Raw genomic sequence first — 57671 nt, 5'->3', positions numbered from 1 at the left:
TGAGGCGAACTTTTTTCAAAATTTGTTCAGTCTCCCTCCCTTTTAGGCTTGGAATTATGATAAAATAAGTACAATACATATTTTAGAGGAGACTGGTTTGGCACAACTTTATTTTCGCTACGGCACCATGAATTCTGGGAAATCCATTGAGATTCTTAAGGTTGCCCATAATTACGAAGAACAAGGAAAACCAGTAGTACTGTTGACCAGTCGTTTGGATAATCGAGATGGAGTCGGCTATATCTCGAGTCGTATTGGCATGAAACGGAAGGCCTATCCTATTGGTGATGATACGGATATTTTTGGTTACATTGCTAATATGTATCCACGACCGTACTGTGTTTTAGTTGATGAGGCTCAGTTTTTGACCCGTGCGAATGTCTATGATTTGGCACGAATTGTTGATGTGTTAGATATTCCAGTGATGGCTTTTGGTCTCAAAAATGATTTTCAGAACAATCTCTTTGAAGGTTCTAAATACCTTTTGCTTTTGTCTGATAAGATTGATGAGATTAAGACCATTTGTCATTATTGCTCGAGAAAGGCAACCATGGTTCTTCGTATGGAAGATGGTAAGCCAGTTTATGAGGGAGCACAAGTTCAAATTGGAGGACACGAGAGTTATATCTCTGTTTGCCGAAAGCACTGGTTTAATCCACCTCACGAAAACATAATCCCTTTGAATAAGGCCTAAAATGACTATTAGTTATATAAGGAGAAAAGATAACAAATGAATATTTATGATCAGTTACAAGCGGTTGAAGACCGTTATGAGGAATTGGGTGAATTGCTCAGTGACCCTGAAGTCGTTTCAGACACTAAACGCTTCATGGAGTTGTCACGTGAAGAAGCAAATACTCGTGAAACTGTGACAGTTTACCGTGAGTACAAGAAAGTCATCCAAAGTATCTCAGATGCTGAAGAGATGATTAAGGAAGCAAGCGGTGATGCTGATTTGGAAGAAATGGCTAAGGAAGAACTCAAAGAATCCAAAGCTGCTAAAGAAGAGTACGAAGAACGTTTGAAAATTCTTCTCTTGCCAAAAGACCCTAATGATGACAAGAATATTATCCTTGAAATCCGTGGGGCTGCAGGTGGTGATGAAGCTGCCTTGTTTGCGGGTGATCTTCTAGCTATGTACCAAAAATACGCAGAAACACAAGGTTGGCGCTTTGAGGTCATGGAAGCCTCTTATAATGGTGTCGGTGGTATCAAAGAAGTGGTTGCCATGGTTTCAGGACAATCAGTCTACTCTAAACTCAAATATGAATCAGGAGCACACCGTGTGCAACGTGTGCCTGTGACTGAGAGTCAAGGTCGTGTTCATACCTCTACAGCAACTGTTTTGGTTATGCCAGAAGTTGAAGAAGTGGAGTACGAAATCGATCCTAAGGACCTTCGTGTCGATATCTATCACGCATCTGGTGCCGGTGGTCAGAACGTCAATAAAGTCGCGACTGCGGTTCGTATGGTTCACATTCCTACTGGAATTAAAGTAGAGATGCAAGAAGAACGTACACAACAGAAGAACCGTGATAAAGCTATGAAGATTATTCGTGCGCGTGTTGCGGACCACTTTGCACAAATCGCTCAAGATGAACAAGATGCTGAGCGTAAATCTACTGTTGGTACAGGGGATCGTTCAGAGCGTATCCGTACGTACAACTTCCCACAAAACCGTGTGACGGATCATCGTATTGGTTTGACCCTTCAAAAATTAGATACGATTTTGGCTGGGAAAATGGATGAAGTCATTGATGCTCTTGTTCTTTACGATCAAACGCAAAAATTGGAAGAGCTTAACAAATGATTTTAGCGGATGTCCTGGCTGACTATGAGAAGCAACTTGAGGCTGTTGGAGAAGAGCCAGAGGCCCTTTCCTTTGTTTATCGTGGTTTGAAACAGTGGGACTTGACTCATTTTGTTCTTCAATTGCGTCAAGAAGTTTCAGAGGAAGATGCTGAGCTATTAGCTCATGTATTCAGCCAACTAAAGAATCACAAGCCTGCCCAGTATATCTTGGGCTATGAAGACTTTCACGGCTTGCGTTTTCAGGTTGATGAGCGTGTCTTGATTCCACGTCCTGAAACTAAGGAACTAGTGGATTTGATTTTAGCGGAAAACCCTAGCTCAGAGCTCAAGATTCTTGATATCGGAACTGGGAGTGGTGCTATTTCGGTATCCCTGAAAAAGAGTTGCCCCTTTTGGCAAGTAACAGCTAGTGACTTGTCAGCTGACGCCTTAGTACTTGCTAAAGAGAATGCTAAACTAAATCAGGTAGACATCAGCTTTGTTCAATCAGATGTTTTCGAAAATATTTCTGGTAGTTTTGATATCATTGTGTCAAATCCTCCCTATATTTCTGAAAATGATAAGGACGAAGTTGGTTTAAATGTCTTGACTAGCGAGCCAAAGATGGCCTTGTTTGCTGATGAAGAGGGGCTAGCCATTTATAGACAGATTATTGAGGACGCAACGAAGTATTTAACTCCAAAAGGAAAACTCTACTTTGAAATTGGATATAAGCAAGGACTGGATTTGAAAAGGCTCTTGTCACTACATTTTCCAGATAAGCATGTGCGTGTCCTTAAGGATCAATTTGGACAGGATAGAATGGTCGTGATGGATGATGAAAAGTAAGAAACAGTTAAGAGAAAGTTTGGATAATGGTGAGGCTATTGTTCTTCCTACAGAGACTGTCTATGGTCTATTTGCTAAGGCTATGGATGAGAGTGCTGTGAACCATGTTTATGAGCTGAAAAATCGTCCTATAGATAAAGCCATGAATTTGAATGTAGCCTCGTATGAAGATATCCTTTCCTATTCAAAGGAGCAACCCAAGTATTTGAAACAATTGTACGATGCTTTTTTGCCTGGACCTCTGACCATCATCTTAAAAGCTAATGATCAAGTACCTAGATGGATTAATTCAGGATTGGCAACGGTTGGATTTCGGTTACCAAACCATCCCGTAACTAGAGAGTTGATTCAAGCTGAGGGGCCTTTGATTGGACCATCAGCCAATAAGTCTGGGAAGGAAAGTGGTCGTCATTTCGACGATATTAGGGCACAATTTGATTTTCAGGTGATTGGCTATCGGGATGATAATGCCTTGTTAGGTGTAGATTCGACGATATTGGATTTGTCGGTCTCACCTGCTAGGATTCTCAGACAAGGAAAAATAACAAAAGATGACCTATTGGCGGCTCTACCAGAGTTGACCATAGAATAAAATGACTAACAGAGACTTAAGAAAGAGTGAGATAACTTTCGACTGTTTGTGGGTGAGTTGTTTGAAAGCCCATTAGACCTCAAAGGAGACCTCTATGATTTTTGATAAAGAAGATTACAAAGCATTTGACCCTGAACTTTGGAATGCCATTGATGCTGAGGCTGAACGTCAACAAAACAATATTGAGTTGATTGCCTCTGAAAACGTGGTTTCTAAAGCCGTTATGGCTGCTCAAGGAACGCTCTTGACTAACAAATACGCAGAAGGCTATCCAGGTAAACGTTACTATGGTGGTACTGACGTGATTGATGTGGTTGAGTCTCTTGCTATTGAGCGTGCCAAAGAACTTTTTGGGGCAAAATTTGCTAACGTGCAAGCTCACTCAGGTAGCCAAGCCAATGCAGCAGTTTACATGTCTTTGATTCAACCAGGTGATACGGTTATGGGAATGGATTTGTCAGCGGGTGGTCACTTGACACACGGTGCACCAGTTAGTTTTTCTGGTAAGACCTATAACTTTGTGCCTTACAATGTTGATAAGGAAAGTGAACTTCTTGATTATGATGCTATCCTTGCTCAAGCAAAAGAAGTGAAACCAAAACTTATCGTAGCAGGGGCTTCAGCATACTCACGTATCATTGATTTTGCTAAATTCCGTGAAATCGCTGATGCTGTAGGTGCTTACCTCATGGTAGATATGGCTCACATTGCAGGTCTTGTAGCCTCTGGTCATCATCCAAGTCCGGTTCCTTATGCACATGTGACAACTACAACGACCCACAAGACACTTCGTGGACCTCGTGGTGGTTTGATTTTGACTGATGATGAAGATATCGCTAAGAAATTGAATTCTGCGGTCTTCCCTGGTTTGCAAGGTGGCCCATTGGAACACGTTATTGCTGCCAAGGCTGTCGCTCTTAAAGAAGCACTTGACCCTGCCTTTAAGGAATACGGTGAAAATGTTATCAAGAATGCTGCTGCCATGGCGGATGTTTTCAACCAACATCCAGATTTCCGTGTTATCTCAGGTGGCACTAACAATCACCTCTTCTTGGTTGATGTGACTAAAGTTGTTGAAAATGGTAAGGTTGCACAAAACGTTCTTGAAGAAGTTAATATTACTTTGAATAAGAATGGTATTCCTTACGAGCAGTTGTCTCCATTTAAGACATCTGGTATTCGTGTTGGTAGTCCAGCTATTACAAGTCGTGGTATGGGGGAAGCTGAGAGCCGTAAAATTGCTGAATTAATGGTTGAAGCTTTGGAAAATCACGATAAACCTGAAGTTTTGGAACGCATTCGTGGAGACGTTAAAGTTCTTACAGATGATTTCCCACTCTATTAATAAATTATGTTAGATCTATATATTAAACGCATTATCATTCATCAGTTTTCTCCAAATGATACGGAGCTGGTTTTAGCAGAAGGGCCTCTTGAAATAACGCCACGTTTAGATGAGTATTTTAGAAAGAAACTCTCTAAGGTTTTCTCAGATGAGGCTAAACGAGGGTATTTCGATACAGAGAATGTTTTCATTAGTCATTTAGGAGATGATTTGATGGAAAGTTCAGTCAAGATTGCCCAACTTTGGAAGGAAGAATTTGTCATTTCTGAAGATCAAAAGACCAATGATTTGGTCTTTATTCAGTTTGACAAAGAAGGGCAAGAGTATTTTGCTTTCTTGCGTATTGCTCTTAAGGATAGTTTGATTCATTCTTTGGGAGATAGCCAACATCCTATTCAATTGTCACAAAATAATTTGCCTTCTGCTGCCCAGACGCCTGATGAAGCTTTGGTAATCAATCGTAGTAGTAAGCAGTATTATTTGATTGAAAAGCGAATCAAGCATAATGGAAGCTTTGCCAATTATTTCTCTGAAAATCTGTTGCAGGTCCAGCCTGAGCAATCTGTCAAAAAATCGATTAAGATGGTTGAAGATACTGCTCAGAAGATTGCTGAGAATTTTAATCAGGATGACTTTAACTTCCAAGGAAAGATGAAATCTGCTATTTTCAATAATTTGGAAGAAGACCAAGAGTTATCACCTGAAAAATTGGCAGACCAGCTCTTTGATAATAATTTGACAGCTCGTTTGACCTTCGTTGATGAGCTCAAAGAGGCCATTCCTGAACCTATTTCGGTATCAGATATTGACCATTCACGTCAAATTAAAAAATTGGAGAATCAAAAATTATCGTTATCGAACGGAATTGAGTTAATCGTGCCTAATAATGTGTATCAGGATGCTGACAGTGTTGAGTTTATTCAAAATCCTGATGGCACCTACTCTATTCTCATCAAAAATATCGAGGATATCATCAATAAATAATATGTTTAAATGGATAAGACGTCTGGCGGTTTTTGTCGTAGTCCTCATCATAGGTATCCAATGCTATCGAATCCATGCCAATATTCAACATGTCCTAACCTATGAATCTATGGTTAAGGAGGTATTGGCTGAGGACGACATTGAAAATACAACCAATGTCGATTTGGTTCTGGCTATGATCTACACAGAAACCAAGGGGAAGACAGATGACGTGATGCAGTCCAGTGAAAGTTCTACAGGGGTGACCAACTCCATAACAGATCGAAAAGAAAGTATTCGTCAAGGGGTGACGGTTCTGTCGGAAAATCTGGAAGAAGCTGCCCACCATAAGGTGGATCCTTGGACAGCAGTACAAGCTTATAACTTTGGTAAGGCCTATATCGATTATGTGGCTGATAACGGTGGTGTTAACACCGTTGAACTAGCAAATGCCTATTCTAAAGATGTCGTTGCTCCAAGTCTAGGAAACACTAGTGGGAAAACCTATACTTATTATCAACCTGTTGCCATGTATTATGGTGGGGGTAAGCTTTATACAAATGGCGGAAATATTTATTACGCTAAAGAAGTGCAGTTTAATCTCTTTCTGATGCGAATGTTCTCTCGTCTCTAAGAGTAGCTACTTCATTCTTAAGGAAAGACAAATGAAAGCAATATTAGTTTATTTTAAAGGATACGTTAAAGATAGTATCCTGGGACCCGTTTTTAAATTAATCGAAGCCAGTTTCGAACTCTTGGTCCCTCTAGTGATTGCTGGAATTGTCGACACAACTATTCCAAATAAAGACCAAAATCATCTGTTTATGATGATTTTTCTCTTGCTCGGACTTGCCGTTATTGGGGTTGTCGTTGCTATTTCAGCACAGTATTTTTCATCCAGAGCAGCAGTTGGCTATGCCCAAAGTTTAACCGATGAATTGTATGCGAAAATCATGCGTTTATCAAAGGAAAAGCGGGATGAGATTGGAACGTCAAGTTTGGTGACACGTTTGACTGGTGATACCTTTCAAATTCAAACGGGTATCAATCAATTTTTGAGGCTCTTTTTGAGGGCACCAATCATTGTGACGGGAGCCATTATTATGGCATTCCGTATCAGCCCGCGTTTAACCTTATGGTTTCTTGGCATGGTCTTGGTATTGACACTTATTATTGTACTAGCTAGTCGCATCGTCAATCCTCTATATGCCAAGATCAGAGTGATTAATGAATCAATTGTTACCAATACGCGTCAACAACTTGAAGGTATGAGGGTTATTCGGGCTTTTGATCAGAGTGAGCGTGAATTAGACAACTTTACCGCTGTCAATAAAGACTTGAAGAAGTGGCAGCTCAAAACAGGAGCGATAGCAAGTCTCATTAGTCCTTTGACTTTCTTGGTTGTTAATATGACCTTGATTGCTATCCTTTGGCAAGGAAATCTGCAAATTCAAGGTGGCCTTTTGTCTCAAGGTATGCTGATTGCTCTGGTCAATTATCTCTTGCAAATTTTGACGGAGCTTCTTAAATTAGCCATGATGTTGACTAATCTCAACCAGAGCTTTATTTCGGCAAAACGAGTCCAAGCCATCTTCAATCTTCAAGATGAGGACATTGAAGTGCCTTTAACAATCAAGAAACCAAATCGACCAAGGATAGCCCTTGAAATTGACAAGATGACTTTTACTTATCCTACAGCTAGTCAACCATCGCTACAAGAAATCGACTTTAAGACTTTTGAAGGCGAGTCTTTGGGAATTATTGGGGGTACAGGTTCGGGGAAATCGACCTTGGTCAATTTAATTATGAATCTTTATCAACCTCAGTTTGGTAGTTTGACTATCTTTAAAAATCAGTTGTCGCCGAATAATCTTAAAGAGTGGCGGTCTTGGGTTGCTTATGTCCCACAGAAAGCTGAGTTGTTTAGGGGAACCATTCGTTCAAACTTGTCATTGGGACTTGATCACGAGCCAAGTGATCAGGAACTATGGTATGCTCTTGACATGGCTCAGGCTGCTGATTTTGTAAGAGATAAGGACCTTGGCTTAGATGAGCCAGTTGAGTCGTTTGGCCGTAATTTTTCAGGTGGTCAGCGTCAGCGTCTGACTATTGCGCGTGCCTTGATGCGACCAGCGCCGTTCTTGATTTTGGATGACTCAACCTCAGCCCTAGATTACCTGACTGAAAGTCGCCTACTAGCGGCTATTAGAGATAATCTTAAATCAACTAGTTTGATTATTATTTCGCAAAGAACAAATAGCCTAAAAGCTGTTGATCAAATTTTGGTACTTGATAAGGGATACCAAGTTGGCCTGGGTAATCATGAAGAATTGCTTGCTACTAATAAACTCTATCAAGACATTCATTATTCTCAACACCAAAAGGAGGTCGCTGATGAAGGCTAGAAATAACAAATCAACGCTTAAACGTTTAAGTAGAGATATCTTAAGTCAACGTTACCTCTTTGCCTTAGCAACTGTTGGGACCATTATTCAAGTTGCCTTAACGGTTTACTTACCTATCTTAATTGGTGATGCAGTGGATGCTGTTCTTAAGATGAATGCCGTTCTTTTGATGTCACGTTTGATTTGGCAGATGCTTTTGGTTATCTTAGCTAATAGTGCAATCCAGTGGCTTAACCCTTTGATTTATAATAGATTGATTTATTCCTACAGCGAAAGTTTACGTGAACGAGTCATGATGAAAATCCATGCTATGCCTCTCAGTTACCTTGACCGTCAAGGAACTGGAGATATAGTTAGCCGTGTGACTACAGATAGTGACCAATTGAATAATGGACTTCTTATGGTCTTTAATCAATTTTTCGTTGGACTTTTGACTATCTTTGTCATAATCATTACCATGAGTCGCTTAGACTGGCTCATGATGCTCTTAGTTCTAGTGATGACGCCTCTATCAATGCTTGTGGCTCGTTTTATTGCTAGGAAGAGTTATCAACTCTATCGCAACCAAACCAAGTGGAGAGGTACACAGACTCAGCTGATTGAGGAAAGTCTGACTCAGGAAGCTCTGGTACAAAGTCTAAATGCTCAAGACCAGATGGTTAGCAATTTTAAAGAGGTTAATGGTAAGTATGCTAACTATTCACAGGGTGCTATCTTTTACTCGTCTGCGGTTAACCCAGCTACACGTTTTGTTAATAGTCTGATTTACGCTCTCATTGCAGGTGTTGGGGCCTATCGCATTATGTCGGGTGGCACATTTACAGTGGGACAATTGACTACGTTCCTAAACTATGTCACTCAGTATACCAAACCTTTTAATGACATATCATCTGTCCTATCCGAACTTCAAAGTGCTTTAGCCTGTGCTGATCGCCTTTATATGATTTTAGATGAAAATGAAATACCAGAAACGGGTAATGCGGTTTTAGAAGAAGATGATGTTCAGGGACATTTTCAATTTGACCATGTTCAATTTGGCTATTTGCATAATAAACCTCTTATCAAGGATTTGAGTATTGATATTCCTGCTGCTAGTACCGTTGCTATTGTTGGCCCAACAGGAGCAGGAAAATCTACTTTGATTAATCTTCTTATGCGTTTTTATGACTTGGACAAGGGACAAATTTTGCTGGACGGTCGACCTATTACGGATTATACCCGTGAGAGTCTTCGCAAGCAGATTGGGATGGTCTTGCAGGAAACTTGGCTTGAGGTCGCCACTATCCATGATAATATTGCTTATGGTAATCCAAAAGCTAGTCGAGAGGAAGTAGTTGCAGCAGCCAAAGCAGCTAATGCTGATTTCTTTATTAAACAATTACCTCAAGGCTATGACACTTTCTTAAAAGATGCAGGGCAATCTCTTTCACAAGGACAACGTCAGCTTTTGACCATTGCTCGCATATTTGTCAATGTGCCTAAAATCTTAATCTTGGATGAAGCGACTTCTAGTATCGATACCCGTACAGAGCTTCTCATTCAAGAGGCCTTCGCTAAATTAATGAAAGGTCGAACAAGTTTCATCATTGCCCATCGATTATCTACCATTGAAAATGCGGACCTTATTTTGGTCATGAATAATGGGGATATCGTTGAATATGGAACCCATGAACAACTGATGCAAGCTAAGGGAATGTACTATCGAATGCAGACAGCCCAAAAGACACAAAATAGTTAAAAAAACAGAGCTTTTAGGCTCTGTTTTTTTAACATTTCAGCTAACCATTTATCGCTAAAACCTATTGATGAAAAAGAAATGAAATTTAGTTATTTTTTCTTTTTTATTGGAAAAAATGGAGATAAGATGGTAAACTAGAGAGGATATTATATAAAAAAGGTATCGAAAATTAGAATGTTAAAACACAAAAACGTCCTAGTATTTTTAGGACAAACCTTGCTTTATTTCGCCATTTTTATGGCCCTAATTTATCTCTACAATTACCTAGGACAAGGTCAAGGTAATTTTATCTATAACGAATTTTAGGAAGAATAATGACGAATACAAAAATTAAAGATATGATTGAAACGATTGAGCAGTTTGCTCAATCACAACATGACTTTCCTGTTTACAATATTTTAGGGGAAGTTCACACTTACGGTGACTTAAAAGCTGCTTCGGATAACCTAGCTGCCAAGATTGATAGTCTCGATATTCCAGAAAAATCACCTGTTGTGGTTTATGGTGGTCAAGAGTATGAAATGTTGGCAACTTTTGTCGCTTTGACTAAATCTGGTCACTCTTATATTCCAATTGATAGTCACTCAGCTCTTGAGCGCGTGACTGCAATTGTTGAAGTAGCAGAGCCTAGTCTGATTATTGCTATTAATGATTTCCCACTTGAGGATGTCCAAACGCCAATCTTGACACTGGACCAGGTGAAGATAGCTTTTGAAAGTAAAACTAGCTACGAAGTGACTCATCCTGTTAAGGGCGATGATACTTATTACATCATCTTCACATCAGGAACCACAGGTAAGCCTAAAGGGGTACAAATTTCACACAATAATCTCCTTAGTTTCACTAACTGGATGATTACGGACAAGGAATTTGCGACTCCAACACGTCCACAAATGCTGGCTCAACCGCCTTATTCATTTGACTTATCAGTAATGTACTGGGCACCTACGTTGGCACTTGGAGGAACACTCTATGCGCTTCCTTCAGCCATTACACAGGATTTCAAGAAGCTCTTTGAAACGATCTTCTCCCTTCCAATTGCTATTTGGACATCGACGCCATCATTTGCAGATATGGCAATGTTGTCTGAAGACTTCAATGCAGAGAAGATGCCAGAAATTACGCATTTTTATTTTGACGGAGAAGAGTTGACTGTCAAGACTGCTCAAAAGCTTCGCCAACGTTTCCCAGAAGCACGTATTATCAATGCTTACGGACCAACTGAAGCAACTGTAGCCTTATCAGCAGTAGCAGTAACTGATGAGATGCTGGCTAACCTTAAGCGTTTGCCGATTGGTTATACCAAGGAAGATTCACCGACTTATATTATCGATGAAGATGGCAATATCCTTCCAAATGGTCAGCAGGGAGAAATTATCGTCTCAGGTCCAGCAGTTTCAAAAGGCTATATGAATAATCCTGAAAAGACTGCGGAAGCTTTCTTCGAGTTTAATGGCCTCCCTGCCTACCATACTGGTGATGTGGGAACGATGACTGATGAAGGTCTCCTTCTTTACGGTGGTCGTATGGACTTCCAGATTAAATTTAATGGTTTCCGTATTGAGTTAGAGGATGTTTCACAAAACCTTAATAAGTCTAAGTATATCGATTCAGCAGTAGCTGTTCCACGTTATAACAAAGACCATAAGGTTCAGAACCTCCTAGCTTATGTGATTCTTAAGGATGGAGTACGTGACCAGTTTGAGCGTGACATTGATATTACTAAGGCTATCAAAGCTGACTTGGAAGATATCATGATGTCATACATGATGCCCACTAAGTTCCTCTATCGTGAGAGCTTGCCTCTTACACCAAATGGAAAAATTGATATCAAGGGTCTTATCAGTGAGGTTAACAACCGATGATAGACTTCTTGAAACAGCTACCTCATTTAGAAGCCTACGGTAATCCCTTCTATTTCATCTACCTTGGATTAGCTCTATTGCCAATCTTTGTGGGCCTCTTCTTTAAAAAGCGTTTTGCGATTTATGAATGTTTGGTAAGTCTAGCCTTTATTGTTCTTGCTCTGACAGGAACACATGCTAGTCAATTACTAGCCTTACTCTTTTATATTATTTGGCAAATCATCTGGGTATACTCATACAAACGTTATCGCAGTCAAAAGGATAATAAATGGGTATTTTACCTACACTCGTTTCTTGTGGTTTTACCTTTGATTTTTGTTAAAGTAGAGCCAGCTATTAATGGTAACCAGTCGCTTTTTAACTTCCTTGGTATTTCTTACCTCACTTTCCGTGCAGTAGGGATGATTATCGAGATGCGTGATGGAGTGCTTAAAGAGTTCACACTAGGGGAATTCCTCCGCTTCATGCTCTTTATGCCGACCTTCACAAGTGGTCCTATTGATCGCTTCAAACGCTTTAATGATGACTATCAAGCTATTCCTGAGCGTGATGAGTTGATGAACATGTTAGAGCAAGCTGTAAAATATATTATGCTTGGTTTTCTCTATAAGTTTGTTTTGGCTCAGATTTTTGGAAGTATGCTTTTACCACCATTAAAAGCACAAGCCTTGAGCCAAGGCGGTATCTTTAATCTACCAACGCTTGGTGTCATGTATGTTTATGGTTTTGATCTCTTCTTTGATTTTGCGGGCTACTCCATGTTTGCCCTCGCAGCGTCTAATCTCATGGGGATTAAGAGCCCAATCAACTTTGACAAGCCTTTTATTTCACGTGATTTGAAAGAATTTTGGAACCGTTGGCATATGAGTTTGTCTTTCTGGTTCCGTGACTTTGTCTTTATGCGTATGGTTATGGTTTTGATGAGGAATAAGGTTTTTAAAAATCGTAATACCACATCAAACGTGGCCTATGTTCTCAATATGATGGTAATGGGATTCTGGCATGGGGTTACTTGGTACTATATTGCCTATGGTATTTTCCATGGAGTTGGGCTAGGAATTAATGATGCCTGGTTGCGTAAGAAGAAGACCATTAATAAAGAGCGTAAAAAAGCAGGACTTAAGCCTCTTCCAGAAAATAAATGGACCAAGGCTTTGGGAATCTTTATCACATTTAATACAGTTATGTTATCATTCTTGATTTTCTCTGGATTCTTGAATGATCTCTGGTTCACTAAAAAATAAGTAAAGGAATTTTAAAAATGGATGTAAAATCAGAAGTTATTGAAATTATTGATGAGCTCTTCATGGAAGATGTATCAGACATGATGGATGAAGACCTTTTCGATGCTGGTGTTCTTGATTCAATGGGAACAGTTGAACTTATCGTTGAATTGGAGTCACGTTTTGATATCCGTGTTCCAGTTTCAGAATTTGGTCGTGATGATTGGAACACAGCTAATAAGATTGTTGAAGGGGTAACGGAGCTTCGCAATGCTTAAGCGTTTATGGCAGATTTTTGGTCCAGTAATTTGTGCCTTGGTCTTGGTAGTAGTAGTTATATATGCCTACCCACAAGGTAGAAAATATAGTTATGAAGCTGAAAAACGTAGCGCAGTAACGCTGACGAATGAAAACTTTAAGAGTCGGACGAATAAAACTACCGCTCTTTCAGACCAGAATCATCGTTTTGTACCTTACTTTGGGTCTAGTGAGTGGTTACGTTTTGATGCCCTTCATCCGGCTGTTTTAGCAGAAAAATACGACCGTAACTATCGCCCATACTTTATTGGACAACGTGGGGCAGCCTCTCTAAATCAATATTTGGGGATGCAACAAATGCTTCCAGAATTACAAAACGGTACAGCTGTGTACGTCTTGTCTCCGCAATGGTTCACTAAAAAGGGTTATAACTCTGCAGCTTTTCAGCAGTTCTTCAATAACGACCAACTTAGTAGTTTCTTAAGTCAAAATCAGACGGATGCAAATTCACAGTATGCTGCTGAACGTATCTTAGAGATAAAACCTGAGATAACGATGAAATCTCAACTTTCTAAAGTGGCCAAAGGACAAGATCTCAATACTGTCGATAAAACCTACATTCAATTCATGGCAGAGCTAAATAAGCGAGAAGATAGCTTATTTAGTCCTTTAGTAGCGTTAAATAACGCTAATTATGACAAAAAGGTTCTTCCTTATCTTAAAGAGTTACCAGACCAATTCTCTTACGATGCCCTTGATCAGGTTGCTGTAAGAGATGCAGAAGCACATACCAAATCAAATGACTTTGGGATTGATGACCGTTTTTATAAGAAACGCTTATCTAAGAAAATTGGTAAACTTAAAGGTTTCCAGAAAAATCTTTCCTATGAAGTTTCTCAAGAATATGGTGATTTGCAGTTGGTTCTTAATCAATTTGCCAAGTCAAATACAAATGTCATTTTTGTTATTCCACCTGTTAATAGCAAGTGGATGGCTTATACTGGACTTAATCAGGAAATGTATGATGCTACGGTTTCTAAAATCCGTTATCAATTGGAAAGTCAAGGATTTACCAATATTGCAGACTTCTCAAAAGATGGCGATCAACCTTACTTTATGCAAGATACCATACATATGGGCTGGAAAGGTTGGGTAGCCTTTGACAAGGCCGTTGATCCTTTCGTTAGTAACCCAACACCTGCGCCTAGCTATAAATTGAATGATCGCTTTTATAGTAAGGACTGGGCAGGATATACAGGAACTCCTAGCCAGTTTAAGTAACACACAAAAAAAGGCTTTCGAAAGCCTTTTTTGTTATAGAGCAATAAGAGAATAATATTGCTCTTATAATTTCTTCATAGCTTACCTTTAGAAATTTGTAAAAAGGACTGGGAGTAAAACCCAATCCTTTTTATTACTTTGAAGATTTGCAATATTTTAAACAGATCTTATTTGTTTTTAGTTAGAGCTTTTCGAATGAAATCTGCTGGTATAATCAATACAGCAATAAGAAGAGCAATGATATAGTGTTGAATGTTCATTGGAACAGTACTAAATACTTTTCCACCAAATTGAATAATAAGCGTTTGAACAACAGCAATAGAAATCATAACGATTGAAAATTTCTTGTTTTCACCGATATGTTCAAAAATATTGAAGCCATTACTACGTGTATTAAGTGAGTTGAAAATGACAGCATAGATAAATACGGTAAATGTAAAGGTTGTTACCATTTCAAAGTTACCAGTTCCATTTGTAATAAAGTCTTGGATACCTACAACATTTTTGAGAATGGCCAAACATACGACAGTAATGAAGATACTAGCTACACCGATAGCAGATTTCATATATCCAGTAAGAATGTTTGCCTTCTTAGCAACTGGTTTTTCGTTCATATAACGATCTAGCGTAGGCTCTTCACCAAAGGCAAGGGCAGCAAGTGTGTCCATGATAAGGTTAATCCAGAGAATTTGGATAATTGTAAAAGGCTCTTTGAGGCCAAAAAGTGGTGAGAGAAGTGACATAGCAATTGTAGTCACGTTAACGGTTAACTGGAAGATAATGAATTTACTTACTGACTTACTCATTGTACGTCCATAGAGGACGGCTTTTTCAATAGAAGTCAATGAGTTATTTAAGATAACGATATCTGAAGCTTCACGAGCAACTTCAGTACCATCACCCATTGAGAAACCAACATCAGCTGATTTAAGGGCTGGCGAGTCATTGACCCCATCACCTGTCATACCAGCGACCATATCAAGGTCTTGAGCTGCCTCAATAAGACGTTTTTTATCCATTGGAAGAGCACGACTTACCACTTTTAAGCGAGGCAATTGTTGTTTAAGCTTTTGATCTGAGAGGGCAGAGAGTTCATCGTGAGTAAGGACAAGGTCATTTTCTCCAGTGACGATACCGGCTTCTTTAGCGATAGCAACAGCCGTTTCTTTACGGTCACCGGTTACCATAACTACTTGAACACCAGCACGGTTCATTGTTTCAACAGTTTGTTTAATTGAAGAACGAACGTTATCACGGATACATACAATACCAATCAAGACTTTATCATTACCATCTATATTTAGGATAGCAAGTAAACGCATTGAACGGTTAGCTTGTTCCAATGATAACTCTTGAAAACGAGCTTTAATATCATCTGTAAAGTTTAGTTTATTACCATTTTTATCAAGATAGTAGTTGCAGTCATTTAGGATGAATTCTGGAGCACCTTTGATGTAAGTTTTTCCGTCCTTAGTCGTTACACTTGCGAATTTTGTTGCTGAGTTGAATTGTTGCTTCTCAGTAATTGTATTCGTATCGAAGTCAAGTTGAGAACGACCAATAAGGAAATCAAGAAGTGCACGGTCAGTGGCGTTACTACCAACAGCACTGCCATCAGCTACCATGGCATCGTTATTAAGACCGATACCATTAATCATTTCAGCTTTAAGGCTATCTGACATTGTGTCAAAATCAGGCGCATCAGTTTCACCAGTAGCCGCATAAAGTGTTCCATCAGCAAGGAAGAAGTCAACTACAGATAGTTTACCTTCTGTGATGGTACCAGTCTTATCACTAAAGAGGATATTCATGTATCCGGCCGTTTCAATGGTATCAGGATGGCGAACCAAGATATTTTGTGCTAAAAGTCGACCTGAGTTCATTGAAGAAACGAGTGCCAACATCATTGGCAGACCTTCTGGAACAGCCATGATGATGATTGTAACTGCAAAGAGAATTGTTTCAATGATAAGAAGGAAGGTTGAACCACCATTGAGGTTATTAGCCTTATTAAGGGCAATAAAGCCTAATACAAGGTTGATCACTGAATATGCAGCACCCGCACTATAACCGAGGACACCGATATTACCAGCAAGCTTGTTAAGTTTCTCTTTAGATGGTGAATCTTTACTATCTTCTTGAAGAGAAGTATTGATGCTTCCTAGAACGGTATTATCACCAATTTGTGTAGCTTCCATAACGGCTTCACCTGAGGTAACAACTGTACCACGGAAGACTTTGAGCTCTGTAAAGAGGTCTGAAGAGTCTGGCTCTGCTTGATCGCTAAGAGGAAGTTTTTTAGCATCTTCACTTTCACCATTAAGGACAGCTTGGTTTACTTTTAACTCACCTTCCAAGATGATACCGTCAACTGGAATCTTATCTCCTGATTGAAGGAGAATCTGATCACCTTTTACAATATCATCAACGAGAACCTCTTTAAGTTTACCATCACGATAAACCTTAGCGTTAGTTTTTGAAGCCTCTTCTTGAAGAGTGTTGAATTTTTGCTCATTTCGGTATTGTGAGACTGCTGAGAATCCTGTAGATATCAAAATGGCGAAGATTAGTGAGATAGCCTCATACCAATTGGCTTCACCGATAGCAGGGAAAATCATTCCAACAAAGTTGAAGATGATTTTTAATCCTAAGGCAGCCAAGAGGATGAGAATCCATTGATCCTGGAAGGCTTCAATAAAAATTGAAAGAAGCGAGTTAGCCTCTTTACTAGAGAGCTTATTATCGCCATGAGCGTTTTTACTTGCTTGAACTTCTGTAGAAGTCAAACCTTGAAATTTTTTCATTAAACGTATTTTTCCTTTCTAGATTGTTAAGAATTTAAAACCTAATAGAAGCAATAATGTTAATAACTGTCAGTAAGTATTATACTTTATTGTTGATTTTTTACCAAGGGAGGCAGTGCTTGATTTCTAGAAAATGAAATTTCTATTTTTAAATCCATATTTTAGATATCCACCTTCAACTCATACAATCCTCTCACAGCATTACAGCCATAGATGGCTTGAGCTTGTTTTAGATTATCTAGAGTCAAAACTCTCTCTGTGACTTGATTATTAGCAATGAGGCTTTGTCTGTAAATACCGTTTAAGAGTCCGAGGTGAACAGGTGGAGTGTAGAGTTGGTCCTCGATTTTAAGAACAAGGTTACCGATAGAAGTTTCTAAAAGTTCTTTCTTCTGATTATAGTAGATTTGCTCATGAGGTTCTAAACTAATGTGTGGTCGATAACTTGTTTTAAAGTAGGTATAGGGGCTATCCAAAGGATGTGTTTGCTCAACTAATCTTGCTTGACAAAAAACATCAGCTAAACCTGTTAATTGGTTATGTTCAAATGTAAGTTCACCGTTTTTGGCAAGGGACATTTTTAAACGATAGTCTGTGTCAAAATCAAGGGACTGACACAAATCTTCTACTTGATTTTGAACTTCTTCTTTATTGAAAGGATAAGAAAAGTAGCGACTGGACTCTTGTAGACGATTGAGATGTTCCTTAAGAAAGAGCAGTTTACCTCGATGAATTCGTCCAGTTGAGATAAGATCAAATTTAGGATTTTGACGGTATAGAACAGCTGACTTTTGCTTTGTTTCTTCATATTCAGCTTCCCATTTGCTGTCCCAGGTGATTCCACCGCCTACTCCATATATAGCCTTGTTTCCCTGCATTTGAAGTGTTCGGATGGCTACGTTGAAAATAGTCGGTCCATTAGGTAGCAAAATACCAATGGCTCCACAATAGACGCCTCGAGCTTGTTTTTCGACGTCTTTAATAATTGCCATAGTAGCTATTTTTGGTGCTCCTGTAATAGATCCACAAGGAAAAAGAGCTTGGAAGATGTCACCTAAACTGCTGTTTGGTAGGAGTTGCGTTTCAATAGTCGAAGTCATTTGCCAAATGGTAGAGTATTGTTCAACCAGGCAAAGGCTTTTTACATTTTCACTTCCTATTTTTGAAATACGATTCATGTCATTTCTAAGAAGATCGACAATCATCATATTTTCAGAACGATTTTTCTGATCCTGAGCTAGCCATTGTGCTTGTTTGAGGTCAGTTTCAGTTGTCAAGCCACGATTTGTTGTCCCTTTCATAGGACGTGTGGTCAATCCATCACCATCTTTTTTAAAGAAGAGTTCAGGACTTACGGAAATGATGGAAACATCATCGTGTTGAATAAAGGCATTGTAATGTGCATTTTGCTCAACAACCAATCGGTTGTAGATGGCAAATGGATCTGCTGTGATGTTCTGTTGAAGTTGGACGGTATAATTGACCTGGTAGGTGTCACCTTGACGAATATGGTGGTGTATATGCTCAATAGCAGCCCTATATTCCTCAGCTGAAGTTAGTTCTTGCCAAGTTTTTGGTAAGGTAATTGGCTTATAAGTAAGTGGAATAGGCTCTGTTTGAACAGATTCATGAATAGTGAAGTAGAGGAGATACTCGGACATTAATGGACCATCAATAACCTCAAATTTTGTCTCGAAGGCAGGGGCAGCTTCATAGGAAACATAACCTACTGCATAATAGCCTTGATTTTGATAGGCTTCGACTTCAGCTAAAAGATGCTTAACTTCCTTAATGTCCTTTGTTTTTAGTTCTTTAATGGTGTCTGTAAAGATTTGTCTGACACCAAGTTCCTTAAAATCAATAACAGTTTTCTTATGCATACATAGAGTATAACATAAGAAGATAGCCTCTGGTTCTTTTTCATGATTTAATTCTCTTTCTTAAAATTTTAGCCAAAAAAATGAACTTTTCAGATAGTTTTACATATGTTATAATGATATGGACTAAAAGAAGATTTTAGAGGGAAATATGACAAACAAAAATAAATTTGAGAAAGGTAACAGTAGTCTTTCAAATAAAAAATTGAAAAAAGTGACTTCCAAGCGGAATTCTTGGAAACATCAAATGTACGAGCTTGAGATTGCTATTGCAAAAGAGTCAAGCAATAAAAAGAGAGACGAGCTTATAAAACTTTATAATGGTTATATGAGTGAGTATAATAGTTTAAAGAAGCAAATCATTTGGTTAGCAGTATTGGGAATATGTTTCTTGGTTGTCTTGGTGATTTTGGGATATTTTATTTGGAATAGTTATAACAGTGAGAACATGTCCTATACGTCTTCTTGGCTTCAAGAACGAGTAATTAGCACGATCAAGATTTAGTTATGATTAAAACACCTTATTTTATGACTTTACTACGCAATAGTGAACATAGATGAGTTGATCACTAAATATTAAAGAAGAAAAAGTAAGGTATATCTCTAGATAAAAGTCTAGGGATTTTTTGATAAAAGTAACCTTATAACCTCTCTATATAGTTATTAGCTATACCGATATCTAATTAAAATAAGAAAACAAGACTAGAAAGCCTTTATTTTATAGGGTATAGTTTAAAACTATATAAATAGGAAACTAATAACAATTATACAGACATTTATTTCTTTGGTAAGATTAATTCAACAACAAAGAGGAGGACACAAGATGTCAACTACTATCATTGGTTTCCCACGTTTGGGTGAATTCCGAGAATTAAAATTTACTACAGAAAAATATTTTAGAAATGAAATTACTGCAGACGAACTTTTAGCAGCTGCTAAAGATTTGCGTGCAAAACACTGGAATATTGTTAAAGAAAAAGGTATTACTGAAATTCCTTCAAATGACTTTTCTCATTACGATAACTTCCTTGATGCGGCCTTCCTTTTCAACGTCGTGCCTGCTTCAGTTCAAAACTTGGATTTGACAGATCTTGAACGTTACTTTGCTTTGGCGCGTGGTTACCAAGGTGAAAAAGGGGATGTACGTGCCCTTCCAATGAAAAAATGGTTTAACACTAACTACCATTACATCGTTCCTAAATTTGAAAAAACAACAGAAGTTAAACTTGCTGGTCACAAGATTTTTGATGAGTTCCAAGAAGCTAAAGAATTGGGTCTTAACACACGTCCAGTTGTAGTTGGACCATTTACTTTCCTTCAATTATCTGACTTTGAAGATGGTGTGAAAGCAGAAGACTTTGTAGACAGCTTTGTGGCAGCTTACCAAGAAGTCTTTGCAAACTTGGCAGAGCTTGGAGCTACTCGTATTCAACTCGATGAGCCAGCCCTTGTTAAAGATTTGACAGCTGAAGAAAAAGCTCTCTTCTTGAACCTTTACAACAAACTCTTGGCTGATAAAAAAGGTCTTGAAGTCTTGATCCAAACTTACTTTGGTGACGTTCGTGATATCTACAATGACCTTGTGAACTTGCCAGTTGACGGTATTGGTCTTGACTTTGTTGAAGGTAAGAAAACACTTGAATTGGTTAAAGGTGGTTTCCCAGCTGATAAGACTCTCTATGCCGGTATCGTCAATGGTAAAAATATCTGGCGTAACAACTACGAGAAGAGTCTTGCAATTCTTGAACAAGTGCCAGCTGAAAATGTTGTTTTGACAACATCTTGCTCACTCCTTCATGTACCATTTACAACTGCTAACGAAGAATTTGAACCAGCTATCTTGAACCACTTTGCCTTTGCAGTTGAAAAATTAGACGAATTGCGTGATTTGGATGCTATCCGTAATGGTCAAGGTGAAGAAGCCCTTGCTGCTAACAAAGAACTCTTCGCGACTGAGCGTGTTGGTGAAAATGCTGAACTTCGTGCCCGTATTGCAGGCTTGACTGAAGCTGATTACACTCGTTTGCCAGCATTTGCAGAACGTGAAGCGATTCAAAAAGATGCTTTCAAACTTCCATTGCTTCCAACAACAACTATCGGTTCATTCCCTCAAACTAAGGAAGTTCGTGCTAAACGTTTGGCTTTCCGTAAGAATGAATTGTCTCAGGAAGAATACGATGCTTTCCTTGCTGAAATCACTGATGAATGGATTAAATGGCAAGAAGAAGTTGGATTTGACGTACTTGTACACGGTGAATTCGAACGTAACGACATGGTTGAATACTTCGGTCAAAACTTGTCAGGTTACCTCTTCTCTAAAAATGGTTGGGTTCAATCATACGGTATGCGTGGGGTTAAACCACCAATCATTTGGGGTGATGTGACTCGTCTTAACCCAATCACTGTGAAATGGTCTAGCTACGCACAAAGCCGTACAGACAAGCCTGTTAAGGGTATGTTGACTGGACCTGTTACTATCCTTAACTGGTCATTCCCACGTGAAGACATCTCTATCAAGGATTCAACTCTTCAAATTGCTCTTGCAATCAAAGATGAAGTGCTTGATCTTGAAGCTGCAGGCGTTAAAATTATCCAAATTGACGAAGCTGCTCTTCGTGAAAAATTGCCACTCCGTCGTAGTGACTGGTATGAAGATTACCTCGACTGGGCAATTCCAGCCTTCCGCTTGGTACACTCTACCGTAGCACCTGATACACAAATCCACACTCACATGTGTTACTCAGAATTTACAGATATCATTCCAGCCATCGACAACTTGGATGCAGACGTTATCTCATTTGAAGCTAGTCGTTCAAATCTTGAAATTTTGGATGAACTTAAAGCTCAAAACTTCCAAACAGAAGTTGGACCTGGGGTTTACGATATCCACTCACCACGTGTCCCACAAGACGGTGAAATTGACCACACTATCGAAGCAATCTTGGCTAAAGTACCAAGCGGTAAAGTATGGATCAACCCTGACTGTGGTTTGAAGACTCGCGGAATCAAAGAAACTAAAGAAAGCTTGATCAAGCTTGTAGAAGCTGCAAAAGCAGCTCGCGAAAACTTATAAGCAGAAGTTATCATATGTTGAAGACCTTCTTCTTTAAGTGTAGAAGGTTTTCAATAGCGAATAATTTTCTAAAGATTTTTGTAAGCAGGCTATGATTAACAAGTGTACTCTACTTATGAAGTCAGTAGGCACTTAAAACAGCTTTCGTCTTAACAAAAATCTAAAAAGAAGAAGGTATAAAATATGACAAGCCAAACACCATCACTCTCTTTTGAAGTCTTTCCACCTAACCCTGCAGTAGGTAACGAAAAAATTCTACGTGCCCTTGAGGATATGCAAGGATTGGCTCCACACTTTATTAGTGTGACAGCTAGTAATAACAAATATAATATCAAAGAGACGACGGTTCCTTTGGCAGATCATATTCAAAATGACCTAGCCATCCCAACGATTGCCCACCTTCCGGCTATCTATTTGGGTAAAGAAAAGGTTGCTGATACCTTACGTGACTTGGATGCTGTTGGTGTACACCGTATCTTAGCCCTACGTGGCGATATCATTCCTGGTGTGGAACCTCTTAAAGACTTTAGATATGCCACTGATTTGATTGAGTTTATTAAGGAAGAAGCTCCTCAATTTGATATCATCGGTGCCTGCTATCCTGAAGGGCATCCAGATTCGCCAAATCAAATCTCTGATATCCAAAACCTTAAGAAAAAGGTTGATGCAGGTTGTTCTAGCCTTGTAACTCAACTCTTCTTTGACAATGAACGTTTCTATGATTTTCAAGATAAATGTACCTTGGCTGGAATTGATGTACCAATTCATGCGGGTATTATGCCTATTTTGAATCGTAACCAAGCCCTACGTTTGCTTAAGACTTGTGAGAATATTCATTTACCACGTAAGTTCCGTGCCATTTTGGATAAGTATGAGCATGATCCTGAGTCACTTAGAGCGGCAGGTCTTGCCTATGCTATTGACCAGATTGTAGATCTTGTTACGCAAGATGTTGCAGGCGTTCACCTCTACACCATGAATAATGCAGAGACTGCTCGTCATATTCATGGAGCTACTCATTCCTTGTTTAAGCATCATTCACAAGTTAGCTCTCTATAATTGAATCATAAAACTACCACCTATAGTTTAATCTATAGGTGGTCTCTTGGTTTTAGTAGTAAAAAAGATAGCTTGTCTCCGTAATCTAAGTTTTGTCAGTATAAAAAGACTTAGAGCTAAGCTCTAAGTCTTAAATATTATTCACCTACGAAAGCATTGATTTCTGCTTCGATATTCGCAATTTTTTCTTTAGCATCTGCTTCAGTTTCTCCAACTGTTGCAATGTAGAATTTGATTTTTGGTTCTGTACCTGAAGGACGAACGGCAAACCACGAATCATCAGCCAAGATGTATTTCAAAACGTTACTTGGAGGAGTTGTCAATTTTTCTACGCCGTCAGCAGTAGTAGCTGTTTGTTCCAAGAAGTCTTCTGTTTTAGCAATATCAGTGTTGTTGAATTGTTTAGGAGCATTGCCACGGAATTTGTCCATGATTTTCTTGATTTCTGCAGCACCATCAACACCTGAAAGCGTAACTGAAATTGTCTTTTCTGCGAAGTAACCATATTGTTTGTAGATTTCTTCGATACCATCTGCCAATGTCATACCACGTGAACGGTAGTATGCAGCAATTTCCGCAACGATAAGAACGGCTTGGATAGCGTCTTTATCACGTACAAATGGTTTGATGAGGTAACCGAAGCTTTCTTCAAAACCAAGCATGTAAGTGTAATTGTGCTGTGTTTCAAATTCATGAATCTTTTCACCGATAAATTTGAAGCCAGTCAAGACGTTAAACATTGTTGCGCCGTAGCTTTCTGCAATCTTAGTAACCAATTCAGTTGATACGATTGATTTACAAAGGGCAGCATTAGCAGGGAGAGTACCAGCTGTTTTGTGAGCTTCGAGGATATATTTGGCGATGATAGCACCAATTTGGTTACCAGAAAGGTTGAGGTATGAACCATCTGGTTGACGAATTTCAACACCAAGACGGTCTGCGTCAGGGTCAGTTGCAACCAATACGTCGGCATCTACTTTACGACCGAGTTCTTCAGCAAGAGCAAAGGCAGCTTGGTTTTCTGGGTTAGGAGATTTAACAGTTGAGAAGTCAGCATCAGGAACCGCTTGAGCTTCAACGACTTGAACAGCATCAAACCCAGCTTGAGCAAGGGCACGGCGAGCCAACATTTCACCAGTACCATGAAGTGGAGTATATACAATCTTCATGTCACGACCGTACTCATTAATCAAGTCTTGGTTGATGTTAACGTCTTTAACTTCTTTTAGGTATTCAGCATCAACATTTTCACCGATGACTTCGATGAGACCGCTAGCCTTGCTGTCTTCGAGGTCAGCTAATTTGACAGTGAAAGGATTATCAATAGCACGGATGTAATCTGTCAATGCATCGGCATCTGCAGGTGGCATTTGTCCACCGTCTTCACCGTAAACCTTGTATCCATTAAATGGAGCAGGGTTGTGGCTAGCTGTTACCATGATACCAGCAAATGTGTGGAGGTGACGAACAGCAAATGACAATTCAGGTGTTGGACGAAGACTTTCAAATACATAAGATTTGATACCATGTGCAGCCAAAACTTGAGCAGATTCAAAGGCAAACTCTGGAGAGAAGTGACGGCTATCGTAAGCGATCGCAACACCACGTTTTTTAGCCTCTTCCCCTTTTGAGTCAATCAATTGCGCCAAACCTTCAGTTGCTTGGCGAACAACGTAAATGTTAATGCGGTTAGTACCAGCACCGATCAATCCACGCATACCAGCTGTACCGAATTCAAGGTTGGTATAGAAGGCATCTTCTTTCGTTTTTTCATCCATTGCGACCAACTCATCACGAAGGTAAGCAGGCAATTCAGCGAAATCGAGCCATTTTTGATAATTTTCAGTGTAAGACATATCAATCTCCTTTATATTTATAAACGCTTACATTATATCACAATTAAAGGAAAAAAACATGGTAATTACCATGTTTTTCTTTATTATTTTTTCAATCGAAGTAGCACGGGTGTGATACTAAGTGTTAATAGGCCAGCAATAACCATTTCAGCAACAGAGTTTGTAGTGAAAATAGTTGCCATTAGAGTTTTTCCACCTGCTGAGTAGAAATTAGGGATTAGAAAGTAGATACCAAGAAGTACAAAGAATGTATTTGTAAAAGCCCCTAAAATACCAGATAGCGTCAACCCTATACGATTTTGAACTAACTTGTAGACAAAGTAAGGGAAAATACCGATTAAAACACGAGGAACAATTGCAATGACAGCAGATACCCAAGTTCCCCCTTCAACAAAAGGACTAAAAAGATAACTACTTACTGAATAGATGATAGTGTTACGAATAATACTCATAATTCCCATAAAACCGCCTAAATATGCTCCAATTTTAGGACCATAGACGATACTAGCAATAATGACTGGGATATGAGTTAAGGTTGGTTTGATTGGAAGTACAAAAGCAGCAAAGATAGTTTGACTGAGTACTTCAATAACGACCATTGTGGCTATTAATAGAGCCAATTGTGCCGTTTGGTTGGCTTTATTTTTTTTATTCATCATAAACTCCTTTTCTTGTTAAAGCACTATCGATTGACTCAATAATGACAGCAATATCAGCTAGAGCGCCACGACCTGTATCTCCGCATGCAAGTAAGCCAGATTTTGGAAGAATTTCTTGGTAGCCAACCTCTTGTAAGGTCTTTAAGTTCTTCTTAGTCAATGGATTTTCATACATTTTCGTATTCATAGCTGGTGCAATTAATTTGGGAGTGGTGCTAGGTAAAGCTAAAGCCGTAGCAGTTAGCATGTTATCAGCCATGCCGTGTGCTAATTTGGCAATCGTATTTGCTGAAGCTGGGGCAACAATAAAGAGATCAGTTTCCTTAGCTAAGTCAATATGGTTAATACCTTCAGCCAATTTTTCTTCCATAACATCGGTGTGAACCAGATTCTTAGAAAGAACTTGAAGGGTCAGAGGTGTAATAAAGGCTTGAGCAGCCTCAGTCATAATGACGTGGATGTCATACCCCTTTTTCTTTAGTTTGCTTGTCAGGTCTGCTGACTTATAGGCGGAAATTGAGCCGGAAACAGCAAGGATGATACGTTTAGTCATGGCATATCCTTTCAAATAAAGCTTGAGCAATTGCAGATTTAGTTGTAACTTTCTCTTCACCCTTTTCGTCAACTAGATAAGCAATATGTTGATTTGGAGTAATCTCACCCAAATCATTTGCCACAATAATGTTTGCTTGATTGCGTTTAAGACTGGTACGAGCAGCCTCGAAAAGATCTTCTTTGCTGACATTTGCGAGAAGTTTGAAGCCAACCAACTGAATATTGGGATTCCATTGTTTAACCAGGCTAATAATCTTTGGTGTCTTTTTAAGGAAAAGAACCTGATAATCCGAAGTCGAAGATATTTTGCTCTCAGTGTTAGACTTATGTAAGAGTTGGCTGAGGTTTTCCGTATCTTCCAACTCAGCGAAATCCGTCATATAAATTGGAGTATAGTCAGAGATAGCCATACTATGGATGAGGACATCGTGCTCCTTGACAAGTGGCTCCATACTTTTTAGGAGACTGTCTACGTTGGTAATTTCTGTAATCTTTAGATTTTCTTTTGGTTCAGGTTTAACGGCAGTCTTTGCAGTAACTAAGGTAACTTGGTGACCCTTGGCCAAGAAAAGTTCAGCGATTTCCTTACCTAGATAACCTGTTGAATGATTTGTGATTCCACGAACAGCATCAATCTTTTCAGTGGTACCACCTGATGTAATCAAAATTTTCATAGTAGTATTGTACTAAAAATTGAAATTTTAGTAAACAATAATAAGTGTTTTTGAGACATGTCCCCTATAAAATAAAGTTATAACTTTCTATAGTTAAACAAAAACCGAACATTGAAAAGTAATTCGTTAAAAATGGTGCGTTTTTTATTGATCTTTGTTATAATAGTACATAGAAAGATATAGGGGAGTGTCTCATGAAAACAGATATCGAAATTGCTCAAAGTGTAGAATTAAAACCAATCACAGAAGTAGTTGAAAAAGTTGGAATCGGCTTTGACGATTTGGAACTCTACGGAAAATATAAGGCAAAATTGTCATTTGATAAAATCAATGAAGTCAAAGACGACAAACCAGGAAAATTGATTTTGGTAACAGCCGTCAATCCAACACCAGCAGGTGAAGGTAAATCAACCATGTCAATTGGTCTTGCAGACGCTCTTAACAAAATTGGTAAGAAAACAATGATTGCCCTTCGTGAACCATCTCTTGGGCCTGTTATGGGGATTAAAGGTGGTGCTGCAGGTGGTGGTTACGCTCAAGTTCTTCCAATGGAAGATATCAACCTCCACTTCACAGGTGATATGCACGCTATTACTACAGCGAATAATGCCTTGTCAGCCCTTCTTGATAATCATATTCATCAAGGAAACGCCCTAGGTATTGATCAACGTCGTATTATTTGGAAACGTGTCGTTGACCTTAATGACCGTGCTCTTCGTCATGTGACAGTTGGTCTTGGTGGTCCACTCAATGGTATTCCACGTGAAGATGGTTTTGATATTACCGTAGCCTCTGAAATCATGGCAATTCTTTGCTTGGCTACTGATATCAATGACCTTAAAGAACGCTTGGCTAACATTGTCGTTGCTTACCGTTATGACCGTACACCTGTTTATGTACGTGATCTTGAAATTGAAGGTGCGCTTACACTTATTCTAAAAGATGCCATCAAACCTAACTTGGTACAGACAATTTATGGCACACCAGCCTTGGTACATGGTGGTCCATTTGCCAACATCGCTCACGGATGTAACTCAGTTCTAGCTACATCTACAGCACTTCGCTTGGCAGATTACACGATCACTGAAGCAGGTTTCGGTGCAGACCTTGGTGCTGAAAAATTCCTTGATATTAAAACTCCAAACCTCCCAACAACTCCAGATGCTGTCGTTATTGTTGCTACACTTCGTGCTCTTAAGATGCATGGTGGTGTTGCTAAAACTGACCTTTCTGAGGAAAATGTTCAAGCCGTTCGTGATGGCTTCGCAAACTTGAAACGTCATGTGGAAAATGTTCGTAAATTCGGTCTTCCAGTTGTTGTTGCCATTAACGAATTTGTTGCTGATACTGAAGCTGAAATTGCAGCTCTTAAAGAACTTTGTAAAGAAATCGATGTTCCTGTTGAATTGGCTAGCGTTTGGGCTAATGGTGCTGATGGTGGTATTGATCTTGCTAATGCAGTAGTGGATGCTGTTGAAAATGGCAATGCTGATTACAAACGTCTCTATTCAGATGATGACAGCTTGGAAGAAAAGATTACTAAAATTGTTACTGAAATCTATGGTGGTAAATCAGTTGTCTTCGAGAAAAAAGCTAAAAATCAACTCAAACAGTTTGCAGAATTTGGTTGGGATAAATTGCCAGTATGTATGGCTAAAACACAATATAGTTTCTCAGATAACCAATTCTTGCTTGGAGCACCAGAAGGTTTTGATATCACTATTCGTGAGTTTGTTCCTAAAACAGGTGCTGGATTCATCGTGGCTCTCACAGGTGATGTTATGACCATGCCAGGTCTTCCAAAAGCCCCAGCGGCCCTCAAGATGGATGTTGCTGAAGATGGAACAGCAGTTGGTTTGTTCTAATAATGAATATTTCTTTAAAGCAGTGCCTGTAGGTGCTGTTTTTTGCTCCATTTATGAAAATCTTAAGGAAAATAAGGTAAACTGAGTCTAAAGGAAAGAAATTAATGCACTAGAAGATTAAGTGTATTTTCGATATAATAGGATGACTTAGAGAGATATATGACTAGGTTTTACACCTAGCAAGAGGGATAACTATGATTAAAATTTTACTAGTAGAAGATGATTTGAGTTTGTCAAACTCAGTTTTTGATTTTTTAGATGACTTTGCGGATGTGATGCAAGTATTTGATGGAGATGAAGGTCTTTACGAAGCTGAAAGTGGTGTTTATGATTTGATTCTCTTGGACTTAATGTTACCTGAAAAAGATGGTTTTACAGTTCTTAAAGAATTGCGAGAGCAAGGAATAACGACTCCTGTTCTTATCATGACTGCTAAGGAAAGTCTAGACGATAAGGGGCATGGCTTCGAACTCGGAGCTGATGATTATCTAACCAAGCCTTTCTATTTAGAAGAATTGAAGATGCGTATTCAAGCACTTTTGAAACGTTCTGGTAAATTTGACCAAAATACTCTTTCTTTTGGAGATGTTCGTGTCAATCTTGCTACAAATTCAACCTATGTAGGCGATAAAGAAGTAGAACTTCTTGGTAAAGAATTTGATTTATTGGTCTACTTCCTACAAAATCAAAACGTTATCTTGCCTAAGTCGCAAATTTTTGATCGTCTTTGGGGATTTGATAGTGACACTACTATCTCTGTTGTTGAAGTTTATGTTTCGAAAATTCGTAAGAAACTTAAGGGGACAGATTTTGCTACCAACCTACAAACCTTAAGAAGTGTGGGGTATATTTTGAAGAATGCTGACTAAATGTTTCAATTATCTCTTCATGAGAATCAAGTCAGACGGCTTTAAGTCCTTCATCCATTTCTTTGCAACTTTTTCTGGTATTTTCCTTATCATGACTGTTATGATTTTGCAGATTCTGAGTTACGGTGTTTATTCCAATGTTGACTCTAGTCTGAAAATGGCAGCGACTAAGACCAATTCTTATTTAGAAATGGAAATGCTAAAACGGGAACTATTTCTGACCTCTGAGGTAAATCAAAATAATACGACAACCATTTATCAGGCTTATGATACTAAAAGTTCTACAGCTGAAACACCTGACTCGAGTGGCTCTAAGAAAGAATCTAAGAAGAAATCAAAGATGGAAGATGCCCCACATGATTTATCTGTTGCTGCTAATACCAGTGTCTTAGTACTTGATAAGAATGGAGAGGTCCTCAATGTCGTTGATAAATTTTCAAGCTTATCCAATCTACCAATAGATAAAAATAATATTGATGTTATCAGTAAGGGAAGTGCTCAGAACTATTTTGATCAAACAGAAAATTATCGCTTGATTACTGAAAAAGTAGATAATAATTTCTATCCTGATGCTAAGTACCTTGTTATTGCAATCAATACGACGCAATTAGAAGAAGCCACTGAACGTTATGTAAAACTAATTGTCATTATGATGAGTTTTTTTTGGCTACTATCTATCGTAGCTAGTTTGTATTTGGCAAAATGGTCAAGACGGCCTATACAGGAAAGTCTGGAGAAGCAGAAGGCATTTGTTGAGAATGCTAGCCACGAGTTGCGTACGCCACTTGCTGTGATTCAAAACCGACTAGAGGCGCTTTTCCGTAAGCCTGAAAGTACCATTTTAGATAATTCAGAAAACATTGCTTCAAGTCTTGATGAAGTCCGAAATATGCGTCTTTTGACGACCAATCTCTTGAATTTGGCTCGTCGTGATGATGGTATTAAACCAGAAATTGAAACCTTAGATTCTTCTTTCTTTGATACAGTCTTTACCAATTATGCTATGATTGCTGAAGAAAGTGAAAAGGGGTTTACTGCTCAAAATCAGGTTGGGCGCTCAATCCAAACTGATAAGACTCTATTGAAGCAGCTCATGACAATTTTATTCGATAATGCTATCAAATATACAGAAGATGATGGCCAGGTGACTTTCACCGTTCGTACTAATGATCGTCATCTTTATATTACAGTGGCAGACAATGGCCCTGGTATTGCAGATGAAGATAAGAAAAAAATCTTTGATCGTTTCTACCGAGTAGACAAAGCTAGAACTAGACAAAAAGGTGGTTTTGGGTTGGGCTTATCTTTGGCACAACAGATTGTTCTTGCTCTTAAAGGAACGATAATTGTCAAGGATAATCAGCCGAAGGGGACTATTTTTGAAGTTAAAATTACCGGAGTCTAATGAATAAATAAAAATCCTGCTAACAATAGGCTAGCAGGATTTTTATGATATTATGACAAGAAAAAAACTCCTACTGGAGTTTTCAATTAGTTAGCCAATTTAGCTGCAAGACGTGATTTATCGCGGCTTGCTTTGTTTTTATGAATCAAACCTTTTGAAGCGGCTTTATCGATGCTTGCTGATGCAGCTCGGAAAGCTTCTTCAGTTGGGTTAGCGTTGAATGCCTTAATAGCAGTACGCAAAGCTGATTTTTGAGCTGAGTTTTTTTCGTTTTGTTTAACGTTAAGTTCAGCGCGTTTGATAGCTGATTTAATATTTGCCAATGTTTTCACCTCCAAATTTATCTAACTATGTCATTATACGTTATTTTAGGTCCCTTGGCAAGCTTTTTCTATTTTTTTAAATGAATGAGGTCGATTTTATGATTATCACCTTTATGAAGAATAAGCTCTGCACGATTTCGTGTAGGCTCGATATAATTTTCTAGATTTACCAAGTTGATTTCTTCCCAAGTTTTTTGCGCTAAGGAAAGTGCTTCTTCTTTTGTAAATTTGGTAAAACGATGGTAATAGTTGTTTTCATCTTTTCGAGCAAGTTCAAGAAGAGTTTGAAAACGTTCAAGATACCAAGTTTTGATATTTTTTACGTCAGCATCAATATAGATAGAAAAATCAAAATAGTCACTCATATAGAGACGTTGGTTAATGGGATTCTGAAAAACATTAATACCTTCAACAATTAGGAAATTTGGTTGACTAATTTCTTGAGTAAGTCCTGGTACAATATCATAAATTTCATGTGAGTAAACAGGAATGTTGACGTCCCCACTATTTTTTATGGTATCTAGAAAATTGAGAAGTAGTGGCATGTCGTAGGATTCGGGGAAGCCTTTACGATTAAGTATTCCCTTATCTATGAGGACCTGGTTTGGGAATAAAAAACCATCTGTTGTCACCATATCAACCTTCGTCTTAGGGAAGGTTCTTTGAAGAAGTAGTTGCAGAAGGCGACTGGTTGTTGATTTTCCGACTGCAACAGAACCTGAGATACCAATAACAAAAGGTCTGTTAGCCTGTGTTTTTTGCAAAAAAATACCTTTTGAAAAGGTGAGGTCCTCTGCAGCTCGCTGATAGATATGAATCAAATTGATTAAAGGAAGATAGATGTCCCTCACTTCCTGAACGTCAATCTTGTCATTTAAACTCTTAATGGATTCTAGTTCTTCTGAGGTTAATGATACTTGATCTTCTTGATAGAATCTTTGCCAATCGTTCCGAGATATAGTTTCAAAATTGATAAATTCATTTAACATAAGTTCCATTATATCAAAAAAGGATTCGAGATGTAAGCCTTACCATTTAACTAGCCTTAGTTTTATATTTCTGTTAGAATAAAAGAAAAGGACTATTTAGAAGGAAAATTATGTCAAAAATGTACTATGCTGAGACGCCAGATGCGGCTCACGATATTCATGATTTAAAAGTAAATCTATTAGGAGAAAGTTTCCAGTTTTATACGGATGCTGGAGTATTCTCTAAGAAAATGATTGATTTTGGAAGTCAAGTACTTCTGAACGCTTTAGATTTAGAGGCTGGAAAGACAGTTCTTGATGTAGGTTGTGGTTATGGCCCTCTTGGTATCAGTTTAGCCAAGGTTCAAGGAGTCAAAGTCACTATGATTGATATCAATAGTAGGGCTATAGATTTGGCTAAACAGAATGCCGAACGCAATAAGGTCGAGGCTACTATTTTTCAATCCAACATCTATAAGAATGTCACAGGAAGCTTTGATTATGTGATTTCTAATCCCCCCATTCGTGCTGGTAAGAAAGTGGTTCATCAAGTTATTGAGGAAGCCTACGACCATCTCAATCTAAGTGGTACTTTAACTATAGTGATTCAGAAAAAACAAGGAGCTCCGTCAGCTAAGGCTAAGATGGAGGAAGTGTTTGGAAATGCTGAAGTTGTAAAGAAGGACAAGGGATATTATATCCTAAGAAGTGAAAAGGTATGAGAACAGTTGATTTAATTGAAAAGAAAAGAGATGCTGGAGAATTAACCACAGAAGAAATTACTTATCTCATTAATGGCTACGTTTCTGGAGCAATACCTGATTATCAGATAGCTGCTTTGGCAATGGCTATTTACTATCAAGGTATGTCTATTCGTGAAATCCATGATTTAACGACAGAAATGGTTGCTTCGGGTGAACAATATGACCTGTCAGAAATCCCAGGTGTTAAGGTGGACAAACATTCGACCGGAGGTGTTGGTGATAAAGTAACCATTATTCTCATGCCACTTGTAGCTAGTTTTGGAGTGCCAGTAGCTAAAATGAGTGGACGTGGTCTTGGTCATACAGGCGGAACTATTGATAAACTCGAGTCTATTAAAGGTTATCAGGTTGAACGTAGCAAGGAAGAGTTTATTGACCAGGTTAAAGAAATTGGGATTTCTCTTATTGGTCAGTCGGAACATTTGGTTAAGGCTGATAAACTCTTGTATGCTCTACGTGATGTGACTGCAACAGTAGATTCTATTCCTCTAATTGCAAGCTCTGTCATGTCTAAAAAAATTGCAGCAGGTGCTGATAAGATTTTGCTGGATGTTACCGTTGGTCAAGGGGCTTTCATGAAAAACATGTCAGATGCTGAGAAGTTGTCTGAGACTATGGTTGCACTAGGTCGCGAAGTAAATCGTCAAACAATCGCTGTAATTACAGATATGAGTCAACCACTAGGTAAAGCTATTGGTAACCGTCTAGAAATCACTGAGGCGATTGAAATTATGCAGGGTAAGGGTCGTGAGGATATCACTGACTTTATCTGCGAGCTAGCCGAAATTTTATTGGATTTAGCACAGGTTGAGGTTAGCCCAGAAGAAATTCGTCAGCATCTAGTTGGTGGAAAAGCACTTGCCAAGTTTGAAGAGCTCATTCTAGCTCAGGGCGGTGATATAGAGGATCTTTATCGTTGTAGTAATGCGCCTATTATGACAGAAATTCATGCAGATGAAGCTGGTTACATAGAGGAGCTTCCAGCTATGGCTTTTGGGAAGTTTGCCATGCAATTAGGAGCAGGTCGTGCTACAAAGACTGACAGTCTTAATTATGAAACCGGAATTGTTTTTGAAAAGAAAGTTGGCGACTCTGTAGCTCAAGGAGACCTTATCGCTAAGGTCTATAGCCAAGAAATTTTATCTGAAAAAATGCTGACTGAATTCAAAAAAAATGTTATTATTGGTAGAGTGTGTAAAAAGCCAAATGAAATATTGAAAATTATTTCTTAGGACTTAATCTCAATCTAATTAAGGAGTTTTTTTATGTCTGTTAATAGCTATATTGATCATACTTTATTAAAAGCTGACGCTAATGAGGAACAGATTTATGCCTTAATTGACGAGGCTAAGAAATATCAATTTGCGAGTGTTTGTGTTAATCCAACTTGGGTAAAGACTGCAGCAGAACTTTTGAAAGACAGTTCTGTTAACGTCTGTACAGTAATTGGTTTTCCTTTAGGGGCTTCTACATCAGCTGTCAAGGCCTTTGAAGCTAAGGATGCTATTGCTAATGGAGCTGATGAAATTGATATGGTTATCAATATTGGTGCTCTTAAATCTAGAAATCTTAAATTAGTTGAAGACGACATTAAAGCTGTTGTTGAAGCTAGTGGAAGAAGTCTTGTAAAGGTAATCATTGAAACTTGTCTCTTAACTGATGAAGAAAAAGTCCAAGCTTGCCAATTAGTAAAACTAGCAGGTGCAGATTTTGTGAAGACATCTACAGGATTCTCTACTGGTGGGGCTACCATTGAGGATATTGAACTCATGCGTGAGACCGTTGGCCCAACTATGGGAGTGAAAGCATCAGGTGGTGCTCGTACACTTGAGGCTGCCCAAGCCTTTATCAAAGCTGGGGCAACCCGTATTGGTACTTCGTCTGGAGTTGCCATTACGAAAGGTCAAGAAAGCCATGACAGTTACTAACAAAGATAAAGTGATAGAAGCAGCTCGATTGGCAGCAGAAAATGCCTATGTTCCCTACTCTAAGTTTAGAGTTGGTGCGGCTTTGATTACAAAAAATGGAGAAATCTTTCAAGGCTGCAATATAGAAAATGCCTCTTTTGGGTTGACCAATTGTGCAGAAAGAACGGCTATTTTTAAAGCGGTATCTGAAGGATACTGTGATTTTGAGTGTCTCGCTGTTTACGGTGATACCAAAGAGCCTATATCACCATGTGGTGCATGTCGCCAAGTGATGGTTGAATTTTTTGAATCTGATTCTAAAGTGATTCTTATCGCTAAAGATAAATCGACAGTCGAGATGACAGTCGGAGAGTTGTTACCATACTCTTTTACAGACTTACAATAGTCTAGTTGTTTTATTCTTTATTAAGCAAGTTTTCTTGCAAGTTATAGGAGGAGTGTTCAAGATGAAATTGAACAAGAAAATTATTGGAATTGGCCTTGTTGCTGTAGCAGCACTTGGTCTTGTGGCCTGTGCTCGTGGTGGACGAGGTGGTTCAGCAGCTGATTCGAAAGTTAAAGCTGCAATTGTTACAGATACTGGTGGTGTTGATGATAAATCATTTAACCAATCAGCATGGGAAGGTCTTCAAGCTTGGGGTAAAGCTAACAAACTTGAAAAAGATTCAGGTTTCACATATTTCCAATCAAACTCAGAATCTGATTTTGCAACAAACATGTCATCAGCTGTAGACCAAAATTATAATCTTATCTTTGGTGTTGGTTTTGCACTTCACGATGCTGTTTCAGAATCAGCTAAAGATAACGAGAAAATTAATTACGTTATCGTCGATGATGTAGTTAAAGACCAAAAGAACGTTGAAAGCGTATTGTTTGCTGATAATGAAGGAGCTTACCTTGCAGGTATTGCCGCAGCAATGCAATCAAAAACAAACAAAGTTGGTTTCATCGGTGGTCAAAAATCAGACACAATTACACGTTTCGAAGCTGGTTTCACTGCAGGTGCTAAATCTGTAAAACCTGATATTGATGTTCAAGTTCAATATGCTGAGTCATTCTCTGATGCTGCCAAAGGTTCAACTATTGCTTCAACAATGTATGCTTCAGGCGCAGATGTTATCTATCAAGCAGCTGGTGGAACTGGTACAGGTGTCTTCACAGCCGCTAAAGAGGTTAATGAAAAACTTAGCGCTGATAGCGATAAAAAGGTTTGGGTAATCGGTGTTGACCGCGACCAATCAGCAGAAGGAAACTATACATCTTCAGACAATAAAAAATCTAACTTTGTATTGACTTCAACAATCAAACAAGTTGGTGCAGTCGTTAAAGACATTGCTAACGATCAAGTTAAAGGCAAGAAATTTGAAGGTGGTAAAACTAAGACTTATGGTATCAAAGATGGCGGTGTTGACATCGTAACATCTAATCTCCCTTCAGATATTAAGGATGCAGTCGTAAAAGCTAAAGAACAAATCAAGAATGGTGAATTGAAACCAACTGATGGTCTTAGCAAATAATGGGTTAAGTACACACACTTAGACTTTAAACTGGGACAATTTTTGTCTCAGCAAAGGGAAGCAGTTTATGATTTCCTTTGCTGATATAATAATTATTTTTGAGAGGAGATTGTATGACCAAGCCAAATGTCATTGAAATGCACGACATTACCAAAAAATTTGGTGAATTTGTTGCAAACGATCACATCAATCTCGATGTGAGACCAGGAGAAATCCATGCCCTCCTCGGTGAAAATGGTGCAGGTAAGTCAACCTTGATGAATATGCTTGCAGGTCTGTTACAGCCTACAAGCGGAACAATTAAGGTAAATGGGCAAGCTGTGACGATTGATTCACCGTCTAAAGCAACAAAATTGGGTATTGGGATGGTCCACCAGCACTTTATGTTGGTTGAAGCTTTTACAGTTGCTGAAAACATCATTTTAGGTAGTGAAGTGACCAAATCTGGTGGTGTTCTTGATATGAAGAAGGCTGTAAAGGAAATTACAGAATTATCTCAACGATACGGCCTGGCGGTTGATCCATCAGCTAAGATTGCAGACATCTCTGTCGGTGCCCAACAACGTGTTGAAATCCTTAAAACCTTGTACCGTGGTGCTGATATTTTGATTTTCGATGAGCCCACAGCCGTTTTGACACCTTCTGAAATTACGGAGCTTTTAAACATCATGAGAACTTTGGTTAAGGAAGGTAAGTCTATTATCCTTATCACCCATAAGTTGGATGAAATTCGTACGGTTTCTGATCGTGTTACGGTTATTAGACGTGGTAAGTCAATTGATACAGTTACTATTGAAGGCTCTACAAATGCCGATTTGGCTGAAATGATGGTTGGTCGTCATGTTTCCTTTAAGACAGATAAAATTCCTTCAAATCCTAAAGAAGTGGTTCTTTCTATTAAAAATTTGGTGGTTAATGAGAATCGAGGTGTTCCAGCTGTTAAAAACTTATCGTTAGATGTGCGTGCTGGTGAGATAATTGGTATCGCTGGTATTGACGGAAATGGACAGACAGAACTTGTCCAAGCAATTACGGGACTTCGTAAAATTAAATCTGGTGACATCACTATTAAGGGTGAGTCTATCATTCATAAGACTACACGTCAGATTACTGAGATGAGTGTCGGTCATATTCCAGAAGATCGCCATCGTGATGGTATGATTCTTGAGATGACAGTTGCTGAAAATATTGCTCTTCAAACCTATTATAAGGAGCCTAATTCTAAGAACGGTATTTTGAATTATAATATCATAAATGCAAAGGCTCGTGAATTGATGAACGAATTTGACGTTCGTGGTGCTGGAGAATTAATCGCCGGTGGTGATTTGTCAGGTGGTAACCAACAAAAAGCAGTTATCGCCCGTGAAATTGACCGTAATCCAGATCTTCTTATTGTAAGTCAACCAACTCGTGGTCTTGATGTTGGTGCCATTGAGTACATCCGTAAACGTATTATCGCTGAACGTGATAAAGGTAAGGCTGTCATTGTTGTCAGCTTTGAATTGGATGAAATTCTTGATATGTCAGATCAAATTGCTGTTATCTATGATGGTGCAATTCAAGGTATCTTAGATCCTGCTGAAACCAATAAGCAAGATCTTGGTATCCTTATGGCTGGTGGACAATTGAATAAGGAGGAAGCAAATGTCTAAAAAAACACAAAATTGGGCAGTTCCTTTAATTGCTGTTCTCTTGGGAATGTTGGTCGGTGCTGTTTTGATGTTAATCTTTGGTTACGACCCATTCTGGGCTTACTACGATCTTTTCTCAACGGCCTTTGGCTCTTTGAAAAATATCGGTGAAATTCTACGTGCCATGAGTCCATTGATTCTGATTGCACTTGGTTTCTCTGTAGCATCTAAGGCAGGATTTTTCAACGTTGGTTTGCCAGGGCAAGCCTTAGCTGGTTGGACCTCTGCTGTGTGGTTTGCATTAGAGTTTCCAGAATTACCAAAAGTGGTTTCAGTTTTCTGTACAGTAATCATCGGTCTTGTAGCTGGTGGTATCGCTGGTGCAATTCCGGGTATTCTTCGTGCTTATTTGGGAACTAGTGAGGTCATTGTTACCATCATGATGAACTACATCATTTTGTATGTAGCAAATAATATTGTTCGATTTGGTTTTACAGCCGACATGTTGCGTTCATCAGAAGCATCTAATAAGGTCGCATCCTCTGCAAGCTACCAAACAGAATTCTTATCATCTTTAACTGGTGGCTCACGTTTTAATATTGGTTTCTTCCTTGCTCTTGCAGCAGTTTTCCTTGTTTGGTTCATGCTCAAGAAAACAACAACTGGTTTTGAAATTACATCTGTAGGTCTCAACCCTCATGCGTCTGAATATGCAGGGATGTCATCAAAACGTGTTATTATTATGTCTATGATTATTTCAGGTGCCCTTTGTGGACTTGGAGGAACAGTAGAAGGACTTGGTACCTTCCAAAATGCATTTGTTCAAAACTCTTCATTGGCAATTGGTTGGAACGGTATGGCGGTTGCTCTTTTGGCTACTAATTCACCTATTGGTATTCCGTTTGCTGCCCTTCTTTATGGTGTCTTGTCTGTAGGTAAGAGTGGTATGATTGGTGTGCCTTCTGAGGTTATCGACGTTGTATCTGCTTTGATTATATTCTTTGTTGGTGCTAACTACATTATTAGATATTGGGTTCTCCCTCGTCATAAGTCAGTGAAAGCTAAAGGAGGACAAAACTAATATGGACTTCATTACAATTTTAGCCTTGATTGTTGCCTCTATGCTGAAATACTCAGCACCATTGATTTTCACAAGTATCGGTGGTACTTTCTCTGAACGAGGTGGTATCGTAAATGTCGGTCTTGAAGGAATCATGGTTATTGGAGCCTTCGCAGGTGTTATCTTTAACTTGAATTTTGCAGATAGCTTTGGTGATGCAACTCCTTGGATTGCCGCGATTGTAGCAGGTCTTATTGGTCTTGTTTACTCATTGCTCCACGCGGTTGCGACCATTAATTTCCGTGCGGACCATGTTGTTTCTGGTACGGTATTGAACTTGATTGCTCCATCTTTAGCAGTCTTTCTGACACGTGTTATCTTTGGTGCCGGTCAAACACCAGCTATTAGCCATAACTTTAAAACTGTATCATTTCCAATTTTGAGCCATATTCCAATCTTGGGTAAAGTCTTCTTTACGAACGTTTCCTTGATTGCATATGTAGCTATTTTGGTTTCAGTTGTGTCATGGTGGGTTATCTTCAAGACTCGCTTTGGTTTGCGTCTTCGCTCAGTAGGTGAGCATCCACAGGCTGCAGATACACTTGGGATTAACGTTTATCGTATGCGTTACTACGGTGTTATGATTTCTGGTTTCCTTGGTGGTGTTGGTGGTGCGGTTTACGCCCAATCGATTTCAAATAACTTTGCCGTTACCACTATTGCTGGTCCTGGTTTCATCGCTTTGGCTGCTATGATTTTTGGTCGTTGGAATCCAGTTGGAGCTATGCTCTCAAGTTTGTTCTTCGGTTTGTCACAATCATTGGCAATCATCGGAAAACAGTTACCTGTTATTTCACATGTACCAAACGTCTATTTGCAAATTGCACCATATATTTTGACAATTATTGTTTTAGCTGCATTCTTCGGTAAAGCCGTTGCACCTAAAGCAGATGGTGTTAACTATATCAAATCTAAATAGGAACTCAAAAGAGTTTCTGATGAGAAGGAAGGCCCTTGGGCCTTCTTTTCTGTACTCAAAAAGCCCAACTTTGCCGAAATGAGAACAGCAGTGATGAGCTTTTCTTTTTATGAAAAATGTGGGTTAAAGACTTTTTCGTGACCGATAGTTGTGTCCCATCCGTGGCCTGGGAAAATGCGATAGTGATTAGGAAGAGTGAAGAGTTGCTCTTGAATGCTAGAAAGTAACTGGTCGTGATTACCTGTAGGAAGGTCCCATCGCCCAACTGTTTCTTTAAAAAGGGCATCACCAGAAAAAACAGTTTCTTCTTTTTCAAAGATAAAGGAAACTCCACCGATAGAATGTCCAGGAGTTGGAACGACTTTAAACTGGAAGTTGCCGATGTTATAGTCCTTGATAAAATCAAAGTAGTAGTCAGCAGGATTGACAATAACATCCTCCATATCATCATGACGTGGAAGACCAGACAAATTATGAACAGGATTCATTAACCAGTCTTTCTCAGTTTCTGCGACATAGACAGGTGGGTGGTTATAAGCTTGACGGACAGCTTCGACGCTTATAATGTGATCGTAGTGCGTGTGGGTCAAGAGGATAGCCACAACAGGTTTAGCAATTTCCTCGAGTTCAGCTAAGATACTTGAAGTGTTGCTTCCTGGATCAATGACTAAGCTGGCTGATTCATTTTCTAAAATATAGGTATTTTCCTGGGCAACAGGATTTAAAATTCGTTTTATTTTCATAGCTCTAGTTTAGCACGAAATTCAGGCTTTTTCCAATATCAGAATGATGGTTTTGTCTTTTTTTGGTGTCTTGGATATGCTATAATAAGGTCACTATGAGTGAAAAAAACACGAATAAATATGCCATTGTTGATTTGGAAGCTACATCGGCTTCATCAACGGCTTGTATCATTCAGGTGGGAATTGTCATCATGCAAAACGGTCTGGTAATTGATGAATTTGCGAGTGACGTTAACCCACACCAAGAACTTGATGATCATATTGTTCACTTAACAGGAATTACTGATCAACAGTTGTCTCAGGCACCAGATTTCTCAGAAATTGCTAGAACCATTTTTGAACTGATTGAGGATTGTATTTTTGTTGCCCATAATGTAAAATTTGATGCTAACTTGCTTGCAGAGGCACTTTTTATGGAGGGCTTCGAACTAAGGACACCACGTGTTGATACGGTAGAATTGGCTCAGGTCTTTTATCCGACGCTAGAACAATATAAACTTTCTTATTTATCACAAGTCTTAAATCTTGACTTAGCACAAGCTCATACAGCAATTGAAGATGCGAGAGCTACAGGACAGCTTTTGTTTCATTTGATGGATAAGATTGCTAGCTTACCTAGACAGACCATTGATATGCTTTTGACATTTTCTGATAATTTGCTTTTTGAGTCTGAATTGGTTATTCGTGATGCTATAAAAGGTAAAACTAACAGTCTTTCAAAGGAATATGTCATGCTTGAGGAATCTGGTATCGTACTTCGTAGACCTTTGACTTACATGTCGGAACGTAAGCTTTCTCAAGATTTTGAAACTAATATTGCTCTCTTAGGTTTGGAATCAAGATCTAAACAAGAGGAATTTGCGAAGACAGTGAGGAGGGAACTTGACAATACTGATATTTCAATGATTCAAGCTCAAACTGGAATCGGGAAAACCTATGGCTACCTGCTCCCCTTGTTAGCACAAGCCGATGTCGATAAAGTAGTAGTAGCTGTTCCGACCAAGCTTCTTCAAAATCAGATTATGAGTAAGGAGGCTAAGGCCTTAGCAGAAGTTTTTAACATTAGCTTTCATAGTCTCAAAGGACCAACGAACTATATCAAATTAGATGCTTTTTACCATACCTTATTACGTCAGGATAGTAACCGTTTGATTAATCGTTATAAAATGCAACTTTTAGTTTGGTTGACTGAAACCGAAACTGGTGATCTTGACGAAATTAAACAGAAACAACGCTACATGGCTTATTTTGATGAAATCAAACATGATGGTAAGCTAAAGGCAGATAGTCTTTTTGCAGGTTACGATTTTTGGAAGCAGTCTTATCAAAAAGGTCAAGAAGCTAGAGTTGTTGTAACCAATCATGCTTATCTATTGACACGTATGGAAGATGACCATGATTTTGTTCGAGGAAAGACTCTTGTGATTGATGAAGGACAAAAGATGGTTCTGGCTTTGGAACAGTTTTCACGTCATCAAGTCAATCTTACGACTCTTTTGCAACAGATTCATCGTATTCTTGATAGTGATAGTCAGACTTTGTTGCAACAGCGTTTGCTTGAAAATTTGCAGTTTGAAGTGAGCCATTTAATTCAAGAGCATCAACGATTCCCTCAGAAGCAGTATAATCGACAGCAATTAAATCGTTTGCTTCAAACCATTTCTGAACTTGAAGGTGAGAGTGATGTGATGGAGATGCTGTCACCATTGAACACACCGCTTTACAGTCATTTTTGGCTTGAAACAGACTATTATCAGGAACATCGCGTTACTTATTTAAAGGCTTCACGTCAGGAGCTATTGAAATTATCAAGTTATCTCCCAAGTGCTCAAAAAGTGTTAATCGTTTCAGCAACAATTGATATTGGTCCAGACGTCGATGTGGCTGATTTATTAGGACTAAGTCAGGTACGTAAAGTAAGGCTTCCAATGGAAACTTTACCAAATCAAGCTATCTGGATTGATCAAACCATGCCTATGATTGGTGTTTCTTCTGAAGAAGAATATGGAGAAGCGATTGCAAAGCGACTCCAGAAACTATCTGCAATGGGATATCCTATTTTAGTATTATTTACATCTCGAAAGAGTATGATAGCTGTTTCTGATTTGTTAGATCATAGGAAAGTTCATCACTTGACTCAAGAGAAAAATGGGACAGCTTTTAATGTCAAAAAACGTTTCGATAAAGGTGAGACTAATCTCTTACTTGGTATGGGGTCGTTCTGGGAGGGTGCTGATTTTGCTCAACAAGATAAGGTTATCGAGGTTATCACACGTCTTCCTTTTGACAATCCTAAAGATCCTTTCTATCAAAAAATAGAGTCTTTGTTATCTAAGCAAGGAAGAAGTACTTTTGATAGTTACAGTCTCCCGATGACGGTTTTACGTTTCAAACAGGCTATTGGCCGTGCCCAAAGAAGACCAGAACAGCGATCAGCTATTTTACTAATGGATAATCGTCCCCTAGTTAAGAGCTATGGAAAACTGTTCATAAAGGAAGTGTCACAAGAAATCATCCTAAAACATGCCCCATTTAAGCTGCTGAAAGAGGACATTCAAGAATTCTTAGAAAAAGACTGCTAATTTCTTAGGCAAAGATATTCTAAGACGACAGAGTTTCTATGCATTTCCTGAGTCATAAAAAGATAGTTATTACCAGTGATATAGCTATGTAAAGATTTCTCTTTTTCTGATATAATAAATTCAGAAACTTTTTTAGGAGGCATTATGCGTAAACAACGACAACCGTGGACAAAAAAGCAACAGCTTATTTTTGGAATGATTGTACTTGTTGTGACTGTAATTGTGTCCATTACAGCAATGCTAGTTGTTGCGGTAAAGCCCTATGTCGATGCTGAGAAGCAAGTGATTGCCATAGCTAAGACCAAAGCTGATCTTCATACTGTTTCTGAATTTAATATCTACAACGGTCAGGCAACCTACTACGGACTTCTTGGAAAGTCTGGTCAAGGTGAGAAACTGGCTGTTATCGTGAGTCATGATTCAGGTGAGGTTGATATCTACAAGCAATCGGATGGTATTAGTAAGTCAGTGGCTAAAAAAGCAGCTAAAGCCTATGGTGCTAAGGATATATCCTATGTCCACCTAGGAAAATATGGCAAAACTCCTATTTGGGAAGTGAAGTCAGGAACCCAGTATTATCTGGTTGATTTTATCTCAGGTCAGGTTATTAAAGTGGAAGGACTATAATGAAATGACAAAATTATCAAATCGTGTATTACAAATGGAAGAAAGTGTTACTTTAGCTGCCAGTGCGCGTGCTAAAGCTCTTAAAGCTCAAGGACGTGATATCTTGAGTTTGACACTTGGTGAACCAGATTTTGTGACACCTAAGAACATTCAAGATGCTGCCATTGCCTCTATTGAAAATGGTAAGGCAAGTTTCTATACCGTAGCTTCTGGACTCCCAGAACTTAAGGATGAGATTAGCACTTACATGGAAAACTTCTATGGCTATGCTGTAAAACCAAATGAGGTTGTTGTTGGCACTGGTGCGAAGTTTATCTTATATGCTTTCTTTGCTACGGTTATCAATCCTGGTGATGAAGTCATTATTCCAACACCTTGCTGGGTTTCTTACGTAGACCAAGTTAAAATGGTTGAAGGTGTTCCGGTCACTTTCCAAACGACTGAAGCTAATCACTTTAAAGCAACGGTTGAACAACTTGAAGCAGCCCGTACTGAAAAAACTAAAGTTGTCTTGCTTAATTCTCCATCAAATCCAACAGGAATGATTTATAGTAAGGAAGAATTGCAAGCAATTGGTGACTGGGCGGTTGAGCACGATATTTTGATTTTAGCTGATGACATTTATGGCCGATTGGTCTATAATGGCAATACTTTCACACCAATTTCAAGCTTGTCAGATGCTATTCGTAAGCAAACAATTGTGATTAATGGCGTTTCTAAGACCTATGCTATGACAGGTTGGCGCGTGGGATTTGCTGTAGGAGATCCAGAAATTATTTCAGGAATGGCGAAGATTATTAGCCAAACAACATCAAATCTTACAGCAGTTTCTCAATACGCTGCTATTGAAGCTTTAACCGGTGATCAGTCTTCTATCGAAGAGATGCGTCAAGCCTTTGAAGAACGTTTAAATACGATTTATCCACTCTTGGCTGAAGTACCCGGATTTGAAGTTATCAAACCTCAAGGTGCCTTTTACCTTTTCCCTAATGTTAAAAAAGCTATGGAAATCAAAGGCTATACAGATGTCAATGATTTTACCAATGCCATCCTTGAAGAGGCAGAGGTAGCTTTAGTGACAGGTGCGGGATTTGGTGCTCCTGAAAATATTCGTTTTAGTTATGCTACAGATTTAGATACTCTGAAAGAGGCTGTTCGTCGTATCAAAGCATTTATGGAAAAATAAATTTTAATATAAATCAAAAGAAAAGAGAAGTAATTACATGTCTAAACAATTAGTTTCAATTATTGATGTGCCTAAACACGTGGGCGAAGAAATCACTATCGGTGCATGGGTAGCTAACAAATCAGGTAAAGGGAAATTGGCCTTTCTTCAATTGCGTGATGGAACTGCCTTTTTCCAAGCGGTAGCTTTCAAACCTAACTTCATCGAAAAATACGGTGAAGAAGAAGGTACTGAAAAATTTGATACTGTTAAACGCCTTAGCCAAGAAACATCAGTTTATGTGACTGGTGTGGTCAAAGAAGACGAACGTTCAAAATTTGGTTACGAGTTGGATGTGACAGCAGTAGAAGTCATCGGTGAATCACATGATTACCCAATCACACCAAAAGAACACGGAACTGACTTCTTGATGGATAATCGTCACCTTTGGTTGCGTTCACGTAAACAAATGGCTGTTCAACAAATTCGTAATGCGATTATTTACGCAACTTACGAATTCTTTGATAAAAATGGTTTCATCAAATTTGATAGTCCAATTTTGTCGGGAAATGCAGCTGAAGATTCAACAGAATTATTTGAAACGGATTACTTTGGTACACCTGCTTACCTAAGCCAATCTGGTCAGCTTTACCTTGAGGCTGGTGCTATGGCTCTTGGTCGTGTCTTTGACTTTGGTCCTGTTTTCCGTGCCGAAAAATCAAAAACACGTCGTCACTTGACTGAGTTCTGGATGATGGATGCCGAGTATTCGTTCTTGTCACATGATGAGTCTCTTGACTTGCAAGAAGCATATGTTAAAGCGCTTATTCAAGGTGTTATTGATCGTGCGCCACAAGCTCTTGAAATTCTTGAACGTGACGTAGATCTTCTTAAGAAATACATTGCTGAGCCATTCAAGCGTGTATCTTATGATGAAGCAATTGATCTTCTTCAAGCACATGAAAATGATGAAGATACAGATTATGAGCACCTTGAACATGGAGATGACTTTGGTTCACCACACGAAACTTGGATTTCGAACTATTTTGGTGTTCCAACATTCGTTGTTAATTATCCAGCAAGTTTCAAGGCCTTCTACATGAAACCAGTTCCTGGTAATCCTGATCGTGTTCTTTGTGCAGACCTTTTGGCACCAGAAGGTTATGGTGAAATCATCGGTGGTTCAATGCGTGAAGATGACTACGATGCTCTTGTAGCTAAAATGGATGAACTCGGAATGGACCGTTCAGAATACGAATTCTACCTTGACCTTCGTAAATATGGTTCAGTACCACACGGTGGTTTTGGTATCGGTATTGAACGTATGGTTACTTTCGTAGCTGGAACAAAACACATCCGTGAAGCTATTCCATTCCCACGTATGTTGCACCGTATCAAACCATAAGTAAAATTCTTTAGGAGTGCAAAAGTATGAAAAGATGGTTACTCGGTCTTTTGGCCTTACTTTGTATGGTTTCAATGGTAGCTTGTAGCAAGTCTGCTCCCTCACTAGAGGGTGACTGGCAGGCACAAGATGCCTTAAAGAAGGATTATACGATTGTCTTTAAGAAAGATAAGTTCAAGATTGGTGAGCAGGTTTATAACTATACAGTGGATGGTCCGAAATCTAAAGCTGACTTTACCTATTTTTCGTTAAAAGTAAAAGATCAAGGGAAAGAGACGACTTATACGATATTTTTCCCAACAAAATCAAAAGAAACAGCCCTCTTTTTACAACCTAATGATGACAAGGAGCCTCTGAAAGGGCAAATGCTCTTTGCACTCAATAAAAAGGAAAAACCAGAATACTATGACTATGTCAAAAAGTATATGAAATAATAAGAGAAGGATTAGTTTGGAGCTAATTCTTTTCTTTTTGAAAATACCTGTTTCAATTTTCAGAATATTTTGCTATAATAACAACATACTAGTCGAAGGAGAATTATCATGGCAAAAACTATTCATACTGATAAAGCACCAGCTGCAATTGGACCTTATGTTCAAGGTAAAATCGTAGGAAATCTTTTGTTTGCATCTGGCCAAGTACCATTGTCACCAGAAACAGGTGAAATCATTGGTGAAACGATTCAAGAACAAACAGAACAAGTCCTTAAAAATGTTGGTGCAATTTTGGCGGAAGCTGGAACAGACTTTGACCATGTTGTCAAAACAACTTGTTTCCTTAGCGACATCAATGATTTTGTTCCATTTAACGAGGTTTATGCGACTGCATTTACATCTGACTTTCCTGCACGTTCTGCGGTGGAAGTAGCACGCTTGCCAAAAGATGTTAAAATCGAAATCGAAGTTATTGCTGAGATTGATTAAGGAAGAGAGTCTTGGCTCTTTTCTTTTTATCTTAACTATGATATCCTATTAAGGATAAATCATTTTCGATGTTTGGGAGACACCATCGCTAAAAAAAACCATTACTGGCGTTTTTTTGGCTCCCCCAAGGGGCCTTTTTATGTGTCTCAGACATCACGAATAAAGAGGAATATTATGAAACGTCAATCAGCTTTGGTCGTCTTTAGTGGCGGTCAAGATTCTACTACTTGCCTATTTTGGGCTTTAAAACATTATGAAACTGTTGAACTAGTTACCTTTGCTTACGGGCAACGTCATAGCTTGGAAATTGAAGTAGCTAAAGAAATTGCGCAAGAACAAGGGCTAAAGCATCATGTTTTGGATATGTCTTTGCTTGGTCAAATCACTGAAAATGCCTTAACATCTGATATTGAGATTGAGGCAGAAGAAGGTGAAGTTCCTAATACTTTTGTGGACGGGCGTAATCATCTTTTCCTTTCTTTTGCAGCTGTTCTAGCCAAGCAACGTGGTATTACTGACATTATTACGGGTGTTTGTGAGACAGACTTTTCTGGTTATCCAGACTGTCGTGATGTTTTTGTCAAATCACTTAATGTCACACTCAACCTTGCTATGGCCTATGACTTTGTTATTCAGACTCCTCTTATGTGGTTAGATAAGGCTGAGACTTGGGCTTTGGCTGACCAACTAGGAGCTTTTGACTATGTTCGTGAAAAAACACTGACTTGTTATAACGGTATTATTGGGACTGGTTGTGGGGAATGTCCTGCCTGCCATTTGCGCCAAAAAGGACTTGAAAAATATCTAGCAGAAAGAGGAGAAGCTTAATGTTCTTTGCACCGAAAGAAATCAAAAAAGAAACAGGTGAGTCTTTGGTTTACAATTCTCACCGTACAATGGTTTCTAAAGAGTTTACTTTTGATGCTGCCCACCATCTCTTTCATTATGAAGGCAAATGCAAATCGCTTCATGGTCATACCTACCATCTTCAAATAGCAGTGAGTGGTTACTTGGATGAGCGTGGCATGACCTATGATTTTGGTGACCTTAAGAGCATTTACAAGGATCATTTGGAACCTCATCTGGATCACCGTTATCTCAATGAGACTTTGCCTTATATGAACACGACTGCAGAAAATATGGTTTTCTGGATTTTTCAGACGGCTAGTGAATATCTTCCGGAGGAGCGTGGGCTTCGTTTGGAGTATGTACGGCTATATGAGACACCGACAGCTTTTGCGGAGTTTAGACGGGAGTGGTTAGATGACTAGAGAACGAGTACTTAAACTACCAGTCCTTGAAATTTTTGGGCCGACCTTTCAAGGTGAAGGTCGAGCTATTGGGCAAAAGACCATGTTTGTAAGAACTGCAGGATGTGATTATCACTGTGATTGGTGTGATTCTGCCTTCACCTGGGATGGTTCAGAAAAACCAACACGAATGACAGCTGATGAGGTTATTGAAGCTTTAGATGCGCTAGGAACTTACGACTATGTTACTCTATCTGGAGGAAACCCAGCTCTGCTAGCGGCTAATATGGCTCAACTCGTTTCAAAACTCAAGGCAAGAGGCGTAACCCTGGCCGTTGAAACACAGGGTTCTCGCTGGCAGGAGTGGCTAAAGGATATTGACCAAGTAACCTTAAGTCCTAAACCGCCATCATCCAAGATGGAAGTCAATATGGAAACCCTTGACTTTATTGTTTCCCAGCTGGATCCTGATAAAGTTACCTTCAAGGTTCCTGTTTTCGATGATGCAGATTTAGCCTTTGCTAAAATGATTCAGGAGCGTTATCAACCAGATGTTATGTTTCTCTCAGCTGGTAATCCTGAACCGAAAGCAGAGGGTAATATTGTCCAACATCAATTAAATCGCCTTAAAGAACTGTGGGAGACAGTAGCTGCCGATGACTCATGGGGCAATGTACGTGTTCTCCCTCAGCTTCATACCCTACTCTATGATAATGAGCGCGGAGTATAATCTTCACATTCTATAAGCTTAGAATTGATAGTATTTTGACTTTTTTAATGATTAACATTAGAAATTTAGATTAAAAATTGACCATATTAAGGTCTAGAAAAATTAACAATAAAGGAAGAAAAATGTCACAACAAGAAGAAATGAAGAACCTCACTCTCCTTGGTAATAAGGAGACACCTTATATTTTTGAATACTCTCCACAAGTCTTGGAGTCTTTTGATAATCGTCACACTGATAATGATTACTTTATCAAATTCAACTGTCCAGAATTTACGTCACTTTGTCCTATTACTGGGCAACCTGATTTTGCAAGCATCTATATTTCTTATATTCCAGATCAGCTCTGCGTTGAGTCTAAATCTCTAAAGCTTTACCTCTTTAGTTACCGTAATCACGGTGATTTCCACGAAAACTGTATTAATACCATTGGTAAAGATTTGGTAGAGCTTTTGAATCCTCGTTACCTAGAAGTTTGGGGTAAATTTACCCCTCGTGGTGGTATTTCGATTGACCCTTATTATAATTACGGTCGTCCAGAAACTAAGTATGAAAAGATGGCAGAGCAACGTCTCTTTAATCACGATCTTTACCCGGAAAATATTGATAATCGTTAATATCTTTCTAAAAGTCCTTATGAAAATAATGGACTTTTTTCTTGTCCAAAAATTGATTAAGTGGTATCGGAAGTAAAAATATTTTTGACATTATATTGGTCATATATTAGAAAGTTATATTATTGAAATAGTTTGACAATAGAAACTTTCTTTCTCACAATTAAGTTGTAAAACGCAGTGTAAGAGGTCGCTTTAAAAGAGGTGTGTTTGTTTTTTAAATGGGGATGAAAACAATAAGAAAAAGTTTACGTTTAATTTCGTGTGTTGTATTAGGAGCAGCCATACTAGCACCAATGGTGGTCGGTAAAGACGACCATGCTGAAGCTGATACTTATTATGGTAATGGATATACTTATAACTCATGGTATAACAACTATTATTCTGAATATAACTAAGGATATGATTATGGTTATAACAATTATAACGAATCAGGTGCTTACCGATTTAGCAACGGTTATTTGTACTACATCTTAAGTGATGGTAGCTACTATGTGAACTATAACGGTTGTTGGGTTTGTGGTGGCGACTATAATAACAATAATGGTGGTTCTAACAATACACTAATGATTGGTTATGAGATTTTGAGAAACGCTCCTCACTACCGTTATGAAAATGATATTCACTATTATTTGAAAGATGATGTCGATTATTACTATTATTCAAATGGTAAGAGGGTACTTTTAAATATTAAAGCATAGATTCTGAAGCTCCAATAACCTCAGAAACAGCTTCAACAGCCGATTCAAGTTCAGAAACAAGTTACGAAGTCCCTGAACTTGAAATACCAGCATATGCACCTGAGACCAATATTGACTATGATAAGTGACCAAAACTAACATTGCCACCGACAGATTATCCTATGTATTCAGATCCAAGATTTGTCGATGACAATAGCACTGCAAGTGATAATCCAGAGCTTAATCCAGAATTCCATAATTCTGTAGAGAATGACGAGTACATGTATGATAACAATGCATCAAGCATTAAATTATATTTTGAAAATGTAGTTGGAATAGGTGAAGCTGGTGAAGATCTTCCATTCCAAAATGTTGATGAATTCAGAGGCTATGTCATTAATAATTTTGCTCCAAAATTCATAGACAATGCTGGCTGAGGTTGTAATGTAACTTGGGAAATGAAGATATTGACAACTTCAACGCTTTTAAGGGCATTGCTTGGGCACGTGACTATTTATTATAACTAATCTCAAGAGCTATGTTGACGACAAAAAAATATAGTGATGTTTAATTTAGATATGTTAAATTTATTTATCATGTAGAACCAACTGAAAATTCTGACTATGTTGAGCTTGATTCAGCGATGGCTGTATTTAACGAAATCAATGCATAACGTAAAGCAGCAGGTTTGCCAGAGCTTACATGGTCTGATGATCTTTACAATAGCACAACTCTTCTACATGCCAAAGATATTTCACACAGATATAACAGTGATGGTATTGTTATCGTCGTGAATCTGATGGTTCAGTGGTATTTGTGAGCGTCTCATGAGTCCAGATGTTACCCAAGCAGCAGTTGCTTGCGTTGTCGCTGGTGATGCTACTTACTACTGGACCTTAAACTACCAATAAGAAGATTTTAAATATTGTCCCAATATAGGAGGAGCCCGAGATTAGTCTTGGATTCTTTTACTTTATAGATTGAACGTTTGAGTCTTCAATGTGGTATAATAAAGCCTAGAAAGAAGGCGAAACTATGCAGGTAAAAAGAGTTCAAGATTATATCTCTAAAGAGTGGTTCGACGAGACAGATGGTTCTTATTTCGAACGACTGAATAGTCGTTTACAGGTCCTTCTAAGAAAAGACTACCCTGATTTAAAAGGACATGATTTTATAAGTAATATCAGTCTTTTGGACTATAGGTTAGTTTTTCTCGATGAGGTTATCTCCAATGCTAATGAGAAAAATGAGCATGTGCGTGAAACAGTTCATGATGTGACCAAGAGTTTGCTATACGAAGACCAGGATGTCCAGGAACAATTGGATAGTCGAATTACTTTTGGCCAAAAGGTGGCTGATGAAGTGGCCAGATTTGGTGGATCTTGGACTTTTATCTTGTCATTCATTGCTTTTATGGGGATTTGGATGGGGCTGAATGTCGTCCAACCCTTTGGTATTGCCTTTGACAAGTACCCATTTATTCTGTTGAATCTCGCCTTATCTACACTGGCTGCAGTTCAGGCACCTCTGATTATGATGAGTCAGAATCGAGCATCGGATTATGATCGATTGCAAGCACGAAATGACTATCATGTCAATAAACAATCAAAGGAAGAAATCCGACTTTTACATGAAAAGATTGATCACTTGGTGCAACAAGACCAATCAGATTTGCTTACTATTCAAAAATTGCAGACAGAAATGCTAATGGCAGTTAGTCAACAAGTTGAGAAGATATCAGATGATATTCGTGTTTTGAAAGAAATGAGACTAGAAAGGGAGACTCATGAAGACAAAGATAATTAATTTAGTTGTTGTTACAGGGATGAGTGGTGCAGGTAAGACTGTAGCAATTCAATCATTTGAGGACATTGGTTATTTTACCATTGATAATATTCCACCTTCACTGGTGCCAAAGGTTATTGAGCTATTGAAGCACAGTGAAGAGACAGATAAGATTGCTCTTGTTGTCGACATGCGTAGTCGTGTTTTCTTTGACGAAATTAACGATATTCTAGATCAGTTGGAAAGCAATGAGGAACTCAATTTCAAAATTCTTTTCTTAGATGCTACGGATGGTGAATTAGTTTCACGTTATAAAGAGACACGTCGTAGTCATCCACTAGCGGCAGATGGACGTGTTTTGGATGGAATTAAGCTAGAGCGTGAACTTTTGTCACCACTTAAGAGTTTGAGTCAAAACGTGGTGGATACAACTGAACTAACTCCACGTCAGCTTCGTAAGGCAATTTCTGAACAATTTTCATCTGAGCAAGACCAATCTTCTTTCCGTATTGAAGTTTTGAGTTTTGGATTTAAATATGGATTGCCATTGGATGCAGATTTGGTATTTGATGTCCGTTTCTTGCCAAATCCATATTATGATCCTACTCTTCGTAACCTCACTGGCTTGGACAGAGAAGTTTATGATTTTGTTATGACTCATAAGGAATCAGAGGATTTTTACAAGAATTTAAGTCACCTCATTAAACCAATTCTTCCAGGCTATCAAAAAGAAGGTAAATCTGTTCTTACCATTGCTGTTGGATGTACAGGTGGTCAACACCGTAGTGTAGCTTTTGCGCATCGTCTAGCTCAAGATTTGAAAAATGATTGGACGGTAAATGAAACACATCGTGATAAGGATAGACGTAAGGAAACGGTGAATCGTTCATGAAAAAACCAAGAATTACAGTAATAGGTGGGGGAACTGGTATTCCAGTTATTCTTCGTAGTTTGCGTCATAAAGATGTTGATATCACCGCTGTTGTAACTGTGGCTGATGATGGCGGTTCTTCAGGAGATCTGCGTGATATTATGAAACTAACTCCTCCAGGGGATTTGCGTAATGTTTTGGTTGCTATGAGTGATATGCCTAAACTTTATGAACGCGTTTTCCAATACCGTTTTGATCAAACTGATGGAGCTTTAGCTGGTCACCCACTTGGAAACCTGGTTATCGCTGGAATATCAGAAATGCAAGGGTCTACCTATAATGCTATGCAGCTTTTAACGAAGTTTTTCCATGTTACAGGTAAGATTTATCCTGCCAGCGAGACTGCTCTAACCCTTCATGCCGTTTTTCAAGATGGACATGAGGTGGCAGGCGAGAGTAGCATTTCTCAATACGACGGCATGATTGAGCGTGTCTATGTGACCAACACCTACAATGAAGAGGTGCCGAAGGCAAGTCGTAAGGTTGTTGATGCCATTATGAATAGTGATATGATTGTACTAGGCCCTGGCTCTCTTTATACATCGATTTTGCCAAATCTGGTTATACCAGAGATTCGTCAAGCACTTTTAGAGACCAAGGCTGATGTCACTTACATTTGTAATATTATGACTCAGTATGGAGAAACGGAGCAATTTTCAGATGCTGACCATGTGGCCGTTCTCAATCGTCATCTTGGCTCTGATGTTATTGATAATGTTTTGGTTAACATCAAAAAGGTTCCTCAGGAATACATGGCTAGTAATAAATTTGATGAATACCTTGTTCAGGTTGAGCATGATTTTGAGGGCTTACGTCGTGAAGCAAAAACAATTGTTTCTTCTAATTTTCTGCGACTTGAGAACGGAGGCGCCTTCCATCATGGCGATTTGGTAGTGGAAGAGCTTATGCATCTAGTGAGGAAGAAGTCATGAGTTTCACGATTAAGGTTAAAGAAGAGATAATTGCAGCCTCGAGTAAAGATATAGCGGAATTGTCAGCATTGATTAAGATGTCTGGTTCCGTTGGTTTAACGAATCAAGGACTGACTCTCTCTATTTCGACAGAGAATGCAAAAATTGCTCGTCATATCTACCAGTTGATAGAAAATCGCTACCATTGCAATCCTGAATTGAGACATTATAACAAGACTAATCTCAAGAAAAATCGTGTTTACACTGTCTTTGTTGCTGAGAATGTCAATGACATTTTGTCTGATTTACAATTAGCAGATTCTTTCTTTGGCTTTGAAACAGGCATTGAAACGTCAATAATGGAAGATGACGAGGCTGGAAGGTCCTATTTACGGGGGGCTTTTTTGGCAACTGGAACGATACGCGATCCTGAAAAAGGCCGTTATCAATTGGAAATCTTCTCTGTCTATCAGGACCATGCAGAAGATCTAGCCTCTCTCATGAAAAAATTTATGCTTGATGCCAAGGTTTTAAGCCATAAAAATGGTTTTGTAACCTATCTTCAAAAAGCTGAGGATATTATGGATTTTCTCATCGTTATTGGTGCCATGACTTCTAAGGAGATTTTTGAAGAGGTCAAAATTATGAGGGAGACCAGAAATGACCTCAATCGTGCTAATAATGCTGAGACAGCTAATATTGCTAGGACAATTAGCGCTAGCATGAAAACAATAAATAACATTATCAAGATTATGGATACGGTTGGCTTGGAGGTTTTACCAGTTGAACTGCGTCAAATTGCCCAACTCCGTATTGCTAATCCAGATTACTCTATCCAGCAAATCGCAGATAGTATAGAACCTCCTCTAACCAAGAGTGGTGTCAACCATCGTCTCAGAAAAATAAATAAGATAGCAGACGATTTGTAAGTAGAAAGGAAGCTTTTATGGCTTGTACAACGATTTTAGTAGGTAAGAAAGCCTCATATGATGGCTCTACCATGATTGCACGTACTGAAGATTCTCAATCAGGCGTTTTTACGCCCAAAGAGTTCCTAGTAGTGACTCCTGAAGACCAACCACGTCATTATCAGTCTGTGCTTAGCAAGTTTTCAATTGATTTGCCAGATAATCCTTTACGTTATACCTCTGTACCAGATGCACTTGGTAAAGACGGTATCTGGGGAGAGGCTGGTATTAACTCAGCTAATGTTGCCATGAGTGCAACAGAAACAATCACCACCAATGCGCGCGTACTCGGTGCAGACCCTCTTGTTAAAGATGGTTTTGGAGAAGAGGATATGTTAACATTGGTCTTGCCTTATATCAAAACTGCGCGTGAAGGCGTCCTTCGCTTGGGTGAACTCCTTGAAACTTATGGCACATATGAGTCAAATGGTATTGCTTTTGCAGATACTGAGGAAATTTGGTGGTTAGAAACAATTGGTGGTCACCATTGGATTGCCAGACGTGTTCCAGACGATGCCTATGTCACTAACCCAAACCAACTTGGCATCGATCACTATGAGTTTGAAAATCCAGACGACTATTTAGCCTCACCAGATATCCGGAACTTTATCAATAAGCATCATTTGGATTTAACCTATTCTAACGAACACTTTAATCCACGTTATGCTTTTGGTAGCCAACGAGATAAGGATCGTCATTATAATACACCACGCGCTTGGGCTATGCAGAAATTTTTGAACCCAGAAAAGGACTATGATCCAAAATCATTCTTCATTCCATGGTGCCAAAAACCTTACCGTAAAATTACAGTTGAAGATGTTAAATACGTTTTGAGTCTTCATTACCAAGATACGCCTTATGATCCTTATGGACCTCAAGGAGACGCTATGAGTCAACGCCAATTCCGTCCAATCGGTATCAACCGTACTAGTCAAACGGCTCTCTTGCAAATGCGTCCTAACAAACCCTCAGAAACGACAGGTATCCAATGGTTAGCCTATGGATCAATGCCATTTGGTACAATGGTGCCATTCTGGACTCAAGTCGGAACGACACCTGCTTATTTCCGTCAAACAACAGATAAGGTTGATACAGGTAATTTTTACTGGAGCAACCGTTTGATTGCTGCAATCTGTGATCCGCATTTCCAACAGCATGAAGCAGATTTGGATGACTATGTCGAAACAACTATGGCACTTGGACATGCCATGATTAATCGTGTAGATACTGCTTTGGAAAATGATGAAAGTATTGATTTTGAAACTGAAAATCAAAAGATTAGTGACCAGATACAGTTAGAAACAGATAAACTATTGGCAAAAGTTTTAGATGATGCAAGTAATTTGATGACTAATCGTTTTTCTATGAGTGATTAAAGTTATCAAAAAAAGCCTTTCCAATTTTGAACTGCACCCTAAAAGTTAGACAGAAAAAATCTAACTTTTGGGGTGTTTTTATTATGAAATTGACTTATGAAGATAAAGTTCAAATATATGAACTGAGAAAGCAAGGAAAAAGCTTTAAACGACTTTCAAATCAATTTGGTGAACATCTCTGGTCTAATTACATGGTGAAATTAATTGACCGTTATGGAATACACATCGTCAAAAAGGGAAAGATTCGTTACCATTCTCCTAAATTCAAACGAGAAATGTTTGATAAAGTTCTACTTGAAGGTTGTGCTCAACAAAGTGTTTGTCTGGACTATGGGCTCTCAAATCAAAGATTGCTTAACAATTGGATAGTACAATACAAGAAAAATGGGTATACTATTGTTGAGAAAAGAAGAGGAAGAGTACCTAAAAAGTTAAAAGAGCTAGAAGACAGGGACGAAGCCTTACAGCGAGAAAGGAAGAAATAGAGAAATGGTTGTAGGAGGATTTCGACTAGACTTACTTCTGGAAACAGCTCGTTTACCGCAATCAACTTACTACTATCAGGAGAAGAGACTGGGTGGGCTTGATAAAGATAAAGAGCTTAAAGCTGAAATTCAGTCAATTTATTGTGAGCATAAAGGAAATTACGGCTATCGTCGAATGACTCTTGAATTGCGAAATTGTAGTTTTATAGTGAACCATAAAAAGGTGCAACGTCTTATGAAAGTAGCTGTTTTAACCGCTAGAATTCGTCGTAAACGTAAGTATTATTCATATCAAGGAGAGGTTGGCAAGAAAGCAGAGAATC

The 57671-nt window shown here is 38.7% G+C and carries 54 protein-coding genes and 1 pseudogene; 46 read left to right on the top strand and 9 right to left on the bottom strand.

The window, feature by feature from the left end; translation table 11 throughout:
* Positions 1-97: 97 nt before the first annotated feature.
* The 14 genes from ADF62_RS04765 to dltD all read left to right on the top strand — a co-directional run bounded on the left by ADF62_RS04765 (position 98) and on the right by dltD (position 14310).
* Positions 98-694, top strand: coding sequence for a thymidine kinase (locus ADF62_RS04765; RefSeq protein WP_003093204.1), 597 nt, complete (start codon positions 98-100; stop codon positions 692-694).
* Positions 695-730: 36 nt separating this feature from the next.
* Positions 731-1810 carry a peptide chain release factor 1 gene (gene prfA / locus ADF62_RS04760; RefSeq protein WP_048788210.1) on the top strand — a complete coding sequence of 360 codons (1080 nt, stop codon included), beginning with the start codon at positions 731-733 and terminating at the stop codon, positions 1808-1810.
* Complete coding sequence (gene prmC / locus ADF62_RS04755) at positions 1807-2640, top strand: peptide chain release factor N(5)-glutamine methyltransferase (protein WP_003097428.1); 834 nt, start codon at positions 1807-1809, stop codon at positions 2638-2640. Before prfA ends, prmC begins: the two co-directional genes overlap by 4 nt.
* Positions 2627-3232, top strand: a complete 606-nt coding sequence (locus ADF62_RS04750) for an L-threonylcarbamoyladenylate synthase (RefSeq protein WP_048788209.1) — start codon at positions 2627-2629, stop codon at positions 3230-3232. The genes prmC and ADF62_RS04750 overlap by 14 nt, the downstream gene beginning before the upstream one ends.
* 94 nt (positions 3233-3326) lie before the next feature.
* Positions 3327-4577 carry a serine hydroxymethyltransferase gene (glyA, locus tag ADF62_RS04745; RefSeq protein WP_048788208.1) on the top strand — a complete coding sequence of 417 codons (1251 nt, stop codon included), beginning with the start codon at positions 3327-3329 and terminating at the stop codon, positions 4575-4577.
* A 6-nt stretch (positions 4578-4583) separates the two neighbouring features.
* Positions 4584-5561, top strand: coding sequence for a nucleoid-associated protein (locus ADF62_RS04740; RefSeq protein ID WP_003093572.1), 978 nt, complete (start codon positions 4584-4586; stop codon positions 5559-5561).
* A gap of 1 nt (position 5562) precedes the next feature.
* A complete protein-coding gene (locus ADF62_RS04735; RefSeq protein ID WP_039976422.1) occupies positions 5563-6174 on the top strand; it encodes a lysozyme family protein in 612 nt (203 codons plus the stop codon).
* A gap of 31 nt (positions 6175-6205) precedes the next feature.
* On the top strand, positions 6206-7945 hold the full coding sequence (locus tag ADF62_RS04730; RefSeq protein ID WP_048788207.1) for an ABC transporter ATP-binding protein: 1740 nt from the start codon (positions 6206-6208) through the stop codon (positions 7943-7945).
* Positions 7935-9683 carry an ABC transporter ATP-binding protein gene (locus tag ADF62_RS04725; protein ID WP_048788206.1) on the top strand — a complete coding sequence of 583 codons (1749 nt, stop codon included), beginning with the start codon at positions 7935-7937 and terminating at the stop codon, positions 9681-9683. The genes ADF62_RS04730 and ADF62_RS04725 overlap by 11 nt, the downstream gene beginning before the upstream one ends.
* Before the next feature lie 174 nt (positions 9684-9857).
* Complete coding sequence (locus tag ADF62_RS04720; RefSeq protein ID WP_002885174.1) at positions 9858-9989, top strand: teichoic acid D-Ala incorporation-associated protein DltX; 132 nt, start codon at positions 9858-9860, stop codon at positions 9987-9989.
* Positions 9990-9997: 8 nt separating this feature from the next.
* The gene (dltA, locus tag ADF62_RS04715) at positions 9998-11548 is read left to right on the top strand and encodes a D-alanine--poly(phosphoribitol) ligase subunit DltA (RefSeq protein WP_048788205.1); all 1551 of its coding nucleotides are present in this window, start codon (positions 9998-10000) and stop codon (positions 11546-11548) included.
* Positions 11545-12792: a D-alanyl-lipoteichoic acid biosynthesis protein DltB gene (dltB, locus tag ADF62_RS04710; RefSeq protein WP_048788204.1), complete on the top strand. Its 1248-nt coding sequence runs from the start codon at positions 11545-11547 to the stop codon at positions 12790-12792. The genes dltA and dltB overlap by 4 nt, the downstream gene beginning before the upstream one ends.
* Positions 12793-12809: 17 nt before the next feature.
* The gene (dltC, locus tag ADF62_RS04705) at positions 12810-13049 is read left to right on the top strand and encodes a D-alanine--poly(phosphoribitol) ligase subunit DltC (protein WP_002891149.1); all 240 of its coding nucleotides are present in this window, start codon (positions 12810-12812) and stop codon (positions 13047-13049) included.
* The gene (gene dltD / locus ADF62_RS04700) at positions 13042-14310 is read left to right on the top strand and encodes a D-alanyl-lipoteichoic acid biosynthesis protein DltD (protein ID WP_048788203.1); all 1269 of its coding nucleotides are present in this window, start codon (positions 13042-13044) and stop codon (positions 14308-14310) included. Before dltC ends, dltD begins: the two co-directional genes overlap by 8 nt.
* 167 nt (positions 14311-14477) lie before the next feature.
* Here dltD and ADF62_RS04695 read toward each other — a convergent pair whose 3' ends face one another.
* On the bottom strand, positions 14478-17114 hold the full coding sequence (locus ADF62_RS04695; RefSeq protein ID WP_048788202.1) for a calcium-translocating P-type ATPase, PMCA-type: 2637 nt from the start codon (positions 17112-17114) through the stop codon (positions 14478-14480).
* 161 nt (positions 17115-17275) lie between these two features.
* A complete protein-coding gene (gene pabB / locus ADF62_RS04690) occupies positions 17276-18994 on the bottom strand; it encodes an aminodeoxychorismate synthase component I (protein WP_048788201.1) in 1719 nt (572 codons plus the stop codon).
* 148 nt (positions 18995-19142) lie between these two features.
* On the opposite strand from pabB, the gene ADF62_RS04685 reads away from it, so the two are divergent.
* The 3 genes from ADF62_RS04685 to metF all read left to right on the top strand — a co-directional run bounded on the left by ADF62_RS04685 (position 19143) and on the right by metF (position 23123).
* A complete protein-coding gene (locus tag ADF62_RS04685) occupies positions 19143-19496 on the top strand; it encodes a hypothetical protein (protein ID WP_003093771.1) in 354 nt (117 codons plus the stop codon).
* A gap of 318 nt (positions 19497-19814) precedes the next feature.
* Positions 19815-22064: a 5-methyltetrahydropteroyltriglutamate--homocysteine S-methyltransferase gene (metE, locus tag ADF62_RS04680; protein WP_003097411.1), complete on the top strand. Its 2250-nt coding sequence runs from the start codon at positions 19815-19817 to the stop codon at positions 22062-22064.
* A 183-nt stretch (positions 22065-22247) separates the two neighbouring features.
* Positions 22248-23123 carry a methylenetetrahydrofolate reductase [NAD(P)H] gene (gene metF / locus ADF62_RS04675; RefSeq protein ID WP_003097409.1) on the top strand — a complete coding sequence of 292 codons (876 nt, stop codon included), beginning with the start codon at positions 22248-22250 and terminating at the stop codon, positions 23121-23123.
* A 137-nt stretch (positions 23124-23260) separates the two neighbouring features.
* On the opposite strand, the gene ADF62_RS04670 is transcribed toward metF, so the two are convergent.
* The 4 genes from ADF62_RS04670 to ADF62_RS04655 all read right to left on the bottom strand — a co-directional run bounded on the left by ADF62_RS04670 (position 23261) and on the right by ADF62_RS04655 (position 26867).
* Positions 23261-24979 carry a phospho-sugar mutase gene (locus ADF62_RS04670; RefSeq protein WP_003094572.1) on the bottom strand — a complete coding sequence of 573 codons (1719 nt, stop codon included), beginning with the start codon at positions 24977-24979 and terminating at the stop codon, positions 23261-23263.
* Positions 24980-25062: 83 nt separating this feature from the next.
* On the bottom strand, positions 25063-25635 hold the full coding sequence (locus ADF62_RS04665) for an ECF transporter S component (RefSeq protein WP_037621508.1): 573 nt from the start codon (positions 25633-25635) through the stop codon (positions 25063-25065).
* On the bottom strand, positions 25628-26191 hold the full coding sequence (gene coaC / locus ADF62_RS04660) for a phosphopantothenoylcysteine decarboxylase (RefSeq protein ID WP_003097406.1): 564 nt from the start codon (positions 26189-26191) through the stop codon (positions 25628-25630). Before coaC ends, ADF62_RS04665 begins: the two co-directional genes overlap by 8 nt.
* Entirely contained in the window at positions 26184-26867 is a 684-nt protein-coding gene (locus ADF62_RS04655) for a phosphopantothenate--cysteine ligase (protein ID WP_003094310.1), read from the bottom strand. The genes coaC and ADF62_RS04655 overlap by 8 nt, the downstream gene beginning before the upstream one ends.
* 194 nt (positions 26868-27061) lie before the next feature.
* Here ADF62_RS04655 and ADF62_RS04650 point away from each other — a divergent pair, with 194 nt between their 5' ends.
* The 3 genes from ADF62_RS04650 to ADF62_RS04640 all read left to right on the top strand — a co-directional run bounded on the left by ADF62_RS04650 (position 27062) and on the right by ADF62_RS04640 (position 31006).
* The gene (locus ADF62_RS04650; protein WP_003097405.1) at positions 27062-28732 is read left to right on the top strand and encodes a formate--tetrahydrofolate ligase; all 1671 of its coding nucleotides are present in this window, start codon (positions 27062-27064) and stop codon (positions 28730-28732) included.
* A 194-nt stretch (positions 28733-28926) separates the two neighbouring features.
* Complete coding sequence (locus tag ADF62_RS04645; protein WP_003093839.1) at positions 28927-29601, top strand: response regulator transcription factor; 675 nt, start codon at positions 28927-28929, stop codon at positions 29599-29601.
* Positions 29591-31006, top strand: coding sequence for a sensor histidine kinase (locus tag ADF62_RS04640; RefSeq protein ID WP_003097403.1), 1416 nt, complete (start codon positions 29591-29593; stop codon positions 31004-31006). Before ADF62_RS04645 ends, ADF62_RS04640 begins: the two co-directional genes overlap by 11 nt.
* A gap of 86 nt (positions 31007-31092) precedes the next feature.
* On the opposite strand, the gene rpsT is transcribed toward ADF62_RS04640, so the two are convergent.
* Positions 31093-31329: a 30S ribosomal protein S20 gene (rpsT, locus tag ADF62_RS04635; protein ID WP_003093369.1), complete on the bottom strand. Its 237-nt coding sequence runs from the start codon at positions 31327-31329 to the stop codon at positions 31093-31095.
* 68 nt (positions 31330-31397) lie between these two features.
* Positions 31398-32318, bottom strand: coding sequence for a type I pantothenate kinase (gene coaA / locus ADF62_RS04630; RefSeq protein ID WP_037621505.1), 921 nt, complete (start codon positions 32316-32318; stop codon positions 31398-31400).
* Positions 32319-32428: 110 nt separating this feature from the next.
* Here coaA and ADF62_RS04625 point away from each other — a divergent pair, with 110 nt between their 5' ends.
* The 8 genes from ADF62_RS04625 (at position 32429) to ADF62_RS04590 (ending at position 40176) form a co-directional block, all read left to right on the top strand.
* Positions 32429-33019, top strand: a complete 591-nt coding sequence (locus ADF62_RS04625) for a class I SAM-dependent methyltransferase (protein WP_003093879.1) — start codon at positions 32429-32431, stop codon at positions 33017-33019.
* Entirely contained in the window at positions 33016-34293 is a 1278-nt protein-coding gene (locus tag ADF62_RS04620) for a pyrimidine-nucleoside phosphorylase (RefSeq protein WP_003097398.1), read from the top strand. The genes ADF62_RS04625 and ADF62_RS04620 overlap by 4 nt, the downstream gene beginning before the upstream one ends.
* Before the next feature lie 33 nt (positions 34294-34326).
* Positions 34327-34989, top strand: coding sequence for a deoxyribose-phosphate aldolase (deoC, locus tag ADF62_RS04615; protein WP_003097397.1), 663 nt, complete (start codon positions 34327-34329; stop codon positions 34987-34989).
* Positions 34976-35374 (top strand): cytidine deaminase, encoded by a 399-nt coding sequence (locus ADF62_RS04610; RefSeq protein ID WP_003097396.1) that lies wholly within the window; start codon positions 34976-34978, stop codon positions 35372-35374. The genes deoC and ADF62_RS04610 overlap by 14 nt, the downstream gene beginning before the upstream one ends.
* Positions 35375-35441: 67 nt before the next feature.
* Positions 35442-36506, top strand: coding sequence for a BMP family lipoprotein (locus ADF62_RS04605; RefSeq protein WP_172798561.1), 1065 nt, complete (start codon positions 35442-35444; stop codon positions 36504-36506).
* Between the two features lie 113 nt (positions 36507-36619).
* Positions 36620-38158, top strand: coding sequence for an ABC transporter ATP-binding protein (locus ADF62_RS04600; protein WP_003093565.1), 1539 nt, complete (start codon positions 36620-36622; stop codon positions 38156-38158).
* Positions 38151-39218 carry an ABC transporter permease gene (locus ADF62_RS04595; protein ID WP_048788200.1) on the top strand — a complete coding sequence of 356 codons (1068 nt, stop codon included), beginning with the start codon at positions 38151-38153 and terminating at the stop codon, positions 39216-39218. The genes ADF62_RS04600 and ADF62_RS04595 overlap by 8 nt, the downstream gene beginning before the upstream one ends.
* Before the next feature lies 1 nt (position 39219).
* Positions 39220-40176, top strand: coding sequence for an ABC transporter permease (locus ADF62_RS04590; RefSeq protein ID WP_003093997.1), 957 nt, complete (start codon positions 39220-39222; stop codon positions 40174-40176).
* Positions 40177-40283: 107 nt separating this feature from the next.
* Here the strand turns inward: ADF62_RS04590 and ADF62_RS04585 are convergent, their stop codons facing one another.
* Entirely contained in the window at positions 40284-40919 is a 636-nt protein-coding gene (locus tag ADF62_RS04585) for an MBL fold metallo-hydrolase (protein ID WP_003093355.1), read from the bottom strand.
* Positions 40920-41014: 95 nt separating this feature from the next.
* Here ADF62_RS04585 and ADF62_RS04580 point away from each other — a divergent pair, with 95 nt between their 5' ends.
* The 18 genes and pseudogenes from ADF62_RS04580 to ADF62_RS11140 form a co-directional block, all read left to right on the top strand.
* The gene (locus ADF62_RS04580; RefSeq protein WP_003097393.1) at positions 41015-43501 is read left to right on the top strand and encodes a bifunctional DnaQ family exonuclease/ATP-dependent helicase; all 2487 of its coding nucleotides are present in this window, start codon (positions 41015-41017) and stop codon (positions 43499-43501) included.
* 144 nt (positions 43502-43645) lie between these two features.
* The gene (locus ADF62_RS04575; RefSeq protein WP_003093469.1) at positions 43646-44128 is read left to right on the top strand and encodes a DUF5590 domain-containing protein; all 483 of its coding nucleotides are present in this window, start codon (positions 43646-43648) and stop codon (positions 44126-44128) included.
* Between the two features lie 4 nt (positions 44129-44132).
* The gene (locus ADF62_RS04570; protein ID WP_003097388.1) at positions 44133-45314 is read left to right on the top strand and encodes a pyridoxal phosphate-dependent aminotransferase; all 1182 of its coding nucleotides are present in this window, start codon (positions 44133-44135) and stop codon (positions 45312-45314) included.
* 37 nt (positions 45315-45351) lie between these two features.
* Positions 45352-46698 (top strand): asparagine--tRNA ligase, encoded by a 1347-nt coding sequence (gene asnS / locus ADF62_RS04565; protein ID WP_003097385.1) that lies wholly within the window; start codon positions 45352-45354, stop codon positions 46696-46698.
* Positions 46699-46724: 26 nt separating this feature from the next.
* Positions 46725-47132, top strand: coding sequence for a hypothetical protein (locus tag ADF62_RS04560; protein ID WP_003097384.1), 408 nt, complete (start codon positions 46725-46727; stop codon positions 47130-47132).
* A 108-nt stretch (positions 47133-47240) separates the two neighbouring features.
* Entirely contained in the window at positions 47241-47621 is a 381-nt protein-coding gene (locus tag ADF62_RS04555; RefSeq protein WP_002891112.1) for a RidA family protein, read from the top strand.
* A gap of 174 nt (positions 47622-47795) precedes the next feature.
* The gene (gene queC / locus ADF62_RS04550; RefSeq protein ID WP_048675580.1) at positions 47796-48449 is read left to right on the top strand and encodes a 7-cyano-7-deazaguanine synthase QueC; all 654 of its coding nucleotides are present in this window, start codon (positions 47796-47798) and stop codon (positions 48447-48449) included.
* The gene (gene queD, locus ADF62_RS04545) at positions 48449-48892 is read left to right on the top strand and encodes a 6-carboxytetrahydropterin synthase QueD (RefSeq protein WP_003097378.1); all 444 of its coding nucleotides are present in this window, start codon (positions 48449-48451) and stop codon (positions 48890-48892) included. Before queC ends, queD begins: the two co-directional genes overlap by 1 nt.
* Positions 48885-49601 (top strand): 7-carboxy-7-deazaguanine synthase QueE, encoded by a 717-nt coding sequence (gene queE / locus ADF62_RS04540; protein ID WP_003097376.1) that lies wholly within the window; start codon positions 48885-48887, stop codon positions 49599-49601. The genes queD and queE overlap by 8 nt, the downstream gene beginning before the upstream one ends.
* Before the next feature lie 122 nt (positions 49602-49723).
* Positions 49724-50215: a preQ(1) synthase gene (queF, locus tag ADF62_RS04535; RefSeq protein ID WP_003097375.1), complete on the top strand. Its 492-nt coding sequence runs from the start codon at positions 49724-49726 to the stop codon at positions 50213-50215.
* Between the two features lie 458 nt (positions 50216-50673).
* Positions 50674-50913 carry a hypothetical protein gene (locus tag ADF62_RS10275; protein ID WP_003097371.1) on the top strand — a complete coding sequence of 80 codons (240 nt, stop codon included), beginning with the start codon at positions 50674-50676 and terminating at the stop codon, positions 50911-50913.
* Between the two features lie 161 nt (positions 50914-51074).
* Entirely contained in the window at positions 51075-51329 is a 255-nt protein-coding gene (locus ADF62_RS10270) for a hypothetical protein (RefSeq protein WP_003097369.1), read from the top strand.
* 598 nt (positions 51330-51927) lie between these two features.
* A complete protein-coding gene (locus tag ADF62_RS04525) occupies positions 51928-52698 on the top strand; it encodes a DUF1003 domain-containing protein (RefSeq protein ID WP_003093760.1) in 771 nt (256 codons plus the stop codon).
* On the top strand, positions 52679-53569 hold the full coding sequence (rapZ, locus tag ADF62_RS04520) for an RNase adapter RapZ (protein WP_003093833.1): 891 nt from the start codon (positions 52679-52681) through the stop codon (positions 53567-53569). The genes ADF62_RS04525 and rapZ overlap by 20 nt, the downstream gene beginning before the upstream one ends.
* On the top strand, positions 53566-54540 hold the full coding sequence (locus tag ADF62_RS04515; protein WP_048788199.1) for a YvcK family protein: 975 nt from the start codon (positions 53566-53568) through the stop codon (positions 54538-54540). Before rapZ ends, ADF62_RS04515 begins: the two co-directional genes overlap by 4 nt.
* The gene (gene whiA / locus ADF62_RS04510; RefSeq protein ID WP_003097366.1) at positions 54537-55448 is read left to right on the top strand and encodes a DNA-binding protein WhiA; all 912 of its coding nucleotides are present in this window, start codon (positions 54537-54539) and stop codon (positions 55446-55448) included. The genes ADF62_RS04515 and whiA overlap by 4 nt, the downstream gene beginning before the upstream one ends.
* 17 nt (positions 55449-55465) lie before the next feature.
* On the top strand, positions 55466-56863 hold the full coding sequence (locus ADF62_RS04505; RefSeq protein ID WP_048788198.1) for a C69 family dipeptidase: 1398 nt from the start codon (positions 55466-55468) through the stop codon (positions 56861-56863).
* 83 nt (positions 56864-56946) lie between these two features.
* Positions 56947-57671 (top strand): annotated as a pseudogene (locus ADF62_RS11140) (IS3 family transposase); the annotation flags it as partial.

Origin of the sequence: Streptococcus sp. 1004_SSPC (assembly GCF_001069025.1) — a bacterium.
GTDB lineage: Bacteria > Bacillota > Bacilli > Lactobacillales > Streptococcaceae > Streptococcus > Streptococcus vestibularis.
Note: the sequence above shows the minus strand (reverse complement) of the source record. Positions and strands in the feature narration are given on the sequence as shown.

Coding starts and splice junctions, on each gene's coding strand:
- prfA (WP_048788210.1), top strand. CDS start 731: ATGAATATTTATGATCAGTTACAAGCGGTTGAAGACCGTTATGAGGAA.
- prmC (WP_003097428.1), top strand. CDS start 1,807: ATGATTTTAGCGGATGTCCTGGCTGACTATGAGAAGCAACTTGAGGCT.
- ADF62_RS04750 (WP_048788209.1), top strand. CDS start 2,627: ATGATGAAAAGTAAGAAACAGTTAAGAGAAAGTTTGGATAATGGTGAG.
- glyA (WP_048788208.1), top strand. CDS start 3,327: ATGATTTTTGATAAAGAAGATTACAAAGCATTTGACCCTGAACTTTGG.
- ADF62_RS04740 (WP_003093572.1), top strand. CDS start 4,584: ATGTTAGATCTATATATTAAACGCATTATCATTCATCAGTTTTCTCCA.
- ADF62_RS04735 (WP_039976422.1), top strand. CDS start 5,563: ATGTTTAAATGGATAAGACGTCTGGCGGTTTTTGTCGTAGTCCTCATC.
- ADF62_RS04730 (WP_048788207.1), top strand. CDS start 6,206: ATGAAAGCAATATTAGTTTATTTTAAAGGATACGTTAAAGATAGTATC.
- ADF62_RS04725 (WP_048788206.1), top strand. CDS start 7,935: ATGAAGGCTAGAAATAACAAATCAACGCTTAAACGTTTAAGTAGAGAT.
- ADF62_RS04720 (WP_002885174.1), top strand. CDS start 9,858: ATGTTAAAACACAAAAACGTCCTAGTATTTTTAGGACAAACCTTGCTT.
- dltA (WP_048788205.1), top strand. CDS start 9,998: ATGACGAATACAAAAATTAAAGATATGATTGAAACGATTGAGCAGTTT.
- dltB (WP_048788204.1), top strand. CDS start 11,545: ATGATAGACTTCTTGAAACAGCTACCTCATTTAGAAGCCTACGGTAAT.
- dltC (WP_002891149.1), top strand. CDS start 12,810: ATGGATGTAAAATCAGAAGTTATTGAAATTATTGATGAGCTCTTCATG.
- dltD (WP_048788203.1), top strand. CDS start 13,042: ATGCTTAAGCGTTTATGGCAGATTTTTGGTCCAGTAATTTGTGCCTTG.
- ADF62_RS04695 (WP_048788202.1), bottom strand. CDS start 17,114: ATGAAAAAATTTCAAGGTTTGACTTCTACAGAAGTTCAAGCAAGTAAA.
- pabB (WP_048788201.1), bottom strand. CDS start 18,994: ATGCATAAGAAAACTGTTATTGATTTTAAGGAACTTGGTGTCAGACAA.
- ADF62_RS04685 (WP_003093771.1), top strand. CDS start 19,143: ATGACAAACAAAAATAAATTTGAGAAAGGTAACAGTAGTCTTTCAAAT.
- metE (WP_003097411.1), top strand. CDS start 19,815: ATGTCAACTACTATCATTGGTTTCCCACGTTTGGGTGAATTCCGAGAA.
- metF (WP_003097409.1), top strand. CDS start 22,248: ATGACAAGCCAAACACCATCACTCTCTTTTGAAGTCTTTCCACCTAAC.
- ADF62_RS04670 (WP_003094572.1), bottom strand. CDS start 24,979: ATGTCTTACACTGAAAATTATCAAAAATGGCTCGATTTCGCTGAATTG.
- ADF62_RS04665 (WP_037621508.1), bottom strand. CDS start 25,635: ATGAATAAAAAAAATAAAGCCAACCAAACGGCACAATTGGCTCTATTA.
- coaC (WP_003097406.1), bottom strand. CDS start 26,191: ATGACTAAACGTATCATCCTTGCTGTTTCCGGCTCAATTTCCGCCTAT.
- ADF62_RS04655 (WP_003094310.1), bottom strand. CDS start 26,867: ATGAAAATTTTGATTACATCAGGTGGTACCACTGAAAAGATTGATGCT.
- ADF62_RS04650 (WP_003097405.1), top strand. CDS start 27,062: ATGAAAACAGATATCGAAATTGCTCAAAGTGTAGAATTAAAACCAATC.
- ADF62_RS04645 (WP_003093839.1), top strand. CDS start 28,927: ATGATTAAAATTTTACTAGTAGAAGATGATTTGAGTTTGTCAAACTCA.
- ADF62_RS04640 (WP_003097403.1), top strand. CDS start 29,591: ATGCTGACTAAATGTTTCAATTATCTCTTCATGAGAATCAAGTCAGAC.
- coaA (WP_037621505.1), bottom strand. CDS start 32,318: ATGTTAAATGAATTTATCAATTTTGAAACTATATCTCGGAACGATTGG.
- ADF62_RS04625 (WP_003093879.1), top strand. CDS start 32,429: ATGTCAAAAATGTACTATGCTGAGACGCCAGATGCGGCTCACGATATT.
- ADF62_RS04620 (WP_003097398.1), top strand. CDS start 33,016: ATGAGAACAGTTGATTTAATTGAAAAGAAAAGAGATGCTGGAGAATTA.
- deoC (WP_003097397.1), top strand. CDS start 34,327: ATGTCTGTTAATAGCTATATTGATCATACTTTATTAAAAGCTGACGCT.
- ADF62_RS04610 (WP_003097396.1), top strand. CDS start 34,976: ATGACAGTTACTAACAAAGATAAAGTGATAGAAGCAGCTCGATTGGCA.
- ADF62_RS04600 (WP_003093565.1), top strand. CDS start 36,620: ATGACCAAGCCAAATGTCATTGAAATGCACGACATTACCAAAAAATTT.
- ADF62_RS04595 (WP_048788200.1), top strand. CDS start 38,151: ATGTCTAAAAAAACACAAAATTGGGCAGTTCCTTTAATTGCTGTTCTC.
- ADF62_RS04590 (WP_003093997.1), top strand. CDS start 39,220: ATGGACTTCATTACAATTTTAGCCTTGATTGTTGCCTCTATGCTGAAA.
- ADF62_RS04585 (WP_003093355.1), bottom strand. CDS start 40,919: ATGAAAATAAAACGAATTTTAAATCCTGTTGCCCAGGAAAATACCTAT.
- ADF62_RS04580 (WP_003097393.1), top strand. CDS start 41,015: ATGAGTGAAAAAAACACGAATAAATATGCCATTGTTGATTTGGAAGCT.
- ADF62_RS04575 (WP_003093469.1), top strand. CDS start 43,646: ATGCGTAAACAACGACAACCGTGGACAAAAAAGCAACAGCTTATTTTT.
- ADF62_RS04570 (WP_003097388.1), top strand. CDS start 44,133: ATGACAAAATTATCAAATCGTGTATTACAAATGGAAGAAAGTGTTACT.
- asnS (WP_003097385.1), top strand. CDS start 45,352: ATGTCTAAACAATTAGTTTCAATTATTGATGTGCCTAAACACGTGGGC.
- ADF62_RS04560 (WP_003097384.1), top strand. CDS start 46,725: ATGAAAAGATGGTTACTCGGTCTTTTGGCCTTACTTTGTATGGTTTCA.
- ADF62_RS04555 (WP_002891112.1), top strand. CDS start 47,241: ATGGCAAAAACTATTCATACTGATAAAGCACCAGCTGCAATTGGACCT.
- queC (WP_048675580.1), top strand. CDS start 47,796: ATGAAACGTCAATCAGCTTTGGTCGTCTTTAGTGGCGGTCAAGATTCT.
- queD (WP_003097378.1), top strand. CDS start 48,449: ATGTTCTTTGCACCGAAAGAAATCAAAAAAGAAACAGGTGAGTCTTTG.
- queE (WP_003097376.1), top strand. CDS start 48,885: ATGACTAGAGAACGAGTACTTAAACTACCAGTCCTTGAAATTTTTGGG.
- queF (WP_003097375.1), top strand. CDS start 49,724: ATGTCACAACAAGAAGAAATGAAGAACCTCACTCTCCTTGGTAATAAG.
- ADF62_RS10270 (WP_003097369.1), top strand. CDS start 51,075: ATGTATTCAGATCCAAGATTTGTCGATGACAATAGCACTGCAAGTGAT.
- ADF62_RS04525 (WP_003093760.1), top strand. CDS start 51,928: ATGCAGGTAAAAAGAGTTCAAGATTATATCTCTAAAGAGTGGTTCGAC.
- rapZ (WP_003093833.1), top strand. CDS start 52,679: ATGAAGACAAAGATAATTAATTTAGTTGTTGTTACAGGGATGAGTGGT.
- ADF62_RS04515 (WP_048788199.1), top strand. CDS start 53,566: ATGAAAAAACCAAGAATTACAGTAATAGGTGGGGGAACTGGTATTCCA.
- whiA (WP_003097366.1), top strand. CDS start 54,537: ATGAGTTTCACGATTAAGGTTAAAGAAGAGATAATTGCAGCCTCGAGT.
- ADF62_RS04505 (WP_048788198.1), top strand. CDS start 55,466: ATGGCTTGTACAACGATTTTAGTAGGTAAGAAAGCCTCATATGATGGC.